Source organism: Streptomyces sp. (assembly GCF_019510245.1).
Taxonomy (GTDB): domain Bacteria; phylum Actinomycetota; class Actinomycetes; order Streptomycetales; family Streptomycetaceae; genus Streptomyces.
Window position 1 is genome coordinate 57672 of record NZ_JAEKKT010000120.1, and the last position, 57106, is coordinate 114777.

Consider the following 57106-nt stretch of genomic DNA (forward strand, 5'->3'; position numbering starts at 1 on the left):
CCCACCGTTCACTCGAACGAGCGTGCTGAACCGTTCCGCTACCGTCCGCCCGTCGCCGACCGCGGCGGAGCGATCGGCGTCGCCGCCGCCACCTGCGGCGAGTCCGAGTCGGCGAACACCGACGGCGCCGCCACCGCGGCCGTGCGGTCGGGGGTCTCCTCGTCCAGGAGTACGGCCGTCTCGCCGCCCACGATGCGGATGTGCGCCGCGTCGAACGCCCGCTTGATCCGCCAGCGCAGCTCGCGCTCCACGGTCAGCGCCTTGCCCGGCATGGTCTTCGCGGAGACGCGGACCACCATCGAGTCGATGAGCACGGAGTCCAGGCCGAGCACCTCGATGGGGCTCCACAGGACCTCGTTCCAGGGCTCTTCCTTGGACATCTTCTCGGCGACCTCGTCCAGGGTGGCGCGGACCTTGTCCAGGTCCTCGCTGGCCCGCACGGTGACGTCGACGCCCGCCGTCGCCCAGCCCTGCGAGAGGTTGCCGATGCGCTTGATCTCGCCGTTGCGGACGTACCAGATCTCACCGCTCGCCCCGCGCAGCTTGGTCACGCGCAGGCCGACCTCGACCACCTCGCCGGAGGCCACCCCCGAGTCGATGGTGTCGCCGACGCCGTACTGGTCCTCCAGGATCATGAACACGCCGGACAGGAAGTCGGTGACCAGGTTCCGGGCGCCGAAACCGATCGCGACACCGGCGACACCGGCGGAGGCCAGCAGCGGCGCGAGGTTGATCTGGAAGGCCGACAGCACGGTCAGCGCCGCCGTGCCCAGGATCACGAAACTCGCCACCGACCGCAGCACGGACCCGATCGCCTGGGAGCGCTGCCGCCGTCGCTCGGCGTTGACCAGCAGCCCCCCGAGCGTCGTGCCCTCGGCGGACTCGACGGTCCGGTTCATCCGGTCGATGAGCTTGGTGATCGCCCGCAGCACGACCCTTCTGAGCACCACCGCGATCACCAGGATCAGCAGCACCTTCAGCCCTGTCGCCAGCCAGGTCGACCAGTTCTGCTCGACCCAGCTCGCGGCGTTGGTGGCGCTCTCCTGGGCGTCCTGGAGCGTGGGCACCGCCGGGGTCGACGAACCCGAGGGGCTCGGCGACGGCGACGAACCGGCGGCCAGTAGGACGGCGGGCAAGGACACGGCGGGTACCTCCAGGCGGTGCGGTACTGCCCTCCGGTACGGCGATCAGGGTCGGGTACGGCGTTCAAGGTCACGGAAAGGTCACCGGACGGACAGGAACACCACACTAACGGGGCATCGTGTGTGGGCCCTGCCGATACGCGAAGGAGAGACCGCGCTCACGCCTGCTTCTCACCACCGCTTGAACAGGCCCGCTTGAAACAGGGTGCGGGCGGGGGATGAATGCGGTGTGGTCGAAAACACTCCCAGCCCGTTACCGGGAGATGGTGGCGCGTCCACCTGGCAGGAGGGGAGACTGGCCACAGATCGTCCCGGCGCAAGCCACGCGCCGCCGACGCCCAAGGAGGCCCCCGTGCCGCATGTCCTGGTCCTCAACGCGTCGTACGAGCCGCTCGGCGTCGTACCGCTCCGCCGCGCGCTCGTCCTCGTCCTGGAGAACAAGGCTGTCGCCTTGGAGGAATCGGGCGCCTATATGCACAGCGCAACCGTCACAGTCCCCGCACCCAGCGTGGTCCGGCTCAAGCGATTCGTACGGGTTCCCTACCGGGGGCCCGTTCCTCTCACCCGGAGGGCGCTCTTCGCGCGCGACGGGGGCCGGTGCATGTACTGCGGTGGCGTCGCAACCAGCGTCGACCACGTCATCCCGCGCAGCCGCGGGGGTCAGCACGTCTGGGACAACGTGGTGGCGTCCTGCCGCCGCTGCAACCACGTCAAGGCCGACCGTCACCTCTTCGAGATCGGCTGGCGGCTGCGGCACAAACCAGCCCCGCCCACCGGCCTGGCCTGGCGCATCATCGGGACCGGCCATAGGGACCCGCGCTGGCTGCCCTACTTGCAGCCGTACGGCGCGGACGACGCCCTGGCCCGGATCGACGGCATCTCCGCCTGACGATCCGGGCCTTCGCACACCCCGTGGCTGCCCGTTCAGCCACGGGGCCCTTCGGCACGCGCGCCCCGTACGACGAACAGCGCGCCGCCCACCGCGAACGCCCCCAGCGCAACCGCCCAGGCGCCCGGTTGCGCCCCTGGTTGCATCGGCCACGCCCACAGCGTCGCCGCGCTTCCACGCGCCCCCGCCGAACCCAGGTACACGGCACTGACGTAACCGAACGCCGGCAGCCAGCTCAGCCGGGCCCCGAGCAGCACGGCCGCGGCCGCCGTGGCCCCCGTACAGCCCAGCGTGTTACGGATCATGGCCGGTGGCCCGAAGACCTCCGGATGCCCCAGCACCGCCACCGGCAGCAGCACGGCCGCGAGCGCGGTGAGCCCGGCCAGCTGCGCCAGCCGCCGCGGCCACCACGGGCGTACGGCCGTCCGGTCCAGCTCCGCCGAGGGCGAGGACAGGCTCACCCCGATCACCGCGGCCGCCAGCAGCGGGGCCAGCGCGACCACCGGCACCCGGCGCTCGGGGTCCAGGTAGCTGTCGAGGCGGGCCGCCGCCCAGACCGCGAAGGCGGCCGTCCCGGCGAGTGCGGCAAGCGTGGCGGGGACGGCGCGGGAGCGGGCGTACAGAACGAACGCGGAGGTCGTCACAGCGTCGGCACCCCGCTCGGGTAGCAGTCGGCGCGCGCCGCGAAGTACGCCGAGAGCCAGGCCCGGCGCTCCTGCTCGCCCATCGCCAGCAGGTGGGCCCGGGCGGCGCGGCGCGTGGCGAGCTCGGCGCGGTGCCGCGCGTCGGACCCGGCGTCGCGGTCGTCGAAGGACCGCTGGGACGGGGAGGGCGCGAGGTAGTTCTCGACGGCGTCGTCCGCCACGCCGACCCGGTCGTCCGGACAGTCGCCGCGCTGCTCCAGCGCCGCCACCGCCTCCCACGCGAACTCCCCGGGATCGGTCAGCCGCCCCCGCACGAACGACCAGCCGAGCGGCGTCAGCGAGGGCAGTGACGCCTCGTCGCGGCCCGGCTCCCCGTCCCGGTCCTCCCAGCGCACCGGCAGGTTCCGCACGCCCGCAAGCTTGCCCGTGACCCCCGCCAGCGCCGCGCCGACCTGCGGCAGCGCGTCCGCGAACCGGGCGTTCACGCACACCGCCGGGGTGACGGACGTGTCGCACACCTGCCGGCGGCCCAGCGGGTCGTCGTGCCAGAGTCCGTCCGCGGTCTGCGCGAGCAGCGCGCCCGCGGCGGCCGCGGCGGCCAGCGGCAGCAGGCCCGTCCAGCGGCGCCGGGCCGCGTACCCCAGCACGGCCGCACCGGCCAGGCCCCCGGCCCAGACCGCCATCGCGGCCGGCTGCCACCACACCGGCACCCACGTGTCCAGGATCGAGAAGGCGGGGTTCAGAAACCGCCAGGCCCCGTCGCGCGCCGTCGCCGTCAGGCCGAGGCCCACGTACCCGGCCATCGCCAGCAGCGGCGCCGTGAGCCGTGCGGGCACCAGCCGCCCCGCCACCTGGCCGGCCGCCGCCGCGGCCCCCGACACGAAGGCGTCGGCCGGAACCAGCGCCAGCCGCGGGCCGTCCCCCAGCGCCCCCTGGGCGTACGGCCAGGTCGCGAGCAGCGCCAGCCCCGCCGCGACCGCGTACCCCGCGGCCACCCACAGCGCCACCGGCAGCGCGGACACCAGGAACCGGGACAACGGCGGCCGGACGACCGTCCCCCACAACTCCTCGGTACCGCGCCGCCGCTCCCGGCCGCCCTGCCAGCAGCCCGCCGCCGCGGCCGCCGGAAGCGTGATCAGCACGGCGTTGTGCAGTTCGGCGGCGGTCTCCGCCCAGCCGCCCTGCCACCGGTCGGCCGACGCGGCCAGCAGCACGCCCAGCGTCAGCAGCACGGTGAGCCCGGCCCAGGGGGCGAAACCCCGGCGGGCCTCGGTCCGCAGGGCGGGGGCCAGGAGCCCTACGGCGGTCATCGCGGCACCCCCGGTGCACGGTGGGCGCGCAGGGCCGCCGTATAGCCGCGCTCGATCGGATGGTCGCCGGGGCCGACGGACACCTCGCCGAGAGCGGTGAGCGCGTCCGGGGTCCCCCGGTAGGCGACCCGGCCCGCGTCCAGGAGGGTGACCTCGGTGCAGGCCGCCGCCACGTCCTCCACCAGGTGGGTGGAGACGACCACGGTCGCCGAGGCACCCAGCCCGCGCAGCAACTCCCGGAACTCCACCCGCTGTTCCGGGTCCAGTCCCGCGGTCGGCTCGTCGAGCAGCAGGATCTCGGGCTCGTTGACGACCGCCTGCGCGATGCCGACCCGGCGGACCATGCCCCCCGAGAGCGTCCGGATCTTCGCGTCGGCGCGGTCGGCGAGTCCCACCCGGGCCACCGCCCGTTCGACGGCGGCGGGGACACGGGCGGCGGGCAGCTCCTTCAGCCAGGCCACGTACGACACGAACTCCCGCACGGTGAACCCGGGGTAGTAGCCGAACTCCTGCGGCAGGTAGCCCAGCCGGCCGCGGACCTCGCCGAGCGCGCGGTGCTCGGCGAGGTCCAGGCCGAGCAGCTCCACCCGGCCGGCGGCCGGCCTGGCGACCGTCGCCAGCACCCTGATCAGCGAGGTCTTCCCGGCGCCGTTCGGGCCCAGCAGCCCGTGCACACCCGTGCCGAGTGCCAGGTCGACCGAGTCCAGGGCGACGGTCCTGCGGTGCCGGACGCGCAGCCCGGTCACTCGTATGCTCAACGGTTCTCCAGGTGATCGTAGGCGCGTCGGCGGGCCGCCAGGAGAGCGGCGCAGACGGCGCCGGCGGCGGCCCAGCCGGGCTGGGTGCCGTCGAAGCAGGTGGCCAGCCGGTCGGCCAGCCGTGCGGTGAGGGGTCCGCCGTGGGCGGCGAGGGCCGGGACGAGGACGGCGGTGAGCCAGCCGGCGGCGACCGCCGTGGTCGCCGTGCGGCAGCCGACGTAGGACGCGAGCGTCAGGGCGCCGAGCGTCAGGGCCAGGCCCGGCAGCAGCCAGGCGGCGGCGCCGGGTGCGCCCGAGGCGGGCAGGGCGGCACCGGTGAGGGTGAGGGCGGGGAGGCTGACGCCGAGGACGGCGGCGGTGCGGGTGAGGGCGAGGCGGAGGCCGCCGGAGGGGGTGGCCGCGGTGATCTCGTGCAGGGGGTCGGCGTGCGGGCCGTAGGAGAGGGCGACGCCGATCAGGGGGATGACCGGGGCGATGGTGAGCAGGAGGGTGCGGGTGGGTGCGTAGCCCGCGCCGTGGTCGAGGAGGAGGGCGCCGAGGGTCACGGAGAGGAGGGCGAGGAGCCAGGTGCCTCTCAGGGCGGGGCCGAGGGACCAGAGGGTGGGGTGGAGGCGGGGGGGCCGCTGCGGGCCGGTGGGGGTTGCTCGCGCCCACGCGGCGGAGCCGCACATGTCAGGGCCCCGCGCCCCTTCGGGGCGCGTTGTGGTGGCCGTCAGTACCAAGTCCCGGATCTCCAGCAGATCCACTCCCGCTGCTGTCGCCCGTACCGCCGCCGACACCCGGGTCGCGCAGTCGGTGCAGGTCTCCAGGTGCTTCTCCAGGGACCACGCGTCCGCGTCCGGGAGGGAGCCGTCGGCGTAGCGCGCGGTCAGGTCCGCACAGGCGTGCCAGGGGGTCGTCATGCCGGGCCTCCCGTCGGTGCGGGGTTCAGCTGCGCCAGGGCCGCGCGGAGTTCGGCCCTCGCGCGGACGGCGCGGGACTTGACCGTGCCCTCCGGTATGCCGAGCAGGCGGGCGGTCTCGCGGGTGGTGAGGCCGTCCACGACCGTGGCCCGGAGCACCTCGCGGAGTTCGGGGGAGATGCGGTCCAGGGCGGTGCCGACGTCGCCGTACTCCAGGGCGGTGAGGACGCGGTCCTCCGCCGAGGGCGCCACGGCGGGCGGGGCGGGAAGGTTCTCCGTGCGCGCCGCGCGCTCCTGGGCCCGGCGGGCGTCCACCAGGCGGCGGCCCGCGATCGTCCACAGCCAGCCGCCGGCCTCCTGCCCGCGGTGCCCGGCCGCCGACCGCCACACCGTGACGAAGGTGTCCTGGAGCACCTCCCGCACCACCTCGGGGTCGGCGCAGCGCCGGGTCAGCCGGGCGTGCAACCAGCCCGCGTGCCGGTCGTAGAGGACGGCCAGTGCCGAGGCGTCCCCCGCCGCGACCGAGCGCAGCAGCGCCGCGTCCCCGGCCGCGGCGTCGTTCTCCCGGTGGCCCCCCATGGGGCGGAACAGTCTCACACCGTCTCTATCGATCACCCGGACGCGGTCGGTTCACGGACCCTCTCCGGCCGTCACGCGTGCCCTCGCGACGACGGGGTAGGGCTCCTCTGACCCGGCATTCGCCGCCGTACCCGACGTCAGACGAGGAGGCCGCCGTGGCCGCAACGGTTCATCATCCGATCCTGGCCCAGTTCAAACCCCCGGTGCGGACCGAGGAGGAGCCCGACCTGTGCGTGTTCAGCGCCGAGAGCGCGTGCGCCGAGGCCCCGCTGACCAGTGAGCCGCCGCTGACCGTCGCCGAGCCCCTCACCAGCGAACCGCCGCTGGCCGACGCGGTGCCGCTGACCAGCGAGCCGGGGTTGTAGATGAACGAAGCCCTGGACCCGGGGCTGTGCCGGCTCGCGGAGCTGCACGGCGTCGCCACCTCCTACAGCCCGGCCCCGGACCGCACGGTCGCCGCCTCCGCCGGTGCCGTGATCGCCGTACTGGGCGCCCTGGGCGTCGACGCGAGCGGCCCGGAGGCCGTCCGCGCCGCCCTCGCCGACCGGGAGCGGGAGCTCGCCGGGCGGCTGCTGCCGCCGACGGTCGTCCACTGGGCGGGCACCGGCGAGGTCGACCTCGGCCTGCCCGCAGGCACCCGGCTCGAGGTGCGGACGGAGGACGGGGAGAGCCGGGACGACGTGCGGGGCCTGCCGCCCGGGGCCCATCTGCTGACCGCCACCGCGCCCGACGGCCGTACCGCCCGCGCCCACCTGATCGTCGCCCCCGACCGGCTGCCCACCCCCGCCGGCCGCTCCTACGGCATCCTCGTCCAGCTGTACTCGCTGCTGTCCCGCCGCTCCTGGGGCATGGGCGACCTCGGCGACCTCACCGAGCTGGCCGACTGGGCCGGACGTACGGCCGGGGCGGGGTTCGTGCAGGTCAACCCCCTGCACGCGGCCGTACCCGGAGCCCCGACCGACCCGTCGCCCTACCGGCCCTCCTCCCGCCGGTTCCCCGACCCGGTGCACCTGCGGCCGGAGGCCGTCCCCGAGTACGCCGCGGACCCCTCCGTCGCGGACCGGGCCGGACACCTGCGCTCCGCCGTCCTCGACCAGGGCGCCCTCATCGACCGGGACGCCGTGTGGGAGCTCAAGCGGGAGGCGCTGGAGACGGCGGCCGCCGCGCCCCTCACGCCCGGCCGGCAGGCCGCCTACGACGCCTTCCGCACCGCGGAGGGGCAGGCACTGGAGGACCACGCCACCTGGTACGCGCTCGCCGAGCGGCACGGCTCCGACTGGCACCGCTGGCCCGGGGCCCTGCGCGACCCCCGCTCGCCGGAGACCGCCCGCGCCCGCGCCGAGCTGGCCGACCGCGTCGGCTTCCACGCCCGCCTCGCCTGGCTCACCGTCACCCAGCTCACCGCCGCCCAGCGCGCCGCCCGCGAGGCCGGGATGCCGGTCGGGATCGTGCACGACCTCGCCGTCGGCGTGCACCCCGCGGGCGCCGACGCCTGGGCCCAGCAGGACCACTTCGCCGCCGGGATGTCCGTCGGCGCCCCGCCCGACGCCTTCAACGCCCGCGGCCAGGACTGGGGCCTGCCGCCCTGGCGCCCCGACCGCCTCGCCGCCTCCGGCCACGCCCCCTTCCGCGAACTCCTGCGCGCCCTCTTCCGCTACGCGGGCGCCCTGCGCATCGACCACGTGATGGGCCTGTTCCGGCTCTGGTGGGTGCCCGAGGGGCGGCCGCCGACGGAGGGCACGTACGTCCGCTACGACGCCGAGGCCATGCTCGCCCTGCTGGCCCTGGAGGCGACCCGCGCCGGAGCGGTGGTGATCGGGGAGGACCTGGGCACGGTGGAGCCGGGGGTGCGCGAGACGCTCCAGCGGCACGGCGTGCTCGGCACCTCCGTGCTCTGGTTCGAACGGGACTGGGACGGCGACGGCCGCCCGCTGCCCCCGGAAGGCTGGCGCGCCGACTGCCTCGCCACCGCCACCACCCACGACCTGCCGCCCACCGCCGCCCGCCTCACCGGCGAGCACGTCGAACTCCGCGACCGGCTCGGCCTGCTCACCCGCCCGCTCGCGGAGGAACGCGCCGAAGCGGCGGCCGACACCGCGGAGTGGCTGGCCCTGCTGACCCGCCTCGGCCTGCTCGCCGCGTCCGAGTCCGGCGACGAGGAGGCCGAGATCCGCGCCGTCCACCGCTTCCTGCTCCGCACCCCGGCCCGCATGATCGGCGTCTGGCTCCCGGACACCGTCGGTGACCGCCGCCCCCAGAACCTCCCCGGCACCTGGGACCAGTACCCGAACTGGCGGCTCCCCGTCGCCGACACCAAGGGCCGCCCGGTGACCCTGGAGGAGCTGACGGCCTCGGAACGGGTCCGGGCGCTCTTCCGGACCCTGCACACGGACGGCCCGTCCACGGCGTGACGACGACCCGGCCCCCAGCCCTCGGCGTCAGGCGACTGGGCCGGGGCCCGGGGGCTTGGGGCCCGGGACCGGGGGCCGTTCGGCGCGCCGGTCCACGATCCTTGAGGCATGCGTGCCGCCCGCCTGATCCGCATGGCGCTCCTCGTCCAGTCGAGCCCCGGACTGACCGCCGACGCCCTCGCCCGCGAACTGGACGTCTCCAGACGCACCGTGATCCGCGACGTCCAGGCCCTCCAGGAGGCGGGCGTCCCCGTCCGGTCCGAGCGCGGCCGAGCGGGCGGCTACCACCTGGCGCCCGGCCACCGCACCCGGCTCACCACACTGCATCCCACCGAGGCCGAGACGCTCTACCTCTCCGGCCTGCCCACGGCCCTGCGCGACCTGGGCCTGTCGGACGCGGCGGACACCGCCCGGCTGAAGCTGTCGGCCACCCTGCTCCCCTCGCTGCGCGCGGCGGCCGAGTCGTCGGTACGCCGCTTCCATCTGGACGCCCCGGCCTGGTTCCGCGAGCCGTCGGCGCCCCGGCTGCTCCCGGAGCTGGCCCGCGCCGTGTGGTCCGACCGCACCGTCGAGCTGGCCTACGCGCGGCCGGGCCGGGACGGCGCACCGCCCCGCACGGTGACCCGCCTGCTGGAGCCGTACGGGCTCGTCCTGAAAGCGGGGGTCTGGTACGTCGTGGGGCGTGTCCCGGACGAGCGGACGGCGGGCCGGGACGGCGCCTGGCGGACGTACCGCGTCGACCGCGTCACGGCGCTCGCCCCTGCTCCCGGCGACGGCGAACCCTTCGTCCGCGATCCCTCCTTCGACCTGGCCGCGCACTGGCAGGCGCACGCGGCCGGGTTCGCCCGGGCGCTGCTGCGCACGACCGTCACCGTGCGGCTGACCGGGACCGGCCTGCGCCGGCTGCCCGCCGTGGCGGACCCGGCCGGCGTGGCCGCCGCGCTGGCCTCCGCGTCCATGACCGCGCCGGACGCCGCCGGGCGGGTCACGCTCGACCTGCCCGTGGAGTCGGAGGACGTCGCCTTCGGCCAGCTGACCGAACTCGGCGCGGACGTGGAGGTGCTGGCCCCCGCGGGCCTGCGCGCCCGCTTCCGCGAGCACGCGCGGGCCCTGGCCGCGCTGTACGACGCGGTGCCGCAGGGGCGGGGTCAGGCCGGCGGCGGGGCGGCCGTGGATCAGCGGTAGTCGTCCGGTGAGCCGGGCTTACCGCCGAACACGACGTCCTCGAAGTACGCCAGGGCGTCCGGCCGGCTGCCGTCCACGTCCCGTACCCCGTAGGTCCTGGCGAGCTCCCCACTGGAGGTGGACCTGCCGTTCCAGCGGGCGGCCCGGTCCGGGTCGGCGGCGAGCGCGGCGACCGCGCGGGCGAGGTAGTACGGCGACTCGGCGACGGCGAAGTGCGGATCCCGGGCGACGGCGTCACGCCAGTTCTCCTCGGTCACGCCGAAATGGGCGAGCATCTGCTCCGAGCGCAGGAAGCCCGGCGTGACCGCGACCGCCGTGCCGCCGTACTCCGCCAGCTCCTGGCCCAGCCCGAAGGCGATGCGGATCGGGGCGTTCTTCGCGAGGTCGTAGTAGAGGTTCTCGCGGTAGCGGCGGTTGGTGACCGCCGTGCCGTCGGTGACCTCCACGTGCAGCGGTGCGTCCGAGCGGACCAGCAGCGGGAGGGCGAGCGCCGCGGTGATCACGTGTGAGCGGACCCCGAGGTCCAGGATGCGCAGGCCGTCGGCGAGCGGTGTCTGCCAGCTCTTCTTGCCGAAGACGGAGCCGACGAGCAGGTGCTCGCCGCCCCAGAGGTCGTTGACGAGGATGTCGAGCGGCCCCTGTTCGCGGCCGATCCGCTCGACGAGGGCCCGGACCTGGTCCGGGTCCAGGTGGTCGGTGGGGACCGCGATGCCGGTGCCGCCGGCCGCGGTGACCAGCTCCGCGGTCTCCTCGATGGTCTCCGTGGTCCGGCCGACCTCGCTTGCGTGGCCGCGGGTGGTGCGGCCCGTGACGTGGACGGTGGCGCCGGCCCGGCCGAGTTCGACGGCGAGGGCGCGTCCGGCGCCACGGGTGGCCCCGGCGACGAGCGCGATCCGGCCGGCGAGCGGGCCTTCCCGGCCGGTGGCCCCCGTGTCCTGCGTGCCCGTGTCCTGTGTGCCGGTGTCCTGCGCGGTGTCCGGTGTGCTGATGCCCTGGGTGCTGCTGTCCTGGTCCATGGCACCACGGTGCCCGCCAAAGGTGACAGTTCGCGTCACCCTTTTCCGGAGATCTTCCCGGGCGCCGGGCGAGGGCGGCTTACGGGTACCCCGGACGCGCGCCACCCGGATGGGCCAGCTAACTTTGGCTTCGTGGACAAGAAGAACGCCCTGCGCGCCGGCGCCCTGGCTGCCGGTACGACGCTGATGATGCTGCTCATGTCGTCGCCCGCCCTCGCGCTCACGCGTGACGACGGTGACGACCCCGGCAAGGGCCTGAGCGTCATCCAGACGCTGGGTCTCTACGTCCTGACCCCGCTCGTGCTGTTCGCGGTCATCGCCGGCCTCGTGATGGTGCTGGACAAGTCCAAGGTCCGCGTCACCAAGCCGAAGGCCAAGGCGTAGGACCTGGGCTCCCTACTCCACCGAGGGCGCCGGTCGGCCTCCGTACGTACCGCACGTACGGGAGCCGACCGGCGCCCTCGGTGTGTCGCTCAGGGGCTGGGCACGGTCAGGTACCGCTGCACGGTCGGCCCGAGCCACGCCACGATCTCCTCCCGGGCCAGCGCCACGACCGGGGGCAGCCGCACCACGTAACGGGTCAGCGCGAGCCCGAGCAGCTGCGCCGCGCACAGCCCCGCCCGGGTCGCCACCTGCTCGGGGTCCGGGCACACCCGCTGCGCCACCGGCACCACCTGCTCCCGGAAGATGCCCTGGAGGCGCTCGGCCCCCGCGTTGTTGGTGACGGCGACCCGCAGCACCGCCGTGAGCTCCTCGTTCGCCTCCCAGATGTCCAGGAAGTGGCCCGTCAGCGCCCGCCCCACCTCGGTGTGCGGTACCTGGGACACGTCGGGCATGCGCAGGTCCAGCGTGACGGCGGCCGCGAAGAGGCCGTCCTTGCTGCCGAAGTAGCGCATGACCATCGAGGGGTCGATACGGGCGTCCTTGGCGATGGCGCGGATGGTGGCCCGCTCGTAGCCGTCGGCGGCGAAGCGTTCGCGGGCGGCGGCCAGGATGGCGGAGCGGCTGGCGTCGGAGCGGCGCGCCGCCGGGCCGTTCCCGGACTCTCTGCCTCTACTGGGGGTGCCGGTCATGCCAACAAGCGTAGGCCAACAAGCGTAGGCCAACAAGTGTGGGTCAACAAGTGTGGGTCAACAAGTGTGGGTCAACAAGTGTTGACCGCCGAATCGGCCCGTCCTAGTCTGGTCAACAAGCGTTGGTCAACGGTCGTTGGCCCGCGGGTGTTGGCCAACCCCTGTTGGTCAACATCTGTTGGTCAACACCGGCGGGCCAACAGATGTTGGCAACCGAGCCCAGGCACCCAGGAGGCCCCCATGAACGGCACGACTGGCACCCCCGGCACCCCCGACCCCACCCCCCGTGTGATCGTCGTGGGCTCCGGCCCGACCGGCCTGCTCCTCGCCGGTGACCTCGCCGCCGCCGGCGTCCCGGTCACCCTCCTCGAAAAGCGCCCCCACAAGATCAGCAACCTCTCCCGTGCCTTCGTCCTGCACGCCCGCGCCCTGGAGCAGCTCGACGCGCGGGACCTCGCCGACGACCTGGAGGCCGTCGGCCGGCCCATCACCCGGATGAACCTCTTCGACGGGCTCACCCTGGACCTCGGCCCCCTCCCCTCCCGCTTCAACCACGTCCTCGTCCTCCCGCAGTACGAGGTGGAGAAGGTGCTGGAGCGCCGGGCCGCCGAGGCGGGTGTCGACTTCCGCCACGACTGCGAGGTGACCGGCCTGACCCAGGACGCGGACGGCGTGACGGTCCGCGTCAGGGGCGGGGAGGACCTGCGTGCCGCGTACGTCGTCGGCACCGACGGCATGCGCAGCGTGGTGCGGGAGGCGGTCGGGCTGCCGTTCCCGGGCAGGTCGGCGATCCGGTCCGTGGTCCTCGCCGACGTGCTGCTCGCCGAGCGGCCCGAGACGCTGCTGACGGCCGCCGCGGTCGGCGACGCGTTCGCGTTCCTCGCGCCGTTCGGCGACGGCTACTACCGGGTGATCTGCTGGCACCGCGGCCGCGACGTCCCCGACCACGAGCCGGTGGACCTCGACGAGATCAAGGAGATCACCCGGATCGCCCTGGGCCGGGACTACGGGATGCACGACGCCCGCTGGATGTCCCGCTTCCACAGCGACGAGCGCCAGGCGCCCAGCTACCGGGTCGGCCGGGTCTTCCTGGCCGGCGACGCGGCGCACGTGCACACCCCGGCCGGCGGCCAGGGCATGAACACGGGTCTCCAGGACGCGGCCAACCTGAGCTGGAAGCTCGCCGCCGTGCTGCACGGCCACGCCGCCCCCGACCTGCTCGACACCTACCAGAGCGAACGTCACCCCGTCGGCCGGACCGTGCTGCGCAGCAGCGGCGCGATCGTCCGCCTCGCGATGGCCAAGGGCTGGCAGCTGCCCGTGCGGGCCGCGCTCGCCACCGCCCTCAACCACCTCGGCCCGGCCCGCCGCAAGGCGGTCGGCCAGGTCACCGGCATCGGCTACCGGTACCCCGCCCCCAGGGGCGCCCACCGCCTCACCGGCGCCCGCGTCCCCGACCTCGCGCTGGCCGGCGGCGGCCGGCTCTACGAGGCCCTGCGCGGCGGCCGGTTCGTGCTGGTCACCCCGGGCTGCTACGACCCGGGTGCGGACCGCGCGGACCGCGCGGACCGTCTGACCGCGGCCCGCTGGGCGAGCGACCGTCGTACGACCCTGCTGGTGCGCCCCGACGGCTACGTGGCCTGGGCGGCCGAGGACGCCCGGGCGCCGGACATCGAGCAGGCGCTCGCCACCCACCTCGGGTGACCGGCACGGGCACCGGCACCGGCTCAGGCGAGGGTGAAGTCCGCGGCCCTGGTGTCGAAAGCGGTGTGCCCGTCCTTCGCCGTGGCGAACACCGCGATGTGCCAGGCGCCGTGCGCGGAGGACGCGGCGTCGGCGGCGGACACCGGAGCCTTGTAGACGCACCGGACGGTGCGGCCGCCGGCCGGCGTGCAGGTCGCCGACTCCACCGCGGCCATCTCCTCGGCGGTCAGCTGCTTCTTCGCGAACGCGGACTTCTCGGGCCAGGCCAGCACCTTCAGGCTCTTCACCCCGGAGGGCGCGCTGACCTCGGTGGTGAAGGAGAGCGAGCCGTCCCGGCCGCCGTCGGGAGCGGTGTAGTGGACGGCGCTGTGCGCCAGGGCGGGCGCGGGGTCCTGGTCGCCGGCGTAGGCGAGGGCGAAGGCCCCGGCTCCCGCGAGCACGACGGCACCGGCGACCACGGACAGGGCGATACGACGGGACATGGCGAGTTCTCCGTAACTGGCTCAGGCCGGCCCGGACTGCCCGGACCGAACGGACCCGGCGCTCGCTGCCGCGCCGTTGCGTCGATCCTCGCAACGCGCGACCGCCCCGGACGTGAGCACGGATACTCAACTCGCCCTGGGTGAAAAGCACTTCGCGGGTGAGGCGGGGCGCCCGGTGGGTGTCACGACCGGGCGCCCCGCCGACGTACCGCCTACTGGGCGGCCGCGTCCGCCGCCTGGGCCCTCAGGGCGCGCTCGACGCCCGCGCGGGACTCCGAGACGAGCCGGGCCAGGGCCGCGTTCGGCTGGGCCGAGGCCAGCCAGGCGTCCGTCTTGGCGAGGGTCTCCTCGGAGACCTGGAGGGACGGATAGAGGCCGATCGCGATCTGCTGGGCGATCTCGTGCGAGCGGGAGTCCCACACCGACTTCAGGATCTCGAAGTACCTGTCGGCGTACGGGGCCAGCAGCTCGCGCTGGTCGGTCTGGACGAAGCCGCCGATCACCGCCTCCTGCACGGCGTTCGGCAGCTTGTCGGAGTCGATGACCGACGCCCACGCCTCCGCCTTCGCCTCCTCGGTCGGGCGGGCGGCGCGCGCGGTGGCCGCGTGCCGCTCGCCGGCGGCGGTCCGGTCCCGCTCGTACTCGCCCGCGATCTCCACCTCGTCGAAGCGGCCGACCGCCGCCAGCCGCTCCACGAACGCCCAGCGCAGCTCGGTGTCGACGGCCAGGCCCTCGATGGTGTGGGTGCCGTCCAGCAGGCTCTCCAGGAGGTCCAGCTGCTCCGGGGTGCGGGCGGTGGCCGCGAAGGCACGGGCCCAGGCCAGCTGGTGGTCGCTCGCCGGCGCGGCGGACCGCAGGTGGGCCAGCGTGGCGTCGGTCCAGCGGGTGAGCAGGGCCTCGCGGGCGGTCGGGTCGGCGTACAGCTCGACGGCGAGCTTCACCTGGCGGTGCAGGGACTGCACGACACCGATGTCGGACTCCTTGCCGATGCCGGACAGCACGAGGGACAGGTACTCGCGGGTGGGGAGTTCCGCGTCCCGGGTCATGTCCCAGGCGGAGGCCCAGCACAGCGCGCGCGGCAGCGAGGACTCGAAGTCGCCGAGGTGCTCGGTGACGACGTGCAGGGACTCCTCGTCCAGGCGGACCTTGGCGTACGACAGGTCGTCGTCGTTGAGCAGGAAGACCGCCGGGCGGCGGCGGCCGGACAGCTGCGGTACGGCGGTCAGCTCGCCGTCCACGTCCAGTTCGATCCGGTCGGTGCGCACCAGCTTGCCGGTCGCCTCGTCGAGGTCGTACAGGCCGATCGCGATCCGGTGCGGACGGAGAGTCGGCTCGCCCTTCGCGCCGGCCGGCAGGGCCGGGGCCTCCTGGCGGATGGCGAACGAGGTGACGACACCGTCGGCGTCCGTCTCCACCTCGGGACGCAGGATGTTGATCCCGGCGGTCTGCAGCCACTTCTTCGACCAGGTGCTCAGGTCACGCCCGGAGGTCTCCTCCAGGGCGCCCAGCAGGTCGGACAGGCGCGTGTTGCCGAACGCGTGCCGCTTGAAGTACGCCTGCACGCCCTTGAAGAACTCGTCCATGCCGACATAGGCGACGAGCTGCTTCAGCACGCTCGCACCCTTGGCGTACGTGATGCCGTCGAAGTTGACGAGCACGTCGTCGAGATCCCGGATCTCGGCCATGATCGGGTGCGTCGAGGGCAGCTGGTCCTGCCGGTACGCCCAGGTCTTCATGGAGTTCGCGAACGTCGTCCACGAGTGCGGCCAGCGCGAGCCGGGGGCGTACGCCTGGCAGGCGATGGAGGTGTAGGTGGCGAACGACTCGTTCAGCCACAGGTCGTTCCACCACTCCATGGTGACCAGGTCGCCGAACCACATGTGGGCCAGCTCGTGCAGGATGGTCTCGGCCCGCGTCTCGTACGCCGCGTCGGTCACCTTGGACCGGAAGACGTACTGGTCGCGGATGGTCACCGCGCCCGCGTTCTCCATCGCGCCCGCGTTGAACTCCGGCACGAACAGCTGGTCGTACTTGGTGAACGGGTACGCGTAGTCGAACTTCTCCTGGAACCAGTCGAAGCCCTGCCGGGTCACCTCGAAGATCGCGTCCGAGTCGAGGAACTCGGCGAGCGACGGCCGGCAGTAGATGCCGAGCGGCACGCTCTGGCCGTCCTTCTCGTACACGCTGTGCACCGAGTGGTAAGGGCCCACGATCAGGGCGGTGATGTACGACGAGATGCGGGGCGTCGGCTCGAAGACCCAGACGTCGTCCTTGGGCTCGGGCGTCGGCGAGTTCGAGATGACCGTCCAGCCGTTCGGCGCCTTCACGGTGAACTGGAAGGTCGCCTTCAGGTCCGGCTGCTCGAAGGAGGCGAAGACCCGGCGGGCGTCCGGCACCTCGAACTGGGTGTAGAGGTACGCCTGCTCGTCGACCGGGTCGACGAACCGGTGCAGGCCCTCGCCCGTGTTGGTGTACGCGCAGTCGGCGACCACCCGGAGGATGTTGGGCCCCGCCAGCAGGCCGGGCAGCGCGATCCGGGAGTCCGCGAAGACCTCGGCGGGGTCGAGGGCGTCACCGTTCAGGGTGACCTCGTGGACCGCGGGGGCCACCAGGTCGATGAAGGACGTGGCGCCGGGTTCGGCGACGTCGAAGCGCACCGTGGTCACGGACCGGTAGGTACCGCCCTCCTGCGCGCCGGAGAGGTCGAGATCGATCTCGTACGAGTCAACGGTGAGCAGCTTCGCCCGCTGCTGTGCCTCTTCGCGAGTCAGGTTTGTGCCAGGCACGCGGTCATCTCCTCGTTATGTGTGGGTTGCGCCATCCTTCCACGGGACCGGGGAGGAGGGCGACGAGGGAAAACCCCAGAGATCGCGCGGCGCCGGTGCCCTCAGGCCGCCGTCGTGCCGCCGTCGACCGGCATCGCCGCGCCGGTGACGAAGGAGGCGCGGTCGCTGCACAGCCAGAGCGCGGCCTCGGCCACCTCGGCGGGGCCGGCCATGCGCTTCTGGAGCGTCTCGTCCTCGAACCGCTCCCGCAGCTCGGGCATGGTCCGCACCGCCCGGTCCATCATCTCGGTGCGGGTGCTGCCCACCACCAGCGCGTTGACGCGGATGCCGCGCTCCGCGTACTCGGCCGCGGCGGCCCGGGTGAGCCCGAGGACCGCGTGCTTGGCCGCCACGTACGCCGCCGACGCCCCGGTGGCCCGCTGCCCCGCGACACTCGACGTGTTGACGATCGTGCCGCCGCCCGCGCTCAGCATCTCGGGGATCTGGAAGCGCAGGCAGTTCCACACCCCGCGCACGTTGACGTCCATGGTCTGCTCGTAGACGTCCTGGCCGGTCTCGTGCAGCTCGGTGCCGGCGGTGCCGAACCCGGCGTTGTTGAAGGCGCAGTCGAGGCGGCCGAAGGCGTCGACGGCCGAGCGGACGACCCGCTCGACGTCCGCGGCCGAGGCCACGTCCGCCGGCACGGCCAGCGCCCGCCCGCCGTCGGCCGAGATCTCCTCGGCCAGCGCCCGCAGCCGCTCCACGCGCCGCGCCGTCACCACGACCGCCGCCCCTTCCCGCGCGAACAACCGCGCGGCAGCCGCCCCGATCCCACTGGACGCCCCGGTGATCATGGCGACCTTGCCGTCGAGAACGCGTGAGCTGCCGCAGGCAGACCGGGTGTCGCTCATGTCTGGTGGCTCCCCTGGAAAACGAACGTGAGTATCGGCGCCCCTGAAAGGGGCGCTGGGGGTACCCCGGCCGAAGGCTGGGGGAGGAACTGCGCGACCAGCCAGGATGGCGCCGCACCTGTCCGACGGCAGAACGCGGCACCCCCGTGGCGCACGGCGCCTAAGAAGACAGCTCCTCCGCCACCAGCTCAGCGATCTGCACGGCGTTCAGCGCAGCCCCCTTGCGGAGGTTGTCGTTGGAGACGAACAGCGCGAGCCCGTTCTCCACCGTCTCGTCACGCCGGATCCGGCCGACGTACGACGGGTCCCGGCCGGCCGCCTGCAGCGGGGTCGGGATGTCGGACAGCTCGACCCCCGGCGCGTCCGCGAGCAGCTCGGTCGCCCGCTCCGGGGAGATCGGCCGGGCGAACCGGGCGTTGACCTGGAGGGAGTGCCCGGAGAACACCGGGACGCGCACACAGGTGCCGGAGACCTTCAGCCCGGGGAGCTCCAGGATCTTGCGGGACTCGTTACGCAGCTTCTGCTCCTCGTCGGTCTCGTTCAGACCGTCGTCGACGAGGTTGCCGGCGAAAGGCAGCACGTTGAAGGCGATGGGCCGCTTGTAGACCTGGGGCTCGGGGAAGTCGACGGCCGTGCCGTCGTGGGTGAGCTTCTCCGCGTCGGCGGCGACCTTCTGCACCTGCCCGTGCAGCTCCGCGACGCCCGCGAGACCGGAGCCGGAGACGGCCTGGTACGTGGTGGCGACCAGCGCCTCCAGACCGGCCTCCCGGTCCAGCACCTTCAGGACCGGCATCGCGGCCATGGTCGTGCAGTTCGGGTTGGCGATGATGCCCTTCGGGCGGTCGGCGATCGCGTGCGGGTTCACCTCGGAGACGACCAGCGGGACCTCGGGGTCCTTGCGCCAGGCGGAGGAGTTGTCGATCACGACGGCACCCTGGGCGGCGACCTTCTCCGCCAGCGCCTTCGAGGTGGCCCCGCCCGCCGAGAACAGCACGATGTCCAGGCCCGTGTAGTCGGCGGTCGCCGCGTCCTCCACCGTCACACCGTCGAGCACGGTCCCGGCCGAGCGGGCCGAGGCGAACAGGCGCAGCTCCGTGACGGGGAAGTTCCGCTCCGCGAGGATCCTGCGCATGACCGTGCCGACCTGACCGGTGGCTCCGACGATTCCGACCCTCACAGCGACTCCCTCTGCATACGTTGACGTGTGTCTACGGCCTTTCCATCATGCGGCCGACCAGGGCCAGCCTGTCCAATTCTTTGCGTGCCATGCCCACCGACCGGACCACCCGGCCCGTGGAACTCCCGCTCGCACCCCCGCTGAGCTGCAGAAATTACCTCCGCTTGGCCGTCGTGCCGCAAGCTGTGCTGCGCGGCGCGCCGATGTGACGTACGCCTCGGAGGGGCCCCGGGACACCGCGCGGAAGATTTCCGGGAACCGGGGCGAACGTTTCCGGGGGCTGCGGCGTCGTAGGAGAAACGCGGTGAGGGGGGTGGGTTGTGCTGCGCAGAAAGGCCCGCCGCGCCCAGGGGGACCAGCACGGTGATCCCCTGGACGCGGACCAGGAGCGCAGGGTGCGGGCGGTCCTCGCACTGGGCGGCGTACCGCAGGCGGACCTGCTGGACGGGGTACAGCAGGTACGTCTGCGGCTGCTGGAGCGGGCCGCGAGCGGCCAGGAGGCGCCGCGGGACGTGTCGGCGTGGGCGGCGGTCGTCGCCTCCCGGCTCGCCATGGACTGGCACCGCGCCAAGCGCCGCCAGGAACGCCTCGGCGAACGGCTGGCCTCCCTCCGCCAGCCCGACCACGCCGTGGGCGAGGACAGCAGGCTGCTCTCCGTCGCCGTCGCCCGCGGTCTGGACGAGCTGCCGGACGCCCAGCGCCAGATCCTCGTCCTGCGTTTCTACGCCGACCTGCCGGTGCGCGACATAGCTGGGGAGCTCGGCATCCCCGAGGGCACCGTCAAGAGCCGGCTGCACACGGCGGTACGGGCCCTGCGCGCCCGCCTGCACGAGGACGAGGTGGTGTGACCATGCCCGCCGACCACATGCCCGACGGACGCGACGAACACGTGGCCGCCGGACCCGACGGACACACGGCCGCCGGACCCGACGGCGGTCCGGGTGAGCCGGGCGGCACCGATGCCCTGTTCGCCGTCCTCGCGGACGAGCCGCTCACCGCCGAGCAGCGCACCGACCCCGCCTTCATGGCCGAGCACCGGGCGGCCGCCGCCGACGTGGCGCTCCTGCGCGAGCACCTCGGGATCATCGGGGACACCCTGGCCGCGCCGCCCCCGCGGCCGGAGCCCCGCCCCCGTCCGGCCCGACTCCGCCGCGCCCGGCAGCACCCCGGCGTCCGGGCCCTCGGTCTCGCCGGTGCCCTCGCGGCCGCGTTCGCCGGGGCGGTGTTCGGCGTCGGCTGGCTCGCGGCGAACGGCGGTTCCGACGCCACGTCGAACGGTGCCAGTGCCGACAAGGCCGCCGGCAGCGCGGCGAGCTCGGCCGGCCAGGGCGGCGAGGAGCAGGCGGGCGGCCCCGGCTACCTCGCCTGCGCCCGGCTGGTCGTCGAGGGCACGGTCACCGGGGTGCGGCAGCTCGCGGACTCCGGCGAGGAACGCGTCACCCTGCGCGTGACCCACGCCTACAAACCGGCGAAGACCCCGGAGGAGGTGACGTTCCTCTTCGAGTCCGGCACCGACGCCCGGATCCGCACCGGCGCCCGCCTGCTGGTCGGCATCACGGGCGGGCAGCAGGTGCCCGACCGGTACGCGGTCGGGGAGGCACCGATCGCGGCGGAGCGGTCCTGGATCGTGCGCGACCTGCCCGAGTCGCGGACCATGACGTGCCCGGACAGGTGAAGGGGCGGGCGCCCCGCAGGACGCCCGCCCCCGGCACCGGACTTCCCTACTGCGTGACCTTCTCGATCCGCACGCTGCCGACCCCCGCGACCGTGCCGCGCGTGTTGACCAGCTGCACCCGGCCGAAGAACTCACGTCCCTCGGGGGCCGCCGCGGCCGCCGTGACCTGGCCGGCCACCGTGGCCGAGTCGCCCGTGCCGAGCTTGACCGGGGCCGTGCCGTCGACCGTGACGGTGCCGAGCGTGGCGGAGAAGAACACGTCCCGGTAGTCGTAGTCGGTGGATCCGGCCGGGACCGAGTAGCCCACGACCTTGATCGTGTAGGTCCCGGCGGCCGGCGAGGCGAGGGAGACCGCCTCCTCCGAGTCGCCGTCGGCGGACTGCGCGACCTGCTTGCCGGACGCGTCGTACACGGTCAGGTCCAGGTCGGCCGAGGCGTCCGACACGTTGCCGATCGCCACGTCCAGCGAGTTCGCACCCGCCGGCACGGTCACCGTCGTGGTCTGGGTCTCGCCCTCCTTGATGGACGGGCGGGCCGTCTTCGAGGAGCCGAGCGGGCCGCCGACCAGCCTGCCGTCGAGGGCGGCGAACTTGTCGGTCACCTTCCAGGAGGCGGTGACCGGGGTGCCGACCTTCGCCTCGGGCACGGTCACGGTCGCCGGGTCGAAGGCCGCGCCGAGCACGGTGACGCCCAGCTTGTACGGGTTGTCGAGCAGCGGCGAGGTGCGGCGCGCCTCCACCTCGATCTCCCAGACCCCGGCCTGCGGGTCGGCGTACGAACGGACGTCGGGCGTACAGCCGTTGCCGTTCAGGTAATTGTTGTAGCAGTACGGGGTGCCGGTGTTGTCGACCGGAGTGCCGTACGGGTGGATGGCGATGAACCGCGTCTGGCTCTTGTCGGCGAGCCCGCTCATCGCGACCTCGAGGGAGGTGGCGCCCTCGGGCACGGTCACGAAGTACGACGTGGAGCTGTTGCGCTGCACCGAGCCTGACGCCGAGTAGGTGTAGTGGACCGGGTCCGACACCACGACCGTCGTCAGGATCTGCTTGTCGACGCCTTCGGTCCGCGGGTCGTCGACTTCGAGGATCGCGGACTTGATGCCCGGACTCTTCGGCTTGGCCTGCACCTTGACCGTCACCGGCTGGTTCAGCGGCAGCGTCACCTCGTCGGAGCCGAGGATCTTGAAGGTGTGCCCGGCGTTGTTCGCCAGGTGCAGCTCGTGCCGGATCGCCTTGTCCGCGCCGGAGGTACGGGTGATCGTGACGTCGTACGTCTTCTTCTGCCCGGCCTTCAGGCCGCCTTCACGGTCGTAGAGGCCGGTGCCGTAGCCCGGGGTCTTCAGCGCGTAGTCGATCGCGGTGTCGACGGGCGCCTTCACCGTGTAGTCGTGCGCGGTGGCGTGGTCGCGGATGGACTCCCACGCGTCGACGATGTCGATCCGGCCCGCGCCCTCCTCGTACGCCTGAACCCCCTTGATGTGGTGGGCGGTCGAGGTCAGCGCGGTGCGCAGGTCGGCGGGGGAGAGGGCGATGCCCTTCTCCTTGGCGGCGCTCAGCAGCAGCGCGCTCGCGCCCGCCGCCTGCGGGGACGCCATCGAGGTGCCCTGGAGCATCGAGTAGCCGGCCGGGAGGGAGTAGCCCGCCTCGGCGACGGGGGAGCCGGGCAGCCAGGTCTGGGTGGAGTTGATCGCGGCGCCGGGTGCGACCAGCGTCGGCGTGAAGCCGCCGTCCTCGCGCGGGCCGCGCGAGGAGAAGGGCAGCAGCTGGTACTTGGCCGTCACCTGGGAGCCGTAGTTGGCGGCCCAGGTGTCCTTGGAGATGGCCGCGCCGACCGAGACGACCTTGTCGGCCAGCCCCGGGTCGCCGATGGTGTTCGCCCCCGGGCCGGAGTTGCCGGCCGAGATCACCAGCTGCACGCCGTAGGTGTCGATGAGCCGCGTGTACAGCTCGGCACGGGCGTTGTTGCCGTCGTTCAGCGCCGGGAGTCCGCCGATCGACATGTTGACGATGTCGACGCCCCGGTTGGCGACCAGGTCGATCATGCCCTCGGTGAGGGCGACGTTGGTGCAGCCGCCGGTCCAGGTGCAGGCGCGGGAGGAGACGATCTTCGCGCCGGGGGCGGCGCCGTTCATCTTCCCGCCGAACAGGCCGTTGGCGGCGGTGATGCCGGCGACGTGGGTGCCGTGCTCGGACTCGATGACGCCGATGTTGACGAAGTCGGCCGTCTTGCCGACCCAGTCCCCGCCGTACGGGTCCATGGGTACGTCCTTGCGGATCTGCACGACGAACGGCTGCCGCTCGACGACGTCGGTCGCCGGGTTGTCCGTGCCGAAGTAGCCGATCTGGTAGCCGTCCTTGTACGGCTTCATCGGCGTGTCGTCGGAGAAGTCGTTGTTGTTGTTCAGATCGACGGTGACCGTGCCAGCCGCCGGGTCGTACAGCACGCCCCAGCTGTCGGTGGTGTCCCCGTCCCGGTTGGCGTCACCGGCCGCGTCGCCGCCCGTGGTGTACGACTCCTTGAAGGTGCTGATCTCGTACGACCCGGCGGGCGCCGTCCAGGTCCTGCCCCCGTAGGTGAAGCTCGGCCCGGACACGGCCGTGACCATCGGCCGCCAGGTCTGGTCGCTGTCCACGATCGGGTCGGTCGAGGTCACCCAGTCGACGATCTTCCGTTCGCCGGTGGTGGTCTTCTGCAGCGCCGGGTGGCCGAGGTCCACGCCGGAGTCCAGGATGCCGATGGTGATGCCCCGGCCGTCCGCCTTCGGGTGCTCCTTGACGAAGTCGACGGCGCCCGTCTCGAAGGAGGGGTTGTAGGGGTTCTCGGCGGGGGTGTTCTTGTTCGGCCCCGAGTAACCCGAGTAAGCGGACTTCGACTTGGCGGACTTGGCGCCGGTCCCGCTCACCACCGGGTCGTCGAGCTGGATCTCCTGGCGCAGGTCGATCGCGTGCACCGAGGACAGCTTCGCGGCGGCGGCGATGGCCGAGTCCGCCCGCCCGGTGGGGACGGTCGCCCGGACGTAGCCGAGCTTGTCGTACGTACGGCCCACCGAGCCGCCCTTGACCGCGTCCAGCTCCCCGGCGACCTGCTCGGTCTGCCCCGGCGCGGTCGCGATCATCATCGTGACGTTCTTGGCGCCCGCGGCCTTGGCCTCGGCGAGCAGTTCGGCGTCGTCCGAACCGAGCTTGTCATGGGCGGACTTGGCGCCCGGGTCGGCGGACACGGCGGCGGCCGGGGCCGCGGCGGCGGCCAGGGGTATCGGCCCGGCGGCCGCGAGCGCGGCCACGACACCGACGGCGAGGGCTGTCCGGCCCAGGCGTCTGTGGCCCGGTATCGGGTCGTGCTGGGGGCTGAGGGTCATCTGCATCCCTTGTAGGTAAAGGAACGAGCATGGCGTGGCCGGAACTTGGTCAAGTACCGGCGCGTAGGCGCACAGCTTTCCCCAAGGGAACGGTCTTTTGGGAACGTTGACCGAATCGATATGAACGTATGGGGAAAACCCCCTATCTGCGCCCTTGCCGCGCGAGGAAATCCCGTTGGCCGCCGGCCGCCGCGGGCCCTACCGTGCCGACGTGCGCGAGAAGCTCAGGGTGGCGGCCTACGCCGTGTGTGTCCGTGACGGTCAGATCCTCCTTGCCCGGTCCCCGGCCGACGACGGCACGCCCGAGTGGGTCCTGCCCGGCGGCGGCATGGAGCACGGCGAGGACCCCTACGACACCGTCCGCCGCGAGCTCATGGAGGAGACCGGCTACCGCATCGAGGTCACCGGGCTGCTCGGCATCGACTCCCGGCGCCACCGCTTCCCCCGCGCGGGTCTGCGGCGCCCCGCCACCGACCACCACGACGTACGGATCGTCTACACCGGCGAGGTCGTCGGCGGCGAGCTGAGGAACGAGGTGAACGGCTCCACCGACATGGCTGCCTGGCAGGACCTCGACGCCGTACCGTCCCTCCGGCGCGTCCCGCTGGTCGACGTCGCCCTGCGGCTGTGGCGGGAGCGGCCCGCCGCCGGACGGTTTGCACAAGAGCAGTCGTAAGCGCCGGAGACCCTCCCCTACCCCGGCAGATGAACGCGGAGTAGCCGGGCCCCGGCCGCCCGCAATCCGCTCCATGACCGGTCCCCACCTCGGCTGATCCACGTACGGTGATCGGCGCTGCGCGTTGCCGCCGCGTTCACGCGCAGGTCACCCCCGGTGCCAACGATCCACAGTGAGCGGGAAGTTCGCGGAAGCGATCGCCCGCGACCACTGCCGACGCGTTCGTACTCGGGGAGATCGCGCCATGTCGCGCATACGCTCTGTCGCCACCTCCGCGGCCCGCACGGGCCGCGAGGCACTGGAGATCAACCGCCGTACCGTGCTCGCCGCCGCCGGAGCCGTCACGCTCTCCGCGGGCGTCGGCTACGCACTGCGTCCCACCGACAGCGAGGCCGCCCCCGCCGCGGCCGAGGAGCAGCCGGTCGCAGAGGGCCGCAAGGCCGCCGCGGCCCCGCTCGCCCCGTACACCAAGGGCACCACCCTCGCCTCCGTCGCCGCGCCCCGCAACAGCTCCGGCTACCGGCGGCTCGGCGACGGCGCCGGCTGGGCGCGCGTGCTGCGCTCCGACCTGGCCGCCGCCAAGTCCGGCCGGGAGAACCGCCGTACCGCCCTCGCCGCGTTCGTGCAGTTCACCGACCTGCACCTGATGGACGTCCAGCACCCGTTGCGCCTCGAGTACGTACGCGTCCACGACCGGCACGCCTGGCGTCCGCACGAGGCGCTCACCGTGCCCGGCGCGGTCTCGCTCGTCGAGCGGGTCAACGCGCTGCGCGGCGCCCCGGTCACCGGCTCGCCGCTGCACTTCGTGATGACGACCGGCGACAACACCGACAACAACGCCCACTCCGAACTGGAGTGGTTCATGAAGGTGATGAGCGGCGGCCGGATCACCCCCAACACCGGTGACCCCAAGCACTACGAAGGCGTCCAGAACAGCGGGATGAAGCTGTACTGGCAGGCCTCCTCGACCGTCCGCGACCAGGACAAGGCGGTCGGCTTCCCGCACCTCGCGGGCTACCTGGCCGCCGCGATCCGCGAGGTGAAGAGCCCCGGCCTCAACCTGCCCTGGTACTCCACCGTCGGCAACCACGACGCCCTGCCGCTCGGCTGCTACGGCTCGCACGCCGACCCCTACCTCGTCGCGGCCGCGGTCGGCGGCAAGAAGCTGATGTCGGTCACCGACGCCGACGCCAAGAAGCTCCAGGACGCCATCCACAACGCCCAGGACCCCAAGGGCGGCGGCTACCGCGACTTCCTCAAGGCCCACGCCCGGTCGATGCGCTCGGTAACCGCCGACGAGAAGCGCGCCCCCTACACCCCCGCGGACTACCTCAAGGCCCACCTGGACCCCGCCCACCAGGGCCTCGGCCCGGTCGGCCACGGCTACTCGAGCGCCAACGTGGCCGCGGGCACCCAGTACTACGCCTTCCGGATCTCCGACGACGTCATCGGCATCAGCCTCGACACGACGGACGCGGGCGGCCACTACGACGGATCGATCGGGACGGCCCAGCTGAACTGGCTGGAGAAGACCCTGAAGGAGAACAAGGACTCCTACGCCGTCGTCTTCAGCCACCACACCAGCCAGTCGATGACCAACACCCGCCCCGACCCGGCCCACCCCAGCGAGCGCCGCCACACGGGGACCGAGCTGGTCACCCTGCTCAACCGCCACGCCAACGTACTGGCCTGGGTGAACGGGCACATCCACCGCAACCTCATCACCCCGCACAAGGCCTCCAACGGCAACTCCTTCTGGGAGATCACCACCGCCTCGCACGTCGACTACCCGCACCTCGCCCGGATCGTCGAGCTGGTGGACAACAAGGACGGCACGATCTCGCTCTTCACCACCCTGATCGAGTCCGCCGCCCCGCACCGCACCGACTTCTCCGACCTCTCCCAGACCGGCCTCGCCGCCCTCTACCGCGAACTGGCCTTCAACGCCCCCGGCGCGAGCAAGGCCCTCGCCGGCAACACGACGGACCGGAACACGGAGCTGGTCCTGAAGAAGAGCTGAAAGAATCCTCGGCGGCGATGTCGAGAACCCGTGGCCGGCTCCGTCCCAGGGGTGAAGGCGGCCACAATGGGCCGCACCGGCACCGAGGAGAACCACCATGGCCAAGTACCTGCTGCTGAAGCACTACCGCGGCGCCCCGGCCCCCGAGAACTGCGTGCCCATGGACCAGTGGACGCCCGAGGAGATCTCGGCCCACATCCGGTACATGAACGACTTCGCGGCCAGGCTGGAGAAGACCGGGGAGTTCGTCGACGGCCAGGCCCTCGCGCCCGACGGGATGTGGGTCCGCTACGACGGAGAGGGGCGCCCGCCGGTCACCGACGGCCCGTTCGCCGAGACCAAGGACCTCATCGCCGGCTGGATGGTGATCGACGTCGACAGCCAGGAGCGCGCCGTGGAGCTGGCCGGTGAACTGTCGGCGGCCCCCGGGGCCGGCGGGAAGCCGATCCACGAGTGGCTGGAGGTGCGGCCCTTCCTGGCCGCGCCGCCCACCATCGAGGAGTCCTGCCACTGATGGACGAGGTCCTGCTCAGGAGCCTCACCCCGGGCGTGCTCACCGTCCTCGTCCGCCGCGGAGCCGACTTCGCAGCGGCCGAGGACGCCGTGCAGGACGCCCTGGTCGAGGCGATCCGGGTGTGGCCGGCGGATCCGCCGCGGGACCCGAAGGGCTGGCTGGTCACCGTCGCCTGGCGGCGGTTCCTCGACGCGACCCGCGCGGACACCGCCCGCCGCCGGCGCGAGGACCGGGTGGACGAGGAGCCGCCGCCCGGCCCGGTCCCCGCCGCGGACGACACCCTCCACCTCTACTTCCTCTGCGCCCACCCCTCCCTCAGCCCGTCCGCCGCGGTCGCGCTCACCCTGCGCGCCGTCGGCGGCCTCACCACCCGCCAGATCGCCCGGGCCTACCTGGTGCCCGAGGCGACCATGGCGCAGCGGATCAGCCGGGCCAAGCGCACGGTCTCCGGCGTCCGCCTCGACCGGCCCGGCGACGTCGCCACCGTGCTGCGCGTCCTCTACCTGGTCTTCAACGAGGGCTACTCCGGCGACGTCGACCTCGCCGCCGAGGCCGTCCGGCTCACCCGCCAGCTCGCGGCCCGGATCGACCACCCCGAGGCGGCCGGGCTGCTCGCCCTCATGCTGCTCCACCACGCCCGCCGCGCCGCCCGCACCGCGCCCGACGGCAGCCTGGTCCCCCTCGCGGAGCAGGACCGCGGCCGCTGGGACACCCGTCTGATCGCCGAGGGCGTCGGCATCCTCCAGGGCGCCCTCGCCCGCGACCGCCTCGGCGAGTACCAGGCCCAGGCCGCCATCGCCGCCCTGCACGCGGACGCGCCCACCGCCGAGGAGACCGACTGGGTGCAGATCGTCGAGTGGTACGACGAACTCGCCCGCCTGACCGACAGCCCCGTCGTCCGGCTCAACCGCGCGGTCGCCGTGGGGGAGGCCGACGGGCCGCGCGCCGGCCTCGCCGCACTCGCCGAGCTGGACGCCGGCCTGCCCCGGCACACCGCGGCCGCCGCCTACCTGCACGAACGCGACGGCGACACGGCGACCGCCGCACGCCTGTACGCCGAGGCCGCACGCAAGGCCCCGAACCTCGCCGAACGCGACCACCTGACCCGCCGGGCCGCCCGCCTCAACGCCCACCGCGGTTCGTGACATCGTCGCGCGTCCGGAGGCCGCACTTGCCGATTTTTTGCCGTCGGCCGCGCTCGTCCGGAGGGCGCGAGGGAGCCGGATACCTCTGCAGAAGTGCAGGTCAGAGGGGTGACGGCGAGGCAAGTGGAATGATGTTGGCGGTAGCGGCTCCGACGCTGATCCTGTAAACGCAGCCGACTCCGGCCCGAGACACTCCGTTCATCCGAATGAAACGTCCGTACCGCCTCATATCGGCTAACCCGCGGTTCCCGGGGATGGCTCGATCTGGTGCAAGGCTGGTGGTCGTGTGAGCGCTCGGCTCGGACTTCGTGTGCTCTCGGTCTACGAGGGTTTTTTCTCCGGGGGAGCCCGGATCGTGCACAGTGATGTGCTGCTGGGCCTGGTGGAGGGCGGACAGCAGTGGCATCGGGTGCTGAGTCTGCACGGTGAGGTCCACCGAGAAGCCACCACGCAGCGCATGGAGGACGACGCGTGTTACCGGGCCCTTACGGCCGGTGGCATCGAGGTCACCTCCCTCGGCCGCACCGCCGGGCTCGTGGACGGCACCGTCGCGGCGTCGGTTTTCAGCGGCCCCGAGCTGGCCGATACGGCCCGGGCCATGGCCGGCGCGGACGTCATCCTGTCGCTGAAGGAGCAGCCGCTCGCGCTGCTCAACCAGGCCGGGCTGCCCCGCCGCCCCGTCGTCGTCTGCCTGCACCGGTCCGACCCGGAGAACCAGGGCCCGGCGCTGGACGAACTCAAGGCCGCCATCGCGGACGGCACGGTGGTCGCCTGCGTGTGCTGCGCCGAGTCCACCCGGGACGCGTACGAGGCCGCCGGGATCCCCGGCGAGCTGCTGCACGTGATCCCGAACGGCGTCGACCTGCTCCGCTTCCGGCCGGACGCGGCGCTGCGGCTCGCCTTCCGCGACTCCCTCGGCATCCCCGTCACCGCTCCCGACGGCCCCGGCGCCCCCGTTGTCGTATTCGCCGCCCGGTACGCCGGCATGAAGAACGTGCCGCTCTTCCTGCGGGCGGCGCGGGCCTGGCTGGCCCGCGAGGGCGGCGGTCACGTCGTCATGTGCGGGGCCGGGATGACCGAGGACAACCCCGCCCTGTGGGCCGACATCGAGGTGGCCTTCGGTGCCGACCGGGCCGCCCTCGGCGACCGGCTGCACCTGCTCGGCGTACGGCACGACATGGAGACCGTCTACGCCGGCTCCGACGTCGTCGCCCTCACCTCCGCCTCCGGCGAGGCGGCGCCGCTCTGCCTCATCGAGGGCATGATGTGCGGTGCCGTCCCGGTCACGACGGACGTCGGCGACAGCGCCTCGATCGTCGAGGGGCACGGGTTCGTGACGCCCTTCGACCCCGACGCGATCGCCTTCGCCTGGTCGGCGGCGGTGGCCGACCGGGAGCTGTTCGCGCCCGCGCTGGCGGCGAGCCGTGAGCGGTTCAGCCGCACCCGGATGATCGCCGCCTACGCCGACCTGCTCGGCCACGTCGTCGGCGACGTCCGCGACGAACTGCGCCCGGGCGTCGGCGGGCAGTAGCGGCCCGCCGGTGGTCCGGCGGCGTACGTGAGAAGTGGCCGTCGGTCCCCCTCCGAACCGGCGGCCTCTTCTCGTTCCGGGACCTGCGCCGAGGTGCTGCCGCGATGCGCCGTCGTTCGGCTGCCGCGCCGTCGTGGCTGGTCGCGCAGTTCCTCCCCCAGCCTTCGGCCGGGGGTACCCCCAGCGCCTCTTCAGGGCCCCTTCGGGGCCTCTTCGGGGCGCTGTGCCTGGGGGCGTTTTTCAGCGAGGCAGTACCACCACGTGCGCGGCCGGGTCGCGGTCGTCGGCTGCCATCAGGGCCGTGCGGACCACCGCGGCCTGCTGTTCCATCGCGTCGCGGAGCTTCCTCGGGGTGAGGTAGACGACCGTGATGCCGAGGCGTTCCAGGTGCTCCCGCTTGCGGGCGTACTCCGACCACAGGGCGTCCTCGTCCTGGCGCGGTGCGCGCGTGTCCAGTTCGACGGCGACCCCCTGCTCCGGCCAGTAGGCGTCGACGCCGCCCAGGTGGGGGCCGCCCGGCAGCCTCAGGTCCACGTTCCAGACCGGGTCGGGGAGGCCGTACTCCTGGACCATCCGGTAGAGGCGGGCCTCGGCGATGGCCCGGCCCTCGGCGACCAGGGAGTCGACGGCGTCCACCACGTGGGGGCGGGAGAGCAGCTTCGCCTGGGTCAGCTCCCGCACCACCGCCGCGGGTTCGCAGTGGCCGCCGCGCACCGCCTCGGTCAGCAGCCGCCGTACCGCCTCCGCGTCGGTCAGGTCCGCCACCGCGTCCGCGAGGGCACGGGGGACCGGGGCGACCGGGAGGCCCGTCACCTGTACGGGGGTGGGCAGGGCCGGGGTGCGGAGCACGCGCACGTAGGAGGTGGAGCGCAGCCGGCGCAGCCGCGGGACCAGGACGTCCACGTGGTCCAGGGCGAGCAGCGGCGGGGTCGCGGAGAAGCCGTGCAGGGTCAGCGCCGCCAGGCCCGTGATCACCGCGTCCGCGTAGACCGTGCGGTGCGGGGAGTCCGGGGTCGGCTGCGCCGGGACGCCCGGGACCGGTTCGCGCGCCGTGAACAGGAGGGCGCCGTGCAGGCGTTCCTCGCTGGTCGCCGGGCCGGGGTGGAGCAGGACCACGCCGGGCAGCAGTTGCTGCCAGGGCCCGCCGGGCCGGCACTGCTCGGCGATCTCGGTGGCCGCGACGCCGTGCGAGCGGAGCTGGGCCGTCGTCAGCACCCGGCGGTGGACGTCGGACAGGTGGCGCAGGGGGCGGGGGGAGAGCGGGGTGTTGTGGGTCATGGCGTCGGGATTCCCGGGGCCGGCGGGGTCCTTAACCGGTGTTACGCGTTCGTCGAAAAATGCGGACAACACGGTACTAAAGGACGGGTGTTCGGATGCCGAGTAGGGAGCCAAAACCCCTGGTCCGGATGGGTGGGGACCAGGGGTTACGGCCATGATGGAATGAATTGCGTAACGGTCACCCGGAGGCTGACCTTTGGCCAAAGGTCAGCTCGCGGCGGCCTCGTCGGCCAGCGCGTCGCACTCCTGTCCGCGCAACGTCCGTGCCAGGTCGTCCCGGGCCTCCAGGACCAGCCGGCGCAGCGCCGGAGGCGCGTCGGCGTGCGCCGTCAGCCACGCGTCCGTCGCCTCCAGGGTCTGCGGACGGTCCTGGAGGGACGGGTACAGCCCCCGGACCACGTCCATGCCGATCTGGATCGAGCGCTCCTCCCAGATCCCGGCGATGACCTGGAAGTACTTCTCGGCGTAGGGAGCCAGCAGCTCCCGCTGCGAGGGCTGGGCGAAGCCCGCGATCGTCGCCTCCACCAGCGCGTTGGACAGCGCCTGCGACTCCACGACCTGCGCCCACGCCTGCGCCTTCACCGCCGCCGACGGACGGGCGGCGAGGCAGCGCACCTGGTGGCGCCTGCCGGACGCCGTGTCGTCCCGGGCCAGTTCGGCCGCCAGGACCGACTCGTCGGCCAGCCCGTGCGCGGCGAGGGGTTCGAGGAACGCCCAGCGCAGCTCCTGGTCGACGTCCAGACCGTCGATCGCCACCGCCCCCGACAGGAGGTCCTGGAGCAGCCGGAAGTCCGGATCGTCCGCCGCCGTCGAGGCGAAGAACCGCGCCCAGGCCAGCTGGTGCTCGCTGCCCGGCGCCGCCTGCCGCAGCTCCCGCAGGGCGCCCTCGGCGAGCAGCCGCCCGGCCGCCTCGCGCCCCTCGGGCGCCACGTAGTGCACCAGCGCCGACTCCGCCCACGCCTGGAGCATCTGCAGCACGCCGATGTCCGACTCGCGGCTCGCGAACCGCAGCACCAGGCCGACGAACTCCCGGGCGGGCAGCAGCGCGTCCCGGGTCAGGTTCCACAGCGCCGACCAGCACAGCGCGCGGGCCAGCGGGTCGGTGAGCGCGCCGAGGTGGCCGCGCAGGGTCGTCAGCGAGGTCTCGTCGAAGCGGATCTTGCAGTAGGTGAGGTCGTCGTCGTTGACCAGGACCAGCTCCGGGGCCTCGGCACCGGCCAGCTCGGTGATCACCGTACGGGGGCCGTCGACGTCCGCCTCGGCACGCGCGTACCGGACCAGTTCGCCGCCCTCCAGCCGGTACAGGCCGATCGCGACCCGGTGCGGCCGCAGCTCCGGGTGCGACTCGGCGGCCTCCTGCACCACGGCCAGCTCGTCGATCCGGCCGTCGGCGTCCAGCAGCACCTGCGGCGTCAGGGAGTTCACCCCCGCCGTCTGCAGCCACTTCCCGGCCCAGGCGCCCATGTCCCGGCCGCTGGTCTCCGCGAGGACCGACAGCAGGTCGCCGAGGCGCGTGTTGCCGTACGCGTTGCGCTTGAAGTAGCGGCGGGCGCCCTCCAGGAACGCGTCCTGGCCGACGTACGCCACCAGCTGCTTGAGGACGGAGGCGCCCTTGGCGTAGGTGATGCCGTCGAAGTTGAGCTTCGCGTCCTGGAGGTCTCGGATGTCGGCCGTGATCGGATGCGTGGACGGCAGCTGGTCGGCGCGGTACGCCCAGGCCTTGCGGCGGTTGGCGAAGGTGGTCCAGGCGTTCTGGAAACGGGTCGCGCCGACGTTCGCGAAGGTGCCCATGAAGTCCGCGAAGGACTCCTTCAGCCACAGGTCGTCCCACCACACCATGGTGACCAGGTCGCCGAACCACATGTGCGCCATCTCGTGCAGGATCACGTTGGCGCGCGCCTCGTACGACGCCTGCGTCACCTTGCCGCGGAAGATGTACTCCTCCCGGAAGGTCACCAGCCCCGGGTTCTCCATCGCGCCGAGGTTGTACTCGGGCACGAAGGCCTGGTCGTACTTCCCGAACGGGTACGGGTAGTCGAAGTGGTCGTGGAAGAAGTCCAGCCCCTGCTTGGTGACGAGGAAGACGTCGTCGGCGTCGAAGTAGGGGGCGAGGCCCTTGCGGCACATCGCGCCGAGGGGGATCTCCAGGGTCGAGCCGTCCGGCAGGGTGCGGGAGTACGAGTCCGTCACGTAGTGGTAGGGCCCGGCCACCACACACGTGATGTACGTCGAGATCGGCTTCGTCTCCGCGAACCGCCAGACGCCGTCGGCGAGTTCACCCGCCCCGTTGCTCCACACCGTCCACTCCTCGGGCGCCCGCACCTCGAAGCGGAACGGCGCCTTGAGGTCCGGCTGCTCGAAATTGGCGAAGACCCGGCGGGAGTCGGCCGGCTCGTACTGCGTGTAGAGGTAGACCTCGCCGTCCTCGGGGTCGACGAAGCGGTGCAGGCCCTCGCCGGTGCGGGAGTAGGCGCACCGGGCGCCCACCACCAGCTCGTTCTCCGCGGCCAGGTCCTCCAGGGCGATCCGGGTGCCGTCGAAGACCTCCCCGGGGTCGAGGTCCTTGCCGTTGAGGGTCACGGCGGTCACGGCCGGCGCGATCAGGTCGGCGAAGCTCGACGCGCCGGGCTCGTTGCACCGGAAGCGGATCGTGGTCACCGAGCGGAAGGTGCGCGGCTCGTCCTGGCCCTCCCCGACGGCGGACCGTACGTCCAGCGACACGTCGTACCCGTCGACCGACAGCAGGGCGGCCCGCTCCCGGGCCTCGTCACGGGACAGATTCTCACCGGGCACGGGCGGCACTCCTTCGTGTCGATACGCATCGTCGTCAGTGGTCGGGACGGCACCGATCCTCCCACGTGCGCCTGACGGCGGTCGCCCGGGAATGGGGTGGCCGGTGACGGTGTTGCCGCTGGAAAAGGCCCGTATTCCGAGGAGAACCATGTCCGAGACCGCGACCAGCTCCGGCAAGACCCCCGTCGACTTCTGGTTCGACCCGCTGTGCCCCTGGGCCTGGATGACCTCCCGGTGGGTCCTGGAGGTGGAGAAGGTGCGCGACATCGAGGTCCGCTGGCACATCATGAGCCTCGCGGTCCTCAACGAGCCCAAGCTCGACGAGCTGCCCGAGGAGTACCGCGAGCTGCTGGAGACCAAGGCCTGGAAGCCGATCCGCGTGGTCACCGCGGCCTGGCAGAAGCACGGCTCCGACATCCTCGGCCCGCTGTACACCGCGCTCGGCACCCGTATCCACAACAACGGCGAGGGCCCGACCGTGGAGGCCATCGCGGGCGCGCTGGCGGACGTCGGCCTGCCGGCCGACCTGATCGACTACGCCGACCAGGAGGACTTCGAGTTCGACGCCGAGCTGCGCGCCTCCCACAAGGAGGGCATCAACAAGGTCGGCCAGGACGTCGGCACCCCGGTCATCGCGGTCCCCGGCCCCGACGGCGAGCAGATCGCCTTCTTCGGCCCGGTCGTCACCCCCGCCCCCAAGGGCGAGGAGGCGGCCCGCCTGTGGGACGGCACCCTCGCGGTCGCCTCCGTCCCCGGCTTCTACGAGATCAAGCGGACCCGTACCAAGGGCCCCGACTTCAGCAACCTGTAAACGGCACGACGGTCCCGCACGGGCAGCCCCCGCGAGTCACCCCCCAGAGGGGGGACGGACCGCGGGGGCTGCCCTCTTTCCGCCTGCCCCGGTGAACGGTGAGAAGACGATCACGAGGCAGGACGTATCGACGGCTCAGCGCCTCAGGGAGCCGGCAGCAGCACGTCCGTCCGGGACCGCGCCGCCGCGTGGCGGCGCGCCACGTCCTGCCAGTCGACGACCGCCCACATGGCGTCGATGAAGTCGACCTTCTGGTTCCGGTACTGGAGGTAGAAGGCGTGCTCCCAGGCGTCGAAGACCAGGAGCGGGGTGGATCCCTGGCCGACGTTGCCCTGGTGGTCGTAGACCTGCTCCACGATCAGCCGCCCGCTGAGCGGCTCGTGGGCGAGGACGCCCCAGCCGGAGCCCTGGGTGGTGGCCGCCGCCTTGGTCAGCTGCGCCCTGAAGCCCGCGAACGAACCGAAGGACTCGGTGATCGCGTCCGCCAGCTCGCCCACCCCGTCCGCGGCGAGCGGCTCACCGCCGCCGTCCTTCGGGCCGGTCATGTTCTGCCAGTAGATGCTGTGCAGGATGTGGCCGGAGAGGTGGAAGGCCAGGTTCTTCTCCAGGCCGTTGACCGCCCCCCAGCTCTCCTTTTCGCGCGCCTCCGCCAGCTGCTCCAGGGCGTCGTTGGCGCCCTTCACGTACGCGGCGTGGTGCTTGTCGTGGTGCAGTTCGATGATCTCGGGGCTGATCACGGGCGCGAGCGCGGAGTAGTCGTAGGGCAGGTCAGGAAGCGTGTAGACGGGCATGGGCGTGGATCCCCTCCGAACCTCTTATTGCAAAGAGCTTGCAACTACACGTTAGCAACAACAAGCCGGGAGGAGGCAAGAAGCGAGGCCCCCACGTGTCGTCACGTGAGGGCCTCGCGGAAGCGGTCGCGCCGTCAGGGCGCCGCGGTCACGCGACGGACGTGTAGTGCGAGGCGTCCCCCTCGATCGAGTAGCTCTCCTTGCCCTCGATGCCGGCCGGGACGTCGCCGGCGACGGTGACGCGGTTGAGGCGGCGCGGCCTGCCGTCGTAGTTGTCGACGGCGTAGTGCTGGGTGATGCGGTTGTCGAACAGGACGAGCTGGTTCGGGGACCAGCGGTGGCGCAGGAGGTTCTCGGGGCGGGTGACGTACGCCTGGAGCAGGTCGAGGATCCGCCGGGACTCGTCCTTCGACAGGCCGACGATCCGCTGCGCGAACCCGCCGATGAACAGGCCGCGCTCACCGGTCAGCGGGTGCACCCGGACCACCGGGTGGACCGTGCGGAACCTGATCGACGTGAACTGGGCGCGCTGGGCGGCCCTCTCGTCGTCGATCTCCTCGTCCGGAACGGCGTAGTCGTAGTCGTTGGTGTGCTCCGCCCACAGCGTGTCGGCCAGCGCCCGCAGCGGCTCGGGGAGCTGGCGGTAGGCGGCGGCCGAACTGGCGATCAGGGTCTCGCCGCCGTACGGCGGGACCGTGAGGGAACGCAGCGTGCTGGCCTGGGGCGGGTTCAGGACGAACGTCACGTCGGTGTGCCAGTGGTTGGCCCGGCCGCGCTCGCTGTCGACGGGCAGCACGTTCGGGGCGCCGTCGACGGCGGGCACCGTCGGGTGGGCGGTGGTGAGGTCGCCGAAGTGCCGGGCGAAGGCCTCCTGGCCCTCGTCGTCGAGGCGGACGTCGTCGAAGACCAGGGCCTTGTGGACGTTCAGGGCCTCGCGGACCGCGGCGACCTGCTCCTCGTCGAGCGGCTTGGCGATGTCCACGCCCAGGACCTGGGCGCCTATGTTCGCGGTGACCTTGCGGATCTCGATGGACATGCGGGGGCGTCCTTTCGGAGTTCAGGGGTTTCGGAGTTACGGAGTTCCGGGCTTTCAGGCGGTGGCGAGTGCGCGGGTGACGTACTGGTTGGCGGGCCGGGGGAGGCCGTAGCGCTCCCGCAGGGTGCGGCGCGGGCCGTACTCCGTGCGCAGCAGGCCGCGGGCGCGCAGGATCGGTACCACGTGGTCGACGAAGGTCTCCAGGCCGGAGGGCAGCACGGGCGGCATGATGTTGAAGCCGTCGGCGGCGCCCTGCGTGAACCAGGTCTCGATGGCGTCGGCGACCTGCTCCGGTGTCCCCGTGAAGGTCAGATGCCCGCGGCCGCCGCCGAGCCGGCCGATCAGCTGCCGTACGGTGAGCCGCTCGCGGCGGGCGAGCCCGACGACCAGCGTGTAGCGGCTCTTGGCGCCCTCGATGGCGTCCTCGGGCGGCAGCCCGGCGGGGAGTTCCGCGTCCAGCTCCAGGGTGCCGGCGGGGAGATGGAGCAGCCGTTCCAGGTTGGCCACGCCGTGCCGGTGGACGATGTGGTCCTCCAGGAGCTGCTCGTGCGCCCGCGCCTCGGCCTCCGTCGAGCCGATGACGGGGACGATGCCGGGCAGCACCTTGATGTGGTCCGGATCGCGGCCCGCCGCGGCCGTACGTGCCTTGAGGTCGGTGTAGAACGCCCGCGCCTCCTCGACGGTCTGCTGCGCGGTGAACACGGCCTCGGCGTACCGGGCCGCGAACGTCTTGCCGTCCTCGCTGGAGCCCGCCTGCACGAGCAGCGGGTAACCCTGGGGGCTGCGGGGCACGTTGAGGGCGCCCTCGACACCGAAGTACGTGCCCCGGTGCCGGGGCGGGTGAATCTTCGCGTCGTCGCCCCAGACGCCGGCCGCCTTGTCGGCGACGATCGCGTCGTCCTCCCAGCTGTCCCAGAGCTTCAGCGCCACGTCGAGGAACTCGGCGGCCCGCGCGTACCGCTCGGCGTGCGCGGGCTCCTCGTCGATCCCGAAGTTGCGGGCCGCCTCCGCCCCCGCCGTGGTGACGATGTTCCAGCCCGCCCGGCCGCCGCTGACGATGTCCAGCGAGGCGAACCTGCGGGCCAGGTTGTAGGGGGAGTTGTAGGACGTGGAGGCGGTGGCGATCAGCCCGATGTGCTCGGTCGCCGTCGCCAGCGCGGTGAGCAGGGTGAGCGGTTCCAGGGCCCCGGCGGGCCGCTGCGCGACGCTGCCCCACAGGTGCGGCCCGTCGGCCAGGAAGAGCGAGTCGAAGGTGCCGCGTTCGGCGGTCCGGGCGAGCCCGACGTAGTGCCCGAGGTCGACGTGCGCGTAGGGGTCACTCTCCGGGAGGCGCCAGGAGGCCTCGTGGTGACCGGTGTTCATGAGGAAGGCGTTGAGGTGGAGCCGGCGGGTCATACGGGGTCCTCCGTGACACCGAGGGCAGCGAGCAGCCGGGTGCGGTACTCGTCCCGTGGGCGGTTGTGATCGATGGTCAGGTCGACGCCGATCCGGCCCTTCTCCAGGACCAGGACCCGGTCGGCGAGGACGATCGCCTCGTCGACGTCGTGGGTGACGAGCAGCACGGACGGGCGGTGCCGTTTCCACAGCTCGCGCAGCAGGTGGTGCATCTTGATCCGGGTGAGCGCGTCCAGGGCGCCGAACGGCTCGTCGGCGAGGAGCAGTTCGGGTTCGCGGACCAGGGACCGGGCGAGCGCGGCCCGCTGTGCCTCGCCGCCGGACAGCTCGCCCGGCCAGGCCCGTTCGCGGCCCGCGAGCCCCACCTCGGCCAGCGCCGGCCGGCCCCTGTCCTGGGCGTCCCTGCCGTCCAGGCCCAGCACCACGTTGTCCAGCACCCGCCGCCAGGGCAGCAGCCGGGAGTCCTGGAAGACCACCGACACCCTTTCCGGGGCGCTGAGTTCACCGGTGCCGCGCACCCCGTGGTCGAGTCCGGCGACCGCCCGCAGCAGGGTGGACTTGCCGGAGCCGCTGTGCCCGAGCAGCGCGGTGAACTGCCCGGCCGGCAGGTCGAGATCGATGGAGTCGAGGACCGTGCGGTCCCCGAACGACCTGGTCAGGCCCCGGATCCGGACGGCGGGGCGGGTCAGCTGCTCAGTGTGCGGCGCCACGACAGCACCCTCCGTTCGACGAGACGGACCACGGTGTCGGAGACCAGGCCGAAGACGCCGTAGATCAGCAGACCGACGAGGATGATGTCGCTGCGCCCGTAGTTCTGGGCCTGGAACATCATGTAGCCGAGGCCGCTGGTGGCGTTGATCTGCTCCAGGACCACCAGGCCGAGCCAGGAGCCGGTGACGCCGAGCCGGAGCCCCACGAAGAATCCGGGCAGCGCGCCGGGGATCACGATCTCCCGGATGAACCGGAGCCTGGAGAGGTCGAGCACCTCGGCGAGTTCCACGTACCGGCTGTCGATGGCGGACAGCGCGGCGTGCGTGTTCAGGTAGACCGGGATGTAGACGACGATCGCGATGATGGCGATCTTGAAGGTCTCGCCGATGCCCAGCCAGAGGATGAACAGCGGGATCAGGCCGAGGGTGGGGATCGCCCGGTTGATCTGCACGGTCCCGTCGATCAGCGCCTCACCGGTGCGGGTGAGCCCGGAGGCCAGGGCCAGCAGCACCCCGGCGGTCAGGCCGATCGCGAAGCCGTACCCGGCCCGCTCCACGGAGGTCAGGATGTCGGTGCGCAGCGTCCCGGCCGTCCACAGGTGGACGGCGGTGTCCAGGACGGTCCAGGGCGCCGGGATCGCGCCGGGGTCGAGCCGCCCGGCGGCGGAGGCGATCGCCCAGGCGGCGAGGACGACGAGCGGACCGGCGAGCCGGGCGGCGGGCAGCCGGCGGCCGGGGGAGAGCCGGCGGCGCGGCCGGACCCGGTGCGCCTCGTCCTCCGCGACGGGAACCGGCACGGTGCCGGTGGTCACGGCGGTCATTTCCGGTACTCCGCCGGTACGGCCTTCGCGGCGAGGCCCTCGAAGCGGTGGTCGAAGAGCGAGGAGACGTCGGTCTTCTTCACGAAGCCGCCCTCCGCCAGCAGGTCCGCGGTCTCCTGCTCCCACGTGACCGCCTCGTCCCAGCTCGGCGGGAACAGCGGCTTGTTGGCCAGCTTGGTGATGCCCCGGGCCTGGGCGAGGGTCAGGTTCTGGGTCTTCACGTAGAACTCCTCGTTCCAGGTGTCCGGGTTCTCCCACTGCCAGACCAGGCCCCTGGCCCACTGCGGGATGTACGCGGCGATCGCGGCCGCCTTGGCCCTGTCGTTCAGCACCGACTGCGGCGCCCACAGCAGGTTGAGCAGGTCGACGACGTCGGTGGCGATGGTGTGCGCGCCCTTGGAGCCGTACTGCTGGAGGTAGGCCGGCGCCTGGGTGTTGGCCAGCGGGGCCACGTCCACCTGGCCGGACTGCAGGGCGGTGAGGAACTGGTTGCTGGTCAGCGGGACCAGCTTCACGTCGCCGTAGGCGAGCCCGGCCTCCTTCAGCGCCCGCAGCAGGACGACACCCTGCGCCTGCCCCTGCGAGAAGGCAAGCTTCTTTCCCTTGAATTCGGCGACCGTGCGGATGTCGCTGCCGGGCTTGGTGGCGAACAGGTAGTTCGGCTTTCGGGTCAGCTCGATCGCCACGATTTTTGCGGCGAAACCCTGGTACTGCGCCTGGATCGGCGGAATTCCCGCGTTGTTGGCGAGGTCGAGGGACTTGGCGCGGAACGCGTTGATGACATCGGGACCGGCGCCGATGTTCACCCAGCTCGACACCGTGAACGGCAGTTCCGGCAGCTTCGCCAGCTTGAACTCCAGCTGCTGGACGCCCAGATAGGAGGCGATCTTCAGGCTGGTGCCGGCCGGGACCTTGTCGGCCAGCGGAGCGGTCGAGGCGCCCGCGGTGTCGGCGGCCGCACTGCCGCCCGCGCAGCCGCTCAGCCCGGCCACGGCCGCCGAGGCGCCGAGCAGTGAGGTGAGGAAGAGCCGGCGGTCGATGCCGGGGGAGGACGCAGAAGGCATGGGAGTGCTCCGGGGAGAAAAGCAGCAGAAAGGCAGGGCGAATTCCCGGCGACGGAAGGCCGGAAAGAGAGATCTCACGCAGAGGGAAATGCGCGCCCGGGGCGCGTCAAGACGTCAGCAACAGAGGGTGCGACAGGTCATGAGATGGATGTTCCTTGCCGTGTGCGACGGCTGTCAATATTCCGAGTTTCTGAATTAAATAAGCTCTGGTGACAGGACCGGAGCCGCGGCGTGCGAGGCGCTCAGCGGGTCCCGGTACAGCACGTCGAGGACCACCGAACCGCCTGCCACCGCCAGCACCGACTCGCGGAAACTGGTCGGCGCGACCACGGCCGCCCGCTCCGCACCGACCGCCTCCCGCAGCGCGGCGAGACAGTCCTCGCGGTACAGCACCCCGACCTCGGTGACGACCACGCTCTCCGGGTTGAGGACGTCGAGCAGCAGCGCCGCCGCCCGCCCGGTCAGCCGCGCCCGCTCCACCAGCAGCCGTACGGCCGCCGGATCGCCGGCCCCGGCCGCCGCGAGGACGTCCATCGGGTTGGCGCCGTCCGTCACCCCGGCCGCCCGGGCCCGCCGCACCAGCGTGCGTTCGCTGAGCTCCACCTGGAGACAGCCGGTGCGTCCGCAGCCGCAGGGCTCGGTGCCGCCCGGCACCGGGAGGTGGCCGATCATCCCGGCCTGGGAGCGCGGCCCGTGGTGCACCTCGTCGCCGGTGGCGAACGCCGCGTCGACCACGTTCCCGACGAACAGGTGCAGCACGCTCCGGCTGCCCCGGGCCCGTCCGAAGAGCCGCTCCCCGTTGACCAACGCGCGCGCGTGGCCGTCCACATGGACGGGCAGCCCGGTGTGCGCGCCGAGCAGCTCGCGCACCGGCACCTCGCGCCAGCCCAGCAGGGGGTGCTCGACGACGGTCCCGGAGTCCCGGTCCACCCAGCCGCCGATGGCGACGCCGATGCCCAGCGGCCGGCTGCCGGGCGTCTCGTCGAGCAGCGCGGCCAGCCCGGCGGCGGCCCGCGCCAGCACCCCGCGCGGGTCGGTGTCCCGGTGCTTCAGCTCCCGCCGTACGACGACCCGGCCGCGCAGGTCGAGCAGCGCGACCGTGGTGTACCGGACGGCCACGTGCACCCCGCCGACCACGAACCGCGAGTCGTCCAGGTCGACCGGCACGTGCGGCCGGCCCACGCCCTTGACGCGCTGCGGCGCCGTCGTCTCCCGGAGCAGGCCGAGTTCGGTGAACCGGGCGCAGTAGTCGGTGACGGAGGCCGGGGAGAGCCCGGTCAGCCGGGCGATGGTGGAGCGGGCGACCGGCCCGTGCTCGAGAACCGAGCGGAGGACCACACTGGCGCTGGTCCGCCGCCGGTCACGGGGCGCGGAGGTGAGCGGGGGTGCTGCGGTACGGGGCATGGGAAACCGTCCTCGGGAACGGGGCCGACACGTCTCGGACGTCGAGGCGCGCCGGACCGGTCTCCCGCCGCGCGGCCTCAGAGCGGGCGGCGACAGACGGCAGCCCCTTGCCGTCGCAGGTCGACATAGCGACGCGACGTGAGGTTCAGGGACTGGGCGACCATGTCCGGAAGCGTAAGCCAGAAACCCTTAATCCCACCAGACCACTAGGGTTCGATTGGCGGAACTCCACAGGCCTGTTCAACGCCGTTGACGTGACTGAAACATCTCTGCCTGAGTGATCGGCGTCACCCCGTACCGCGTGTAACCCGCACCCTTTGTGGAGAGCCCACCAAGTGCCGCTTCCGGCCTTTGTCGACCGCTGACGTGTCCGGCTCAGACGGCCCGGGATAGCGTCACGGTGTCCCTTGCCTGCCCCCACCCCGCGGAGTCCCCATGAGCACCGCCACCGCCGCCGCGTCGACCCGCACCGGCACCGTCCTCGCCGACCTCCTGCCCGCGTCCCGGGTGCGCGATGTCGCCCTCGTGGCGGGCGGCGCCGTGCTCACCGGCCTCGCCGCCCAGATCGCCGTCCCGGTGCCCGGCTCCCCGGTCCCGGTGACCGGCCAGACCTTCGCCGCCCTGCTCGTCGGCACCGCCCTCGGCGCCCGCCGCGGCCTGCTCTCCCTCGCCCTGTACGCGCTGGCCGGCCTCGCGGGCGTGCCCTGGTTCGCGAGTGGCACCTCCGGTGTGTCCGTCTCCTTCGGCTACATCCTCGGCATGATGCTGGCCTCCGCCGTCGTCGGCGCCCTGGCCCGGCGCGGCGCCGACCGCGGCGTGCTGCGCATGGCCGGCACGATGCTGCTCGGCGAGGCGATCATCTACGCGGTCGGCGTGCCCTACCTCGCCTACGCCGCCGGCATGTCGGCGTCCGCGGCGATCGCGGCCGGCCTCACCCCGTTCCTGATCGGCGACGCGGTGAAGGCCGCCCTGGCGATGGGCGCGGTGCCCGCGGCCTGGAAGCTCGTCGGCGAGCGCTGAACCGGCCCGACCGCAGCGGGGCCCGGGGTGCGTCGGCACCCCGGGCCCCGCTGTCGTACGGGTGCTACGACTGCTGCCGCGGCCGCCGCTGCGACCACCACACCCCCGCGGCCCCGGCCGCGATCAGCGCCGCGCCGGCCGCGCCGAGCGGCAGCACGTCACTGCCGGCGCCGGTCTTCGGCAACTGGTCACCGCCCGGCCCCACCGGCTTGTTGTCGGTGCCGAGCAGCAACGGGGTGGCCGGGGCGTTCGGCGACGGGTTCGTCGTACCGAACGGCACCGGGCCCTGCTGCCAGAAGGTCTTCTTCCCGTCCGCGCTCTGCACGGGCAGGCAGATCTTCCCGGTCCTGCCGAGGTCGAACGTGGCGTCCACGGCGTAGGACTTCGACGTGCCCGCGCCGAGCGCCCCCACGGGGCAGCTGAAGGCGCTGTTCGAGCCGGCCGGCAGATCCTTCGCGGCGACGGCGTCGCACCCCTGCACCCCGTTGACCTTCAGCCCGTCGAAACCGACCACCAACAGCCGGATACTGTCGCTCTCCTTGGTCCCTTCGTTCTTCACGGTGGCGGTAATCGCCGTTTTCTGTGAACTGTTGTCGACCGAGATCCGCTCGGGCAGTGTGGTCGTCAGCCGCACACCGTCCGGCGCCTGGTCGACCGCCTTTCCCCCCTTGCCGCTTCCCGGTCCCTGGTCATCGGCGGCGGCCGTGAACGGCAGGATCAGCACGGCCGAGAAAGATGCCGTGACCAGCGATCCCCCGACCACCGTCAGTCGCCGGCGCATACGACGAGAACTCATGTTCGTCCCCCTTGCAACCCCCTGGACCGCGCCTGAATTCGCGGCCACTTGAAGAGGTACCACAAGATTTCTCCGCACTATGCTGGTACGGCCGTAAGTGTGACCATTGTGTACCGGCAGGGGCGGTCGTTGAGGGGGTGCAGCGAATTGCCGGGGAATTCAGAGGATTCAGGGAATTCAGGGAATTCAGTTGGCGCGGGGAGTCCGGGGAGTCCGGGGAGCCAGGGGGGTCCGGAGAGCGCGGGGCCGGGCGGGGTCCCCGGGCTGCTGGTGACCGGCCGCTACCGGCTGGCCGAGAGCATCGGGCAGGGCGGCATGGGGCGGGTGTGGCGGGCCGCCGACGAGATCCTCGACCGGCAGGTCGCCGTCAAGGAGATGCGCATCGACGGCCTCGACGCCGAGGACACCCGCACCCGCCGCGAACGCACCCTGCGCGAGGCCAGGGCCACCGCCCGGATCGACCACCCCAACGTCGTGCGGGTCTATGACGTGGTCGACGAGGGCGAACGCCTCTGGATCGTCATGGAACTGGTCCACGGCCGCTCGCTGGAGTGGATCATGGCCGAGGAGGGGGCACTGAGCCCGCGCGCGACGGCCCGAATCGGCCTCGGCCTGGTCGCGGCGCTGCGCCAGGTGCACGCCGGGGGAGTGCTGCACCGCGACATCAAACCCGGGAACGTGCTCGTCGAGAACACCGCGGGCAGGGTCGTCCTCACCGACTTCGGCATCGCCGCGATCCAGGACGCCAAGGCGCTCACCATGGCCGGCATGCTCGTCGGCTCCCCCGACTACATGGCGCCCGAACGACCCTGCACGCCGTCCTCTACGAGGACCCCGAACTCCCGGCCACGGCAGGCCCGTTGCACGACCTCCTGGCAGCCCTCCTGGAGAAGGAACCGGCCGCACGCCCCGGCCTGGAGGAGGTGGAGCGGCAACTGCGCCCGGTGGCCCACCCGGCCCCCGTCGAACGCCGCACCCCCACCTACATGCTGCGCCCACCGACACCGCAGGACGAACCCCCACAGCCATCGCCGACGGAGGTGCGGACAGTCCCGTCGTTCAGCGCGTCGACGCAGGCGGCGTCGGAACCCCGCTCGGAGGTCCGCTCGGAAACCCCGTCGAACAATTCGACGGGCCCGACACTGGAGCGCCCCACCAGTGAACGCCCCGAACCACAGCGCCCCGAAAGGGGCGCGGGGCTGCATCGATCAGCGGCTCCGCCGCGGCGCGCGACCAGCCACGACGGGCCCGCACGTCCCCACCCGGCCAAAGCCCCCCGACGGACAACTCTCCTCGCCGTCCTGGGAATCGCCGCCGTGACCACGGCCCTCGCCGTCCTCCTCACCACCACAACGGACGGCGGCGACAAGGACACGGCGACCGGCACCTCCCCGACCCCCTCGGCCGCAACCGACCCCTCGGCCACCGTTGCGGGCACCGCCCGCCCCCGCTCCCTCCCGCCCGGCACCCACGAGGAGGCCGGCGGCTTCGCCTGGGCGCCCCCCGCCGGCTGGCGCAGGGACGTGAAGACGGGCGCCGAGGTCCACTACACCTCCCCCGACGGCGGCCAGGAACTCGTCGCCAAGTCCTCGCTCGCCCGCGGCAACCTCATGGACAGCTGGAGCGCCTCCGAACAGAGCGCCCACCAGGGACAGGGCTACGCCAAGATCCGGCTGGCCGAGACGACCTTCCGCGGCTACCCGGCGGTGGTCTGGGAGTACACCTTCACCCTCAGGGGCACCCCCTGGCACGCACGGCTGCTGGGCTTCGACGCGGACGGCAAGTCGTACCAGATCAACACCTGGTACCAGCCGGCGGTCGAAGCCCAGGCCGTACGGACGTACGAGAAGGTGAAGGACAGCTTCACCCTGCTGTGAGGATCAGCCGACGGACACCCGGTCGGCGGGCTCGGCGGCCGCCTGGTCCGCACGGCCGCCGGCCATCTTCTGCTTCACCAGCGCGACGACGATCACCGCCGCCGCGACCATCAGTGAGAGCAGCACCGTCGTACGACCGCTGCTCTCGCCCTCCGTGTCGGTCAGCATGTAGCCCAGCACGAAGACGATCAGGCCGGCCGTCGCCCAGGTCAGGTACGGGTACAGCCACATCTTCACGACGAGCTTCTCCGGCGCCTCTGCCTGGATGATCTTCCGCATGCGCAGCTGCGAGAAGCAGATGACGAGCCAGACGAACAGGGCCACCGCGCCGCTGGAGTTGACGAGGAAGAGGAAGACCGAGTCCGGGAACTTGTAGTTGAAGAAGACGGCGACGAACCCGAACAGCACGGACGCGATGATCGCGGCCATCGGCACACCGCGGGCCGTGGTCCGCGCGAACGCCTTCGGGGCGTCGCCCCGCTGCCCGAGCGAGAAGGCCATCCGGGAGGCCGTGTACAGGCCGGAGTTGAGACAGGACAGCACGGACGTCAGCACGATGAAGTTCATGATCTGACCGGCGTGCGCGATGCCGAGGGAGTCGAGGGCGGCGACGTACGAGCCCTTCTCCTTGATGGCCGGGTCGTTCCAGGGCAGCAGCGAGACGACGATGAGGATCGAGCCGAGGTAGAAGACGCCGATCCGCCAGATGATGCTGTTGGTGGACTTGGTGACCGCGCGCTGCGGGTCCTCCGACTCGCCGGCGGCCAGGGTGGCGATCTCGCTGCCCATGAAGGAGAAGACGACGAGCAGGACACCGGTGAGGATGGCGCCGGGCCCGTGCGGCAGGAAGCCGCCGTGACCGGTGAGGTTGGAGAAGCTCGCCCGGTCGGTGTCCGCGCCCGGCAGCACGCCCAGCACGGCGAGCAGACCGACGACGATGAACGCGCCGATCGCGACGACCTTGATGCCGGCGAACCAGAACTCGAACTCGCCGTAGGAGCCGACGGAGACCAGGTTGGTGGCGGTGAGGACCGTCATCACGATGAGCGCCCAGGCCCACTGCGGTACGGCCGGGATCCAGCCTTCCAGGATCGTGGCGCCGGCGGTGGCCTCGACCGCCAGCACCACCACCCAGAAGAACCAGTACAGCCAGCCGATGGAGAACCCGGCCCAGCGGCCGAGCGCGCGGTCCGCGTGCGCGGAGAACGATCCGGAGGTGGGGTTGGCGGCGGACATCTCGCCGAGCATGCGCATCACCAGTACGACGAGCGTGCCGACGAGCGCGTACGACAGCAGGATGCCGGGACCTGCGGTGGCGATGCCGGTACTGGAACCGACGAAGAGGCCGGCGCCGATGACGCCGCCGATGGCGATCATCGACAGATGGCGGTTCTTGAGTCCTGCGTGGAGACCGTCCTGGGGACCGGTGCCAGTCATGGGGGGAATCCTTTGCGCCGGGTGAGCGGGCTCTCGCACGAGCGGCGTACGAGTCGGTCCAGTGAAACGGAGGTGGACTGATTCCTGAACCTTTGAATCCAGATCGTTACTTGAGGTTTTCCTGAGGTTCTGTAGTGTTGCTCACAGTTTCCGGGATGCGGCCCCGCCCCTGCCGTGCGTTCACGCCCATGTCACACTCGTCCCATGCGCGTGTATCTCGGCTCCGACCATGCGGGCTTCGAACTCAAGAACCACCTCGTCGAGTGGCTGAAGGCGGCGGGCCACGACCCCGTGGACTGCGGCCCCCACATCTACGACGCCGACGACGACTACCCGCCCTTCTGCCTCCGCGCGGCCGAGCGGACGGCGGCGGACCCCGACGCCCTCGGCATCGTGATCGGCGGCTCCGGCAACGGTGAGCAGATCGCCGCGAACAAGGTGAAGGGCGTGCGGGCGGCGCTCGCCTGGAGCGAGGAGACGGCGTCGCTCGGCCGGCAGCACAACAACGCGAACGTCGTGGCGGTGGGCGCGCGCATGCACACGCAGGACGAGGCGACGAAGTTCGTCGAGACCTTCCTGAACACGCCGTTCTCCGAGGGCGAGCGGCACATCCGCCGCATCGACATGCTCACGGCGTACGAGACCACGGGCGACCTCCCGCCGATCCCGGCGCACCACCCCCAGCCGTAGGCCCTCCGCCCACCCACCCGCCCGACTCGGTCACCTGAGAAGCGAGGCGGGGGCGTGGCCGGCAGACATTCGGCCGCGGGCGCGCGAGGGCCGGTCGCGCAGTTCCTCCCCCAGCCTCCGTCCGGGGGCGCCCCCAGCGCCGCTACGGGAGGCGCCTGCGGGGCCGCTCTGCCTGGGCCCTGCGGGGGGGCGCCTGCGGGGCCGCTCTGCCTGGGCCTTGTGGGGGGGCGCCTGCGGGGCCGCTCTGCCTGGGCCCTGCGGGGGGCGCTGGCTGACGGGGCTCTTCGGGTCCCTTCGACGTTCACCTCTCCACTGACCGAGTCGGGTGGGTGGGTGGGAAAGGAATCACCTCAGTGCCAGAGGGGCACACGATCCACCGGCTCGCGCTGGACTACCGGCGGCTCGCCGGCCCCGTCCGGGTCAGCAGCCCGCAGGGCAAGTTCTCCGACGCGGCGAGCCTCCTGGACGGCGCCGAGCTCACCCGCACGGAAGCCCACGGCAAGCACCTCTTCCTCGGCTTCCGCGACAGCGACTGGGTCCACATCCACCTCGGCCTCTTCGGCAAGGTCACCTTCGGCGACGCCCCCGCGCCCCCGGCCACCGACACCGTCCGCCTCCGCCTGGCGAACCCCACGGCCTACGTCGACCTGCGCGGCCCCACCACCTGCGCCCTGATCGCCGACGCCGAGAAGGACGCCGTACACGCCCGCCTCGGCCCGGACCCGCTCCGCGACGACGCCGACCCGGACGCGGCGTACCACAGGATCTCCCGCAGCCGTACGACGATCGCCGCCCTGCTGATGGACCAGAAGGTCATCGCCGGGGTCGGGAACGTCTACCGGGCCGAGGTCCTGTTCCGGCACGGGATCGACCCGTACCGCCCGGGCAGGGACATCACCCCCGCGGAGTGGGACGGGATCTGGGCCGACCTCGTCGGGCTCATGCACGAGGGCGTCCGCAACAACCGCATCGACACCGTCCGGCCCGAGCACACCCCGGAGGCGATGGGCCGCCCGCCGCGCGTGGACGACCACGGCGGCGAGGTGTACGTCTACCGCCGGGCCACCCTGCCCTGCCACCTCTGCGGCACCAAGATCCGCACCGCCGGCCTGGCCGCCCGCAACCTCTTCTGGTGCCCCGCCTGCCAGCAGCGCTGACCGCGCGCTAGAAGCCGTGCGGCAGCCACGGCGGCACCGGTGAGCCGAACGCGACCGACGCGTCCGCCAGCGCCCCCGGCCGCAGTTCGCCCACCCGACCGGCCCGCGCCAGCGACAGCAGGGACACGCCGCCGAGGTACGCCGCCCCCAGCTCCCGTACCGACAGCGTCAGCTCGGCCGCGTCCGTCGTACGCTCGCAGGAGGCCCCCTTGGTGTCCCCGGTCAGCCGCCAACGCCCCGCGTTCCAGGGGCAGAAGGCGTCGGCCACCTCCAGCACCACGTCCACCGGCGTCTGGTAGGTCCGCGCCGCGAGCGCCGCACCGACGTCGACGAGGCGCACGTACCCCATGTCCCGCACCCGCGTCAGACAGCGCCGGATGTCGGAGACCTGGTACTGCCAGGCGTCGTCGACCGGCCGCCCCCGTACCGTCAGCGTCGACATCAGGTCGATGCCGAACAGGAACCGCCACAACGCCGCGTCGCTCGCCGGGTCGAGCGCGCCCAGGTACTCCAGTGACACCGTGCCGTCGTGCCCGCTCGGCGACCAGCCCAGCTTCGTACGGAACCGGGCGTATCCGGTGACCTCACCGTCCCGCTCGGCGACCACGCACTGCAGCGCCGACGCCCCGTTCCGCTCGCTCTCCGGGTCCAGCAGCCCCACCCGCTCCCAGCCGGGCTGCCGGGCCAGCATCCCGGGCCGCAGCGGCACCAGCTCCGCGTAGACCGCCTCGCACACGTCGAGCACCTCGGCCGGGTCGGCGTACCGCAGCCGTACGTCACCGGTGCCGGCCGGCACGTCCAGCGTCACCCGGCTCGTGTCGATCTCGGCCTGCAGCTGGAAGGTCGCGGCGCCGTACCCGAAGCGGCCGTAGATCGCCGGCTCGGAGGCGGTCAGCGCGGCCAGCGGCTCGCCCCACTCCCGGATGTCGTCCAGCTGGCGGCGCATCATCGACGTCAGCACCCCGCGCCGCCGGTGCGTCGCGGCGACGCTCACCATGGTGATCCCCGCGGTGGGCAGCACGGCGCCGCCCGGCACGGTCATCCGGAACCGGAACGCCCCCGCCGTCCCGACCAGTTCGGCCCCGTCCCAGACGGCCAGCGAGCGCTCGTACTCGGTGAGGGACCGGTCCAGGTCGCGCTCCTCGGCCGGAGCCGGACCGGCGCCGAAGGCCCGCACCAGGTGGTCCCACCACCCGTCGAACTCCTCGGGACGCAGCACCTTCAACTCGGTCGCACGGTCGGTCGCCATACGCCATGCCTACCAGCGCACCGCAGGACGGGCCAGCGAATTTCTCCCGGACGGCGACGCGGGGGCTTCCGGTGAAGTTCACTGTGAAGTCGCACCCGAAGGTGAGCCTCGGACGGGGGACAAGTGGGACCTCCCGTGCCAAGCAGCTGGTCCGATGGATAGGGTCCCGAACTAATGGCAGTAGACCGAGAGCGGCGCGCGAAGGCCGAGACGCTTACGGCCCGGTGGAAAGTGCAGTGGCACCGGGTCCGCGTCGGCGTGCGCAGAAGCGCCGTGGACTACTTCCGGGGCGACGGCTCCGACTGGATCGCCCTGATCGGGCTGCTCCTGACGGTCCCGGTGCTCGCGACCATGACCCTCGCCAACTCGGTCTGGTTCTCCCCGGCCGCACTGGTCCTGCCGATCATCGCGGGGGGCCTGCTGCTGCGCCCGGCGAGCCTGCTCGGCCTGTACGCGGCGGCGGCCACCGCCCTGATCGTGGAGTCGGTACGGCTCGGCCCCTACACCGAGGGCCCCTCCCGGGTCACCCCGGGCGTTGTCCTCACCGTCGCCGCCTGCGGTTTCTTCGGTCTCCTCACGGCCCAGTTCCGCAGCCGCGTCGGCGTGCCCTGGCGGCGCGGCGGCACCATGCTCTTCGACCTGCGCGAACGCATCCGGGTGCAGAGCAAGCTGCCGAAGCTGCCGCCGGGCTGGCACCGTGAGATGGCCCTGCGGCCGGCCGGCGGGCAGTCCTTCTCCGGCGACTTCGTGGTCGCGGCCCGCACGAACAACGGCCGCACGATGGAGGTCGTCCTCACGGACGTCTCCGGCAAGGGCATGGACGCGGCCTCCAGAGCCCTCCTGCTCTCCGGCGCCTTCGGCGGCCTGCTCGGCTCCCTCCCGCCGCACGCCTTCCTCCCCGCCGCCAACGGCTACCTGCTCCGCCAGGACTGGGACGAGGGCTTCGCGACCTCCATACACCTGGTCCTGGACCTCGACTCCGGCGACTACGAGCTGTACTCCGCGGGCCACCCGCCCGGTCTCCAGCTCAGCGCCGGCAGCGGACGCTGGGAGGAGAAGGCCGCCGAGGGGCCGCTCCTCGGGGTCTACGACGGCGCCCAGTTCGACCCGGTCAAGGGCTCCCTGCGCCCCGGCGACGTCCTGATGATCTTCACGGACGGCCTGGTGGAGACGTCCGACCGCGACATCGTGGAAGGCATAGACCGCCTCACGGGCGAGGCCGACCGCTACGTCGCCGGCGGCTTCCACGGCGCCGCCTGGCACCTCATCGAGGCGGTGGCGAAGGACGTCAACGACGACAGGGCGCTGCTGCTGATCTGCCGCGAGGCGGTGCGATGAACGCGGACCGGGGTGCGACCGCGGACCGTCGGCGGGCGCGGGTGCGCGGGGGTTGCGCGCGCAGTTCCTCCCCCACCCTTCGGCCGGGGGTACCTCAAGCGCCCCTGACGGGACGCTTGACAGCTACAAGCTGCGGGCAGGCGTGCCGCAGGGCGGCACCGGTGGGCGCGGCGGCACTTTGCAAGCGCCGGTAAGCGTCCCCGACCACCCCGGCCACGAGATACTCGGGTCCGTGAACTCGCTCACCCTCCCCGAAGTGGAGAGACTCGCCCGAGACGCCCACGCGGAGCAGACCGACAAGGCCGGCCGTCCCTACGCCGAGCACCTCGCCGCCGTCGCCGCCGGTGTCCGCGCCCGTGGCGGCGACCCGGAGCAGATCGCCGCCGCCTGGCTGCACGACGCCGTCGAGGACCACGCCCTCACCGAGGAGTGGCTGGAGACGGCCGCCCTGAGCCCCCGTACGAAGGCCGTCGTGCTCGCCCTCACCAAACACCCCGGCGAGTCCCCGGAGTCGTACGCCCGCCGCATCCTCACCACCCCCGGCGCCCTCCTCGTCAAGGAAGCCGACCTCGCGCACAACGCCGACCCCGGCCGTCTCGCCGTACTGGACGAGGACACCCGGAAACGGCTGACCGAGAAGTACGCCCGGATGCGCGCCCTCCTCGGTCTCTCCGGGTAGGCACTCTCACGCGTTGGCCATCTCCCGGCTCCGCGGCTCCCGCTCCCGGGCCGTTTCCGCCGGGTCCCGCCGGAACGCCCAGTCCATCCGCGGCTCCATGGAGAACCGGAACACCCGCCGCACGGGCCCGGTGCACAGCAGCGTCACGCACGCGCCCGCGAGCGCCGTGACGAGGATCTCGCCGAGCGGCCCGTGCAGCGACTTCGGGTCGAACCAGCCCGCGTGGACGCCGTACTTCACCACGAAGCCGTGCAGCAGGTAGCCGTAGAGCGTGCCCGCGCCCAGCGCGGTGAACCACGTCCGGCGGCCCGGTACCCAGGAGAAGAACCCGGCCGTCAGCAGCATCGAGCAGCCGAACATGGCGAGCACCATCACCGGCCCGCACCACCACGGCGCGCCCAGCTCCTGCGCGGAGTCACGGTGGTAGAACCAGGCGGTGTTCATGCGCGGCACCGACCACCACGCGAACGCCAGCGCGAGGGCGAACACCGGCACGGCGGCGATCCGCACCGGCCACCGGCGCACCAGCCGGAAGTGCTCGGGCCGCAGGCACAGGCCGAGCACGAAGTAGGGCAGGAACTGCAGCACCCGCTGGAGGTCGAGGTCGTCGCCGATGCTCGGGGACACGGACGCCAGCATCGCGATGCCGAAGGCGACCGGAAGGGGATGGCGGACCGCCTTCCACAGGGGGGTGGTCAGGCGCCAGACGAACAGCGCGCACAGGAACCAGGTCAGGTACCAGGGATCGAGCAGGCTGATGTCCTGGTCGGAGGCGCCGACGACGAAACGCTGGAAGAGCGAGTAGGCCGTCTCGAACAGGACGTAGGGGATGACGACCCCGGTGACCAGCCGCTTCAGCCGGTCGGGGCGCATGTCGAAGTTCCGCGAGAAGTAGCCGGAGACGATGATGAACGCCGGCATGTGGAAGGCGTACACGACGCAGTACATCGCTTCCAGGACGCGGCTGTCGCCCTTCAGCGGCTCCCATGAGTGACCCATCGCGACGAGCACGATCGCCAGGTACTTGGCGTTGTCGAAGAACGCGTCGCGCGGTCTGCCCGCCGGCGGCGGGGCCGGGGGAGGTGGTGTTCGGTTCTGGCCGGGGGACGTGGCGGCGTCAAACATCTGAGGCACCCTAGCGTCGCCTGTGGGATTTCGTAAAACCGCCGATGCGGTTCCTGGTAATCGTCGACAACCGTATGCGGATCGCGCGGCGATTTACCGGGGCGGATGCCTGCGCGTATGCAGTTCCATGCGCCACTTACACCCGTGATGTCCTCATTCATCCCGACTAATTGGCGCATATCGACCGCAGATCGTCGCCCTTTGTCGTGCCTGTGTCGAGAATTCGAATTGGCTGCGCGTGAGTTGTGTGGACACGGAAACCAAGTCCGTCAATTGCCGTCTGCCCGTGGGCGGGTGGGATCTCGAATTGCAGTGCGGGCAGTTGTCGGTGTGCGGTGAGTTGTCGACGTTGTGTCACGAACCGCATAGTACGGCCGGGTTGGTGGCACGATGGATCTGGCGGGGGTGCGGGGCCGTACCCCCGGGCCGGAGAGCGGACCGACCGAGGGTGTGATCAGTTGTGGCCATTTCACTGTCTGTGGTGTTGCTGTTGGCGATCATCCTTGTGGTGATGATGAGAGGGGGGAACATCAAGGCAGGCCCCGCCATCGTCGCGGTCCTCTTCGGCTTCTTCCTCGCGTCGACCGGGATGGCCCCCTCCATCCAGCGCTTCCTCGACTCGCTGGCGCAGACCATAAACTCGATCAACTTCTGACCGCGGAGGCCGTCCGGCGGCATGCGCGGAAGATCACGCGGCAGGTGGTGGGGGCCGCCGTCGCCATGGCCACGATGCCTTCGCCCCCCTGCGGATCCGGCTCCGGCAACGACTCAGGCCCGGGTCGCCGAGTGGATCTACCCGGTGACCTGGGCCTGAGTGTTCGGAGCGGGCGACGGGAATCGAACCCGCGTAGTCAGTTTGGAAGACTGAAGCTCTACCATTGAGCTACGCCCGCACACCATGCGCCGCAGGTCGGGGACCGCGGCACAGGAGGCATCGTAGCGGGTCGTCCGGCGCGGAGGCCAACGCGATTGGTCTGCGGGGACGCGGCACGCACGCGACCGTGGCGCGAGGCGGACGCGGGTGAACAAAGCGACCGACGCGGGCGGCCCGGGCATGTACCCTACGTGTCGCACCGAAACGGGGTGTGGCGCAGCTTGGTAGCGCGTCCGCTTTGGGAGCGGAAGGCCGTGGGTTCAAATCCCGCCACCCCGACCACTACCTGACGGCGTCCGTCTTGATCGCCTTTTGGGGCGCTGAGCGGCTGCGGTTACTATGCAAGCTGCGCGCCCGTGTGTCCCGGACCGCCAGACGGCGGCCCACGAACTCCTCCGGGCGGCGCAACTCCGCCGGGCCCCTCTGGCACCGGCAGAACCCGAGAAGTCAGCCACAAGGAGACCGAACCGTGAAGAGCGCCGTGGAGACCCTGAACCCGACCCGGGTTCGGCTCACTGTCGAGGTGCCCTTCGAGGAGCTCAAGGACAGCCTCGACGCGGCGTACAAGAAGATCAACCAGCAGGTCACGGTGAAGGGCTTCCGCAAGGGCAAGATCCCGGCCCGCGTCATCGACCAGCGGTTCGGCCGCGGAGCGGTGCTGGAGGAGGCCGTCAACGACGCGCTTCCGAAGTTCTACACCGAAGCGGTCAACGAGGCCGAGCTGAACCCCCTGGGCCAGCCCGACGTCGACATCACCGAGCTGAAGGACGGCGAGACGCTGAACTTCACCGCCGAGGTCGACGTCCGCCCGGCCCTGGAGATTCCGGACTACTCCGGCATCGAGGTCGAGGTCGACGCCGTCGAGGTCAGCGACGAGGACGTCGAGAAGTCGGTCGAGCAGCTCCGCGAGCGCTTCGCCTCCACCTCCCCGGTGGAGCGCGCCGCCGAGGACGGCGACGTCGTCACCGTCGACCTGGAGGCCAAGGTCGACGGCGAGGTCCTGGAGGACGGCATCGCCAGCGGTGTCTCCTACACCATCGGCTCCGGCGAGCTGCTGGACGGCATCGACGACGCCGTGAAGGGCCTGGAGGCCGGTGGCGAGGCCACCTTCACCTCCGAGCTCAAGGGCGGCTCCGCGGCCGGCCGTGAGGCCGAGGTCACCGTCAAGGTCACCCAGGTCGCCGCCCGCGAACTGCCCGCGCTGGACGACGAGTTCGCCCAGCTCGCCTCCGAGTTCGACACCCTGGACGAGCTCAAGGACGACAGCCGCAAGCGCCTCGCCAACATGAAGACGTACGACCAGGCCACGCAGGCCCAGGAGCGCGTCCTGGAGAAGCTGCTCGAGCTCGTCGAGGTGCCGGTCCCCGAGAAGCTGCTCGAGGACGAGATCAACACCCGCAAGCACAACCTCGAGCACCACCAGCTCGCCCAGATGGGTCTCGACCTCGACAAGTACCTGGAGATCCAGGGCAAGACCGCCGAGGAGTTCGAGACCGAGACCCGCGAGGCCGCGGTCAAGGGCATCAAGACCCAGTTCGTCCTCGACGAGCTGGTCAAGGTCGAGAAGCTGAACGTCAACCAGGAGGAGCTCACCGAGCACCTCATGCGGCGCGCGGCCTCGTCCGGTATGTCCCCCGACCAGTTCGCCCAGGCCGTCGTCGAGGGCGGCCAGGTCCCGCTCCTGGTCGGCGAGGTCGCCCGCGGCAAGGCCCTGGCCGTCGTGGTCGAGGCCGCCACGGTGAAGGACACCAACGGCGAGATCGTCGACCTGGACGACGAGGACGAGGACGAGACGGAGGCCCCTGAGGCCGCCGCCGAGGCCACGGACGCCGCGGACGAGGAGAAGTCCGAGGGCTGACCCCCACGGCGCCCACAACGGCGTACAGGGGCTCCTGGGCACTGTCCCGGGGGCCCCTTCGCCGTATGCGCCACGCGGACCCGCCCAGGGGCGCCGGGGGTGACCCCGGCCGAAGGCTGGGGGAGGAACTGCGCGAGCGGCCACGACGCACCCGCACGCACCCACGCACGCACCCCCGCAACCACGGCGAGTAGCCACCGGCCCACCGCCGTAGCCACTACGCCCCCGGCGAACAGCGCTCTTACCGGGATTCCCCGAAGGGACCATCGCGTTAGGGTCCATGAGTACGAGGGCAGCCAAGCCCCCGGCTACGGAAACGTGAGACGGCCCGGCGCCGTCGTACAGACGAGCAGGTGGATACGTGACGAATCTGATGCCCTCCGCCGCCGGCGAGCCTTCCATCGGTGGTGGCCTCGGTGACCAGGTGTACAACCGGCTGCTCGGTGAGCGGATCATCTTCCTCGGCCAGCAGGTGGACGACGACATCGCGAACAAGATCACCGCGCAGCTGCTGCTGCTCGCGGCCGATCCCGCCAAGGACATCTACCTCTACATCAACAGCCCCGGCGGCTCGGTGACCGCCGGCATGGCGATCTACGACACCATGCAGTACATCCCGAACGACGTGGTGACCATCGCGATGGGCATGGCGGCCTCGATGGGCCAGTTCCTGCTCACCGGCGGCGCCGCCGGCAAGCGCTTCGCGCTGCCGCACGCCGACATCATGATGCACCAGGGCTCCGCAGGCCTCGGCGGTACCGTCTCGGACATCAAGATCCAGGCCGAGTACCTGCTGCGCACCAAGAGGCGGATGTCCGAGCTGACCGCGCAGCACTCCGGCCAGACCGTCGAGGCGATCGTCCGCGACGGCGACCGCGACCGCTGGTTCACCCCGGAAGAGGCCAAGGAGTACGGTCTCATCGACGAGATCATCACGCATGCCTCCGGTGTTCCGGGAGGCGGCGGCACCGGCGCCTGACACCGGGCCCGGCCACGCCACGCTCCGCCGAGACTCCAGCCCCCCGAACGCCACCAGG

At 72.2% G+C, this 57106-nt stretch carries 50 protein-coding genes and 2 tRNA genes; 25 read left to right on the forward strand and 27 right to left on the reverse strand.

Annotated features, from left to right (window positions below):
* Positions 1–38 precede the first annotated feature (38 nt).
* On the reverse strand, positions 39–1142 hold the full coding sequence (locus JF597_RS10980) for a mechanosensitive ion channel family protein (protein WP_293992363.1): 1104 nt from the start codon (positions 1140–1142) through the stop codon (positions 39–41).
* A 352-nt stretch (positions 1143–1494) separates the two neighbouring features.
* Here JF597_RS10980 and JF597_RS10985 point away from each other — a divergent pair, with 352 nt between their 5' ends.
* Positions 1495–2031 (forward strand): HNH endonuclease, encoded by a 537-nt coding sequence (locus JF597_RS10985; RefSeq protein WP_181805740.1) that lies wholly within the window; start codon positions 1495–1497, stop codon positions 2029–2031.
* 35 nt (positions 2032–2066) lie between these two features.
* On the opposite strand, the gene JF597_RS10990 is transcribed toward JF597_RS10985, so the two are convergent.
* The 5 genes from JF597_RS10990 to JF597_RS11010 are packed head-to-tail and all read right to left on the reverse strand — an operon-like array spanning position 2067 to position 6223.
* A complete protein-coding gene (locus tag JF597_RS10990) occupies positions 2067–2675 on the reverse strand; it encodes a hypothetical protein (RefSeq protein WP_293992371.1) in 609 nt (202 codons plus the stop codon).
* Positions 2672–3985, reverse strand: coding sequence for a hypothetical protein (locus tag JF597_RS10995; RefSeq protein WP_293992373.1), 1314 nt, complete (start codon positions 3983–3985; stop codon positions 2672–2674). The genes JF597_RS10990 and JF597_RS10995 overlap by 4 nt, the downstream gene beginning before the upstream one ends.
* A complete protein-coding gene (locus tag JF597_RS11000; protein ID WP_293992558.1) occupies positions 3982–4731 on the reverse strand; it encodes an ABC transporter ATP-binding protein in 750 nt (249 codons plus the stop codon). The genes JF597_RS10995 and JF597_RS11000 overlap by 4 nt, the downstream gene beginning before the upstream one ends.
* An 8-nt stretch (positions 4732–4739) precedes the next feature.
* Entirely contained in the window at positions 4740–5645 is a 906-nt protein-coding gene (locus JF597_RS11005; RefSeq protein ID WP_293992375.1) for a zf-HC2 domain-containing protein, read from the reverse strand.
* On the reverse strand, positions 5642–6223 hold the full coding sequence (locus JF597_RS11010) for an RNA polymerase sigma factor (protein WP_293992378.1): 582 nt from the start codon (positions 6221–6223) through the stop codon (positions 5642–5644). Before JF597_RS11010 ends, JF597_RS11005 begins: the two co-directional genes overlap by 4 nt.
* A 179-nt stretch (positions 6224–6402) precedes the next feature.
* Between JF597_RS11010 and JF597_RS11015 the strand changes: the two genes are divergently transcribed.
* From JF597_RS11015 to JF597_RS11025, 3 genes are all read left to right on the forward strand, one after another.
* On the forward strand, positions 6403–6588 hold the full coding sequence (locus tag JF597_RS11015) for a hypothetical protein (RefSeq protein WP_293992561.1): 186 nt from the start codon (positions 6403–6405) through the stop codon (positions 6586–6588).
* Positions 6589–8634 carry a 4-alpha-glucanotransferase gene (malQ, locus tag JF597_RS11020; RefSeq protein WP_293992380.1) on the forward strand — a complete coding sequence of 682 codons (2046 nt, stop codon included), beginning with the start codon at positions 6589–6591 and terminating at the stop codon, positions 8632–8634. It begins immediately after the preceding gene.
* Positions 8635–8742: 108 nt separating this feature from the next.
* Positions 8743–9819: a WYL domain-containing protein gene (locus JF597_RS11025; protein WP_293992383.1), complete on the forward strand. Its 1077-nt coding sequence runs from the start codon at positions 8743–8745 to the stop codon at positions 9817–9819.
* Here JF597_RS11025 and JF597_RS11030 read toward each other — a convergent pair.
* The gene (locus JF597_RS11030; protein ID WP_293992386.1) at positions 9810–10835 is read right to left on the reverse strand and encodes an SDR family oxidoreductase; all 1026 of its coding nucleotides are present in this window, start codon (positions 10833–10835) and stop codon (positions 9810–9812) included. The two genes, JF597_RS11025 and JF597_RS11030, sit on opposite strands and share 10 nt — an antisense overlap.
* A gap of 132 nt (positions 10836–10967) precedes the next feature.
* Between JF597_RS11030 and JF597_RS11035 the strand changes: the two genes are divergently transcribed.
* Positions 10968–11219 carry a hypothetical protein gene (locus JF597_RS11035; protein ID WP_293992389.1) on the forward strand — a complete coding sequence of 84 codons (252 nt, stop codon included), beginning with the start codon at positions 10968–10970 and terminating at the stop codon, positions 11217–11219.
* Between the two features lie 89 nt (positions 11220–11308).
* Here JF597_RS11035 and JF597_RS11040 read toward each other — a convergent pair whose 3' ends face one another.
* Positions 11309–11908 (reverse strand): TetR family transcriptional regulator, encoded by a 600-nt coding sequence (locus JF597_RS11040; protein ID WP_293992392.1) that lies wholly within the window; start codon positions 11906–11908, stop codon positions 11309–11311.
* Between the two features lie 240 nt (positions 11909–12148).
* On the opposite strand from JF597_RS11040, the gene JF597_RS11045 reads away from it, so the two are divergent.
* Positions 12149–13612, forward strand: coding sequence for an FAD-dependent monooxygenase (locus JF597_RS11045; RefSeq protein WP_293992395.1), 1464 nt, complete (start codon positions 12149–12151; stop codon positions 13610–13612).
* 23 nt (positions 13613–13635) lie between these two features.
* Here the strand turns inward: JF597_RS11045 and JF597_RS11050 are convergent, their stop codons facing one another.
* The 4 genes from JF597_RS11050 to JF597_RS11065 form a co-directional block, all read right to left on the reverse strand.
* Positions 13636–14094, reverse strand: a complete 459-nt coding sequence (locus JF597_RS11050) for a DUF5707 domain-containing protein (RefSeq protein WP_293992397.1) — start codon at positions 14092–14094, stop codon at positions 13636–13638.
* A 212-nt stretch (positions 14095–14306) separates the two neighbouring features.
* A complete protein-coding gene (gene pepN, locus JF597_RS11055; RefSeq protein WP_293992400.1) occupies positions 14307–16880 on the reverse strand; it encodes an aminopeptidase N in 2574 nt (857 codons plus the stop codon).
* A gap of 101 nt (positions 16881–16981) precedes the next feature.
* Complete coding sequence (locus JF597_RS11060) at positions 16982–17770, reverse strand: glucose 1-dehydrogenase (protein ID WP_293992403.1); 789 nt, start codon at positions 17768–17770, stop codon at positions 16982–16984.
* 160 nt (positions 17771–17930) lie between these two features.
* On the reverse strand, positions 17931–18947 hold the full coding sequence (locus tag JF597_RS11065) for an aspartate-semialdehyde dehydrogenase (RefSeq protein WP_293992406.1): 1017 nt from the start codon (positions 18945–18947) through the stop codon (positions 17931–17933).
* A 320-nt stretch (positions 18948–19267) separates the two neighbouring features.
* Here JF597_RS11065 and JF597_RS11070 point away from each other — a divergent pair, with 320 nt between their 5' ends.
* Together JF597_RS11070 and JF597_RS11075 are read left to right on the forward strand one after the other, a co-directional pair.
* Positions 19268–19795: a sigma-70 family RNA polymerase sigma factor gene (locus JF597_RS11070; protein WP_293992408.1), complete on the forward strand. Its 528-nt coding sequence runs from the start codon at positions 19268–19270 to the stop codon at positions 19793–19795.
* Between the two features lie 2 nt (positions 19796–19797).
* Positions 19798–20622 (forward strand): hypothetical protein, encoded by an 825-nt coding sequence (locus tag JF597_RS11075; protein WP_293992411.1) that lies wholly within the window; start codon positions 19798–19800, stop codon positions 20620–20622.
* Positions 20623–20668: 46 nt separating this feature from the next.
* Here JF597_RS11075 and JF597_RS11080 read toward each other — a convergent pair whose 3' ends face one another.
* The gene (locus tag JF597_RS11080) at positions 20669–23980 is read right to left on the reverse strand and encodes a S8 family serine peptidase (RefSeq protein ID WP_293992413.1); all 3312 of its coding nucleotides are present in this window, start codon (positions 23978–23980) and stop codon (positions 20669–20671) included.
* Positions 23981–24191: 211 nt separating this feature from the next.
* Between JF597_RS11080 and JF597_RS11085 the strand changes: the two genes are divergently transcribed.
* The 5 genes from JF597_RS11085 (at position 24192) to JF597_RS11105 (ending at position 29866) form a co-directional block, all read left to right on the forward strand.
* Positions 24192–24656, forward strand: coding sequence for an NUDIX hydrolase (locus tag JF597_RS11085; protein ID WP_293992415.1), 465 nt, complete (start codon positions 24192–24194; stop codon positions 24654–24656).
* A 244-nt stretch (positions 24657–24900) separates the two neighbouring features.
* Positions 24901–26676, forward strand: a complete 1776-nt coding sequence (locus JF597_RS11090; RefSeq protein WP_293992417.1) for a TIGR03767 family metallophosphoesterase — start codon at positions 24901–24903, stop codon at positions 26674–26676.
* Between the two features lie 97 nt (positions 26677–26773).
* The gene (locus JF597_RS11095) at positions 26774–27190 is read left to right on the forward strand and encodes a YciI family protein (RefSeq protein ID WP_293992419.1); all 417 of its coding nucleotides are present in this window, start codon (positions 26774–26776) and stop codon (positions 27188–27190) included.
* A complete protein-coding gene (locus JF597_RS11100) occupies positions 27190–28335 on the forward strand; it encodes a DUF6596 domain-containing protein (protein ID WP_293992421.1) in 1146 nt (381 codons plus the stop codon). The genes JF597_RS11095 and JF597_RS11100 overlap by 1 nt, the downstream gene beginning before the upstream one ends.
* 310 nt (positions 28336–28645) lie before the next feature.
* The gene (locus tag JF597_RS11105) at positions 28646–29866 is read left to right on the forward strand and encodes a glycosyltransferase (protein WP_293992563.1); all 1221 of its coding nucleotides are present in this window, start codon (positions 28646–28648) and stop codon (positions 29864–29866) included.
* A gap of 240 nt (positions 29867–30106) precedes the next feature.
* On the opposite strand, the gene JF597_RS11110 is transcribed toward JF597_RS11105, so the two are convergent.
* On the reverse strand, positions 30107–31144 hold the full coding sequence (locus JF597_RS11110) for a hypothetical protein (RefSeq protein WP_293992423.1): 1038 nt from the start codon (positions 31142–31144) through the stop codon (positions 30107–30109).
* Between the two features lie 207 nt (positions 31145–31351).
* A complete protein-coding gene (gene pepN, locus JF597_RS11115) occupies positions 31352–33937 on the reverse strand; it encodes an aminopeptidase N (protein ID WP_293992425.1) in 2586 nt (861 codons plus the stop codon).
* Positions 33938–34085: 148 nt separating this feature from the next.
* On the opposite strand from pepN (JF597_RS11115), the gene JF597_RS11120 reads away from it, so the two are divergent.
* Positions 34086–34748, forward strand: a complete 663-nt coding sequence (locus JF597_RS11120) for a DsbA family protein (RefSeq protein WP_293992428.1) — start codon at positions 34086–34088, stop codon at positions 34746–34748.
* 143 nt (positions 34749–34891) lie between these two features.
* Here the strand turns inward: JF597_RS11120 and JF597_RS11125 are convergent, their stop codons facing one another.
* From JF597_RS11125 to JF597_RS11155, 7 genes are all read right to left on the reverse strand, one after another.
* Positions 34892–35539 carry a superoxide dismutase gene (locus JF597_RS11125; protein WP_293992431.1) on the reverse strand — a complete coding sequence of 216 codons (648 nt, stop codon included), beginning with the start codon at positions 35537–35539 and terminating at the stop codon, positions 34892–34894.
* A 148-nt stretch (positions 35540–35687) separates the two neighbouring features.
* On the reverse strand, positions 35688–36575 hold the full coding sequence (locus JF597_RS11130) for a TauD/TfdA family dioxygenase (RefSeq protein ID WP_293992434.1): 888 nt from the start codon (positions 36573–36575) through the stop codon (positions 35688–35690).
* 54 nt (positions 36576–36629) lie between these two features.
* Positions 36630–37970: an LLM class flavin-dependent oxidoreductase gene (locus JF597_RS11135; protein WP_293992437.1), complete on the reverse strand. Its 1341-nt coding sequence runs from the start codon at positions 37968–37970 to the stop codon at positions 36630–36632.
* Positions 37967–38680 carry an ABC transporter ATP-binding protein gene (locus tag JF597_RS11140; RefSeq protein ID WP_293992440.1) on the reverse strand — a complete coding sequence of 238 codons (714 nt, stop codon included), beginning with the start codon at positions 38678–38680 and terminating at the stop codon, positions 37967–37969. Before JF597_RS11140 ends, JF597_RS11135 begins: the two co-directional genes overlap by 4 nt.
* Positions 38656–39501: an ABC transporter permease gene (locus JF597_RS11145; protein WP_293992442.1), complete on the reverse strand. Its 846-nt coding sequence runs from the start codon at positions 39499–39501 to the stop codon at positions 38656–38658. The genes JF597_RS11140 and JF597_RS11145 overlap by 25 nt, the downstream gene beginning before the upstream one ends.
* Entirely contained in the window at positions 39498–40565 is a 1068-nt protein-coding gene (locus tag JF597_RS11150; protein ID WP_293992445.1) for an ABC transporter substrate-binding protein, read from the reverse strand. Before JF597_RS11150 ends, JF597_RS11145 begins: the two co-directional genes overlap by 4 nt.
* 195 nt (positions 40566–40760) lie before the next feature.
* Positions 40761–41969 carry an ROK family protein gene (locus tag JF597_RS11155; RefSeq protein WP_293992447.1) on the reverse strand — a complete coding sequence of 403 codons (1209 nt, stop codon included), beginning with the start codon at positions 41967–41969 and terminating at the stop codon, positions 40761–40763.
* Between the two features lie 435 nt (positions 41970–42404).
* On the opposite strand from JF597_RS11155, the gene JF597_RS11160 reads away from it, so the two are divergent.
* Positions 42405–42989: a biotin transporter BioY gene (locus JF597_RS11160; RefSeq protein ID WP_293992451.1), complete on the forward strand. Its 585-nt coding sequence runs from the start codon at positions 42405–42407 to the stop codon at positions 42987–42989.
* A gap of 64 nt (positions 42990–43053) precedes the next feature.
* Here JF597_RS11160 and JF597_RS11165 read toward each other — a convergent pair whose 3' ends face one another.
* Entirely contained in the window at positions 43054–43785 is a 732-nt protein-coding gene (locus tag JF597_RS11165; protein WP_293992453.1) for an LPXTG cell wall anchor domain-containing protein, read from the reverse strand.
* 270 nt (positions 43786–44055) lie between these two features.
* Here JF597_RS11165 and JF597_RS55515 point away from each other — a divergent pair, with 270 nt between their 5' ends.
* Together JF597_RS55515 and JF597_RS55520 are read left to right on the forward strand one after the other, a co-directional pair.
* Entirely contained in the window at positions 44056–45105 is a 1050-nt protein-coding gene (locus tag JF597_RS55515) for a serine/threonine-protein kinase (protein WP_366916391.1), read from the forward strand.
* Positions 45102–45662: a hypothetical protein gene (locus tag JF597_RS55520; RefSeq protein WP_366916392.1), complete on the forward strand. Its 561-nt coding sequence runs from the start codon at positions 45102–45104 to the stop codon at positions 45660–45662. The genes JF597_RS55515 and JF597_RS55520 overlap by 4 nt, the downstream gene beginning before the upstream one ends.
* Before the next feature lie 3 nt (positions 45663–45665).
* Here JF597_RS55520 and JF597_RS11175 read toward each other — a convergent pair whose 3' ends face one another.
* Complete coding sequence (locus JF597_RS11175; protein WP_293992456.1) at positions 45666–47099, reverse strand: amino acid permease; 1434 nt, start codon at positions 47097–47099, stop codon at positions 45666–45668.
* 204 nt (positions 47100–47303) lie between these two features.
* Here JF597_RS11175 and JF597_RS11180 point away from each other — a divergent pair, with 204 nt between their 5' ends.
* Both JF597_RS11180 and JF597_RS11185 read left to right on the forward strand, forming a co-directional pair.
* Positions 47304–47789, forward strand: a complete 486-nt coding sequence (locus tag JF597_RS11180) for a ribose-5-phosphate isomerase (protein WP_293992458.1) — start codon at positions 47304–47306, stop codon at positions 47787–47789.
* A 353-nt stretch (positions 47790–48142) separates the two neighbouring features.
* On the forward strand, positions 48143–48946 hold the full coding sequence (locus tag JF597_RS11185; protein ID WP_293992460.1) for a DNA-formamidopyrimidine glycosylase family protein: 804 nt from the start codon (positions 48143–48145) through the stop codon (positions 48944–48946).
* 7 nt (positions 48947–48953) lie between these two features.
* On the opposite strand, the gene JF597_RS11190 is transcribed toward JF597_RS11185, so the two are convergent.
* Positions 48954–50195: a GNAT family N-acetyltransferase gene (locus tag JF597_RS11190; protein WP_293992462.1), complete on the reverse strand. Its 1242-nt coding sequence runs from the start codon at positions 50193–50195 to the stop codon at positions 48954–48956.
* 174 nt (positions 50196–50369) lie between these two features.
* Between JF597_RS11190 and JF597_RS11195 the strand changes: the two genes are divergently transcribed.
* The gene (locus JF597_RS11195) at positions 50370–51533 is read left to right on the forward strand and encodes a PP2C family protein-serine/threonine phosphatase (RefSeq protein ID WP_293992465.1); all 1164 of its coding nucleotides are present in this window, start codon (positions 50370–50372) and stop codon (positions 51531–51533) included.
* Positions 51534–51765: 232 nt separating this feature from the next.
* Positions 51766–52212, forward strand: a complete 447-nt coding sequence (locus JF597_RS11200) for an HD domain-containing protein (RefSeq protein ID WP_293992467.1) — start codon at positions 51766–51768, stop codon at positions 52210–52212.
* Positions 52213–52218: 6 nt separating this feature from the next.
* Here the strand turns inward: JF597_RS11200 and JF597_RS11205 are convergent, their stop codons facing one another.
* Entirely contained in the window at positions 52219–53337 is a 1119-nt protein-coding gene (locus JF597_RS11205) for an acyltransferase family protein (protein ID WP_293992470.1), read from the reverse strand.
* Positions 53338–53797: 460 nt separating this feature from the next.
* Between JF597_RS11205 and JF597_RS11210 the strand changes: the two genes are divergently transcribed.
* Positions 53798–53992, forward strand: a complete 195-nt coding sequence (locus tag JF597_RS11210) for a hypothetical protein (protein ID WP_089107496.1) — start codon at positions 53798–53800, stop codon at positions 53990–53992.
* 167 nt (positions 53993–54159) lie between these two features.
* Here JF597_RS11210 and JF597_RS11215 read toward each other — a convergent pair.
* Positions 54160–54230 (reverse strand) — tRNA-Gly (locus JF597_RS11215).
* Between the two features lie 186 nt (positions 54231–54416).
* Between JF597_RS11215 and JF597_RS11220 the strand changes: the two genes are divergently transcribed.
* From JF597_RS11220 to JF597_RS11230, 3 genes are all read left to right on the forward strand, one after another.
* Positions 54417–54493 (forward strand) — tRNA-Pro (locus JF597_RS11220).
* 187 nt (positions 54494–54680) lie between these two features.
* Positions 54681–56069, forward strand: coding sequence for a trigger factor (tig, locus tag JF597_RS11225; protein WP_293992476.1), 1389 nt, complete (start codon positions 54681–54683; stop codon positions 56067–56069).
* A gap of 373 nt (positions 56070–56442) precedes the next feature.
* Complete coding sequence (locus tag JF597_RS11230) at positions 56443–57048, forward strand: ATP-dependent Clp protease proteolytic subunit (RefSeq protein ID WP_293992565.1); 606 nt, start codon at positions 56443–56445, stop codon at positions 57046–57048.
* Positions 57049–57106 lie beyond the last annotated feature (58 nt).

Coding starts and splice junctions, on each gene's coding strand:
- JF597_RS11100 (WP_293992421.1), top strand. CDS start 27,190: ATGGACGAGGTCCTGCTCAGGAGCCTCACCCCGGGCGTGCTCACCGTC.
- JF597_RS11010 (WP_293992378.1), bottom strand. CDS start 6,223: ATGGGGGGCCACCGGGAGAACGACGCCGCGGCCGGGGACGCGGCGCTG.
- JF597_RS11160 (WP_293992451.1), top strand. CDS start 42,405: ATGAGCACCGCCACCGCCGCCGCGTCGACCCGCACCGGCACCGTCCTC.
- JF597_RS11130 (WP_293992434.1), bottom strand. CDS start 36,575: ATGTCCATCGAGATCCGCAAGGTCACCGCGAACATAGGCGCCCAGGTC.
- JF597_RS11195 (WP_293992465.1), top strand. CDS start 50,370: ATGGCAGTAGACCGAGAGCGGCGCGCGAAGGCCGAGACGCTTACGGCC.
- malQ (WP_293992380.1), top strand. CDS start 6,589: ATGAACGAAGCCCTGGACCCGGGGCTGTGCCGGCTCGCGGAGCTGCAC.
- JF597_RS11005 (WP_293992375.1), bottom strand. CDS start 5,645: ATGACGACCCCCTGGCACGCCTGTGCGGACCTGACCGCGCGCTACGCC.
- JF597_RS11110 (WP_293992423.1), bottom strand. CDS start 31,144: ATGACCCACAACACCCCGCTCTCCCCCCGCCCCCTGCGCCACCTGTCC.
- JF597_RS11230 (WP_293992565.1), top strand. CDS start 56,443: ATGCCCTCCGCCGCCGGCGAGCCTTCCATCGGTGGTGGCCTCGGTGAC.
- JF597_RS11135 (WP_293992437.1), bottom strand. CDS start 37,970: ATGACCCGCCGGCTCCACCTCAACGCCTTCCTCATGAACACCGGTCAC.
- JF597_RS11050 (WP_293992397.1), bottom strand. CDS start 14,094: ATGTCCCGTCGTATCGCCCTGTCCGTGGTCGCCGGTGCCGTCGTGCTC.
- JF597_RS11145 (WP_293992442.1), bottom strand. CDS start 39,501: ATGACCGCCGTGACCACCGGCACCGTGCCGGTTCCCGTCGCGGAGGAC.
- JF597_RS11080 (WP_293992413.1), bottom strand. CDS start 23,980: ATGACCCTCAGCCCCCAGCACGACCCGATACCGGGCCACAGACGCCTG.
- JF597_RS11190 (WP_293992462.1), bottom strand. CDS start 50,195: ATGGCGACCGACCGTGCGACCGAGTTGAAGGTGCTGCGTCCCGAGGAG.
- JF597_RS11180 (WP_293992458.1), top strand. CDS start 47,304: ATGCGCGTGTATCTCGGCTCCGACCATGCGGGCTTCGAACTCAAGAAC.
- JF597_RS11120 (WP_293992428.1), top strand. CDS start 34,086: ATGTCCGAGACCGCGACCAGCTCCGGCAAGACCCCCGTCGACTTCTGG.
- JF597_RS11060 (WP_293992403.1), bottom strand. CDS start 17,770: ATGAGCGACACCCGGTCTGCCTGCGGCAGCTCACGCGTTCTCGACGGC.
- JF597_RS11075 (WP_293992411.1), top strand. CDS start 19,798: ATGCCCGCCGACCACATGCCCGACGGACGCGACGAACACGTGGCCGCC.
- JF597_RS11040 (WP_293992392.1), bottom strand. CDS start 11,908: ATGACCGGCACCCCCAGTAGAGGCAGAGAGTCCGGGAACGGCCCGGCG.
- JF597_RS11165 (WP_293992453.1), bottom strand. CDS start 43,785: ATGAGTTCTCGTCGTATGCGCCGGCGACTGACGGTGGTCGGGGGATCG.
- JF597_RS11095 (WP_293992419.1), top strand. CDS start 26,774: ATGGCCAAGTACCTGCTGCTGAAGCACTACCGCGGCGCCCCGGCCCCC.
- JF597_RS11205 (WP_293992470.1), bottom strand. CDS start 53,337: ATGTTTGACGCCGCCACGTCCCCCGGCCAGAACCGAACACCACCTCCC.
- JF597_RS11025 (WP_293992383.1), top strand. CDS start 8,743: ATGCGTGCCGCCCGCCTGATCCGCATGGCGCTCCTCGTCCAGTCGAGC.
- JF597_RS11030 (WP_293992386.1), bottom strand. CDS start 10,835: ATGGACCAGGACAGCAGCACCCAGGGCATCAGCACACCGGACACCGCG.
- JF597_RS11090 (WP_293992417.1), top strand. CDS start 24,901: ATGTCGCGCATACGCTCTGTCGCCACCTCCGCGGCCCGCACGGGCCGC.
- JF597_RS11150 (WP_293992445.1), bottom strand. CDS start 40,565: ATGCCTTCTGCGTCCTCCCCCGGCATCGACCGCCGGCTCTTCCTCACC.
- JF597_RS11045 (WP_293992395.1), top strand. CDS start 12,149: ATGAACGGCACGACTGGCACCCCCGGCACCCCCGACCCCACCCCCCGT.
- JF597_RS10995 (WP_293992373.1), bottom strand. CDS start 3,985: ATGACCGCCGTAGGGCTCCTGGCCCCCGCCCTGCGGACCGAGGCCCGC.
- JF597_RS11175 (WP_293992456.1), bottom strand. CDS start 47,099: ATGACTGGCACCGGTCCCCAGGACGGTCTCCACGCAGGACTCAAGAAC.
- JF597_RS11125 (WP_293992431.1), bottom strand. CDS start 35,539: ATGCCCGTCTACACGCTTCCTGACCTGCCCTACGACTACTCCGCGCTC.
- JF597_RS11155 (WP_293992447.1), bottom strand. CDS start 41,969: ATGCCCCGTACCGCAGCACCCCCGCTCACCTCCGCGCCCCGTGACCGG.